General features: G+C 65.0%; 52 protein-coding genes and 1 tRNA gene (1 of these 53 cut by a window edge). 23 read left to right on the top strand and 30 right to left on the bottom strand.

Features of this window, described 5'->3' with window-relative positions; translation table 11 throughout:
• Positions 1–379: 379 nt before the first annotated feature.
• Both FR728_RS18525 and FR728_RS18520 read right to left on the bottom strand, forming a co-directional pair.
• Positions 380–1108 (bottom strand): DUF1013 domain-containing protein, encoded by a 729-nt coding sequence (locus tag FR728_RS18525; RefSeq protein WP_149894248.1) that lies wholly within the window; start codon positions 1106–1108, stop codon positions 380–382.
• Between the two features lie 208 nt (positions 1109–1316).
• Entirely contained in the window at positions 1317–2321 is a 1005-nt protein-coding gene (locus tag FR728_RS18520; protein WP_149894247.1) for an NAD(P)H-quinone oxidoreductase, read from the bottom strand.
• A 185-nt stretch (positions 2322–2506) separates the two neighbouring features.
• Here FR728_RS18520 and FR728_RS19385 point away from each other — a divergent pair, with 185 nt between their 5' ends.
• Together FR728_RS19385 and rcdA are read left to right on the top strand one after the other, a co-directional pair.
• On the top strand, positions 2507–2704 hold the full coding sequence (locus FR728_RS19385; RefSeq protein ID WP_188318958.1) for a DUF1192 domain-containing protein: 198 nt from the start codon (positions 2507–2509) through the stop codon (positions 2702–2704).
• A gap of 532 nt (positions 2705–3236) precedes the next feature.
• Positions 3237–3770: a protease adaptor protein RcdA gene (gene rcdA / locus FR728_RS18510; RefSeq protein WP_149894245.1), complete on the top strand. Its 534-nt coding sequence runs from the start codon at positions 3237–3239 to the stop codon at positions 3768–3770.
• Positions 3771–3920: 150 nt separating this feature from the next.
• Here the strand turns inward: rcdA and FR728_RS18505 are convergent, their stop codons facing one another.
• Both FR728_RS18505 and rpmE read right to left on the bottom strand, forming a co-directional pair.
• A complete protein-coding gene (locus tag FR728_RS18505; protein WP_149894244.1) occupies positions 3921–4520 on the bottom strand; it encodes a hemerythrin domain-containing protein in 600 nt (199 codons plus the stop codon).
• A gap of 138 nt (positions 4521–4658) precedes the next feature.
• Positions 4659–4883, bottom strand: a complete 225-nt coding sequence (gene rpmE, locus FR728_RS18500; RefSeq protein WP_149894243.1) for a 50S ribosomal protein L31 — start codon at positions 4881–4883, stop codon at positions 4659–4661.
• Between the two features lie 222 nt (positions 4884–5105).
• Between rpmE and FR728_RS18495 the strand changes: the two genes are divergently transcribed.
• Positions 5106–6902, top strand: a complete 1797-nt coding sequence (locus FR728_RS18495; protein WP_149894242.1) for an ABC transporter transmembrane domain-containing protein — start codon at positions 5106–5108, stop codon at positions 6900–6902.
• Positions 6903–7129: 227 nt separating this feature from the next.
• On the opposite strand, the gene FR728_RS18490 is transcribed toward FR728_RS18495, so the two are convergent.
• The 3 genes from FR728_RS18490 to FR728_RS18480 form a co-directional block, all read right to left on the bottom strand.
• Complete coding sequence (locus FR728_RS18490; RefSeq protein ID WP_149894241.1) at positions 7130–8710, bottom strand: sigma-54-dependent transcriptional regulator; 1581 nt, start codon at positions 8708–8710, stop codon at positions 7130–7132.
• A gap of 112 nt (positions 8711–8822) precedes the next feature.
• Entirely contained in the window at positions 8823–9650 is an 828-nt protein-coding gene (locus FR728_RS18485) for a DUF1206 domain-containing protein (RefSeq protein ID WP_149894240.1), read from the bottom strand.
• Positions 9651–9662: 12 nt separating this feature from the next.
• A complete protein-coding gene (locus FR728_RS18480) occupies positions 9663–10373 on the bottom strand; it encodes a phosphatase PAP2 family protein (protein ID WP_149894239.1) in 711 nt (236 codons plus the stop codon).
• Between the two features lie 210 nt (positions 10374–10583).
• Between FR728_RS18480 and FR728_RS18475 the strand changes: the two genes are divergently transcribed.
• The 8 genes from FR728_RS18475 to FR728_RS18440 all read left to right on the top strand — a co-directional run bounded on the left by FR728_RS18475 (position 10584) and on the right by FR728_RS18440 (position 19275).
• Entirely contained in the window at positions 10584–12446 is a 1863-nt protein-coding gene (locus FR728_RS18475) for a M3 family oligoendopeptidase (RefSeq protein WP_149894238.1), read from the top strand.
• Between the two features lie 161 nt (positions 12447–12607).
• Positions 12608–13522: a heme-dependent oxidative N-demethylase family protein gene (locus tag FR728_RS18470; protein WP_149894237.1), complete on the top strand. Its 915-nt coding sequence runs from the start codon at positions 12608–12610 to the stop codon at positions 13520–13522.
• 79 nt (positions 13523–13601) lie between these two features.
• On the top strand, positions 13602–14975 hold the full coding sequence (locus FR728_RS18465; RefSeq protein WP_149894236.1) for an ABC1 kinase family protein: 1374 nt from the start codon (positions 13602–13604) through the stop codon (positions 14973–14975).
• A gap of 122 nt (positions 14976–15097) precedes the next feature.
• Positions 15098–15379 carry an aa3-type cytochrome c oxidase subunit IV gene (locus FR728_RS18460; protein WP_149894235.1) on the top strand — a complete coding sequence of 94 codons (282 nt, stop codon included), beginning with the start codon at positions 15098–15100 and terminating at the stop codon, positions 15377–15379.
• Between the two features lie 112 nt (positions 15380–15491).
• On the top strand, positions 15492–16643 hold the full coding sequence (locus tag FR728_RS18455; RefSeq protein WP_149894234.1) for a Re/Si-specific NAD(P)(+) transhydrogenase subunit alpha: 1152 nt from the start codon (positions 15492–15494) through the stop codon (positions 16641–16643).
• Entirely contained in the window at positions 16640–17101 is a 462-nt protein-coding gene (locus FR728_RS18450) for a proton-translocating transhydrogenase family protein (RefSeq protein ID WP_149894233.1), read from the top strand. The genes FR728_RS18455 and FR728_RS18450 overlap by 4 nt, the downstream gene beginning before the upstream one ends.
• A 15-nt stretch (positions 17102–17116) precedes the next feature.
• Entirely contained in the window at positions 17117–18514 is a 1398-nt protein-coding gene (locus tag FR728_RS18445; protein WP_149894232.1) for an NAD(P)(+) transhydrogenase (Re/Si-specific) subunit beta, read from the top strand.
• An 89-nt stretch (positions 18515–18603) separates the two neighbouring features.
• Positions 18604–19275, top strand: a complete 672-nt coding sequence (locus FR728_RS18440) for an RluA family pseudouridine synthase (protein WP_188318956.1) — start codon at positions 18604–18606, stop codon at positions 19273–19275.
• Between the two features lie 118 nt (positions 19276–19393).
• Here FR728_RS18440 and FR728_RS18435 read toward each other — a convergent pair whose 3' ends face one another.
• Together FR728_RS18435 and rpsU are read right to left on the bottom strand one after the other, a co-directional pair.
• On the bottom strand, positions 19394–20245 hold the full coding sequence (locus FR728_RS18435; protein WP_149894231.1) for a tetratricopeptide repeat protein: 852 nt from the start codon (positions 20243–20245) through the stop codon (positions 19394–19396).
• Between the two features lie 247 nt (positions 20246–20492).
• Entirely contained in the window at positions 20493–20714 is a 222-nt protein-coding gene (rpsU, locus tag FR728_RS18430) for a 30S ribosomal protein S21 (protein WP_149894230.1), read from the bottom strand.
• 366 nt (positions 20715–21080) lie between these two features.
• On the opposite strand from rpsU, the gene FR728_RS18425 reads away from it, so the two are divergent.
• A complete protein-coding gene (locus FR728_RS18425) occupies positions 21081–22481 on the top strand; it encodes an MATE family efflux transporter (RefSeq protein WP_208998920.1) in 1401 nt (466 codons plus the stop codon).
• 272 nt (positions 22482–22753) lie between these two features.
• Here FR728_RS18425 and FR728_RS18420 read toward each other — a convergent pair whose 3' ends face one another.
• The 3 genes from FR728_RS18420 to FR728_RS18410 all read right to left on the bottom strand — a co-directional run bounded on the left by FR728_RS18420 (position 22754) and on the right by FR728_RS18410 (position 24698).
• Complete coding sequence (locus FR728_RS18420; RefSeq protein ID WP_149894229.1) at positions 22754–23848, bottom strand: 5-(carboxyamino)imidazole ribonucleotide synthase; 1095 nt, start codon at positions 23846–23848, stop codon at positions 22754–22756.
• 46 nt (positions 23849–23894) lie between these two features.
• Positions 23895–24356 (bottom strand): 5-(carboxyamino)imidazole ribonucleotide mutase, encoded by a 462-nt coding sequence (purE, locus tag FR728_RS18415; RefSeq protein ID WP_149894256.1) that lies wholly within the window; start codon positions 24354–24356, stop codon positions 23895–23897.
• A gap of 135 nt (positions 24357–24491) precedes the next feature.
• A complete protein-coding gene (locus FR728_RS18410) occupies positions 24492–24698 on the bottom strand; it encodes a YdcH family protein (protein WP_149894228.1) in 207 nt (68 codons plus the stop codon).
• A 299-nt stretch (positions 24699–24997) separates the two neighbouring features.
• Here FR728_RS18410 and FR728_RS18405 point away from each other — a divergent pair, with 299 nt between their 5' ends.
• A complete protein-coding gene (locus tag FR728_RS18405) occupies positions 24998–25177 on the top strand; it encodes a YdcH family protein (protein ID WP_149894227.1) in 180 nt (59 codons plus the stop codon).
• A gap of 156 nt (positions 25178–25333) precedes the next feature.
• Here FR728_RS18405 and FR728_RS18400 read toward each other — a convergent pair whose 3' ends face one another.
• Together FR728_RS18400 and FR728_RS18395 are read right to left on the bottom strand one after the other, a co-directional pair.
• The gene (locus FR728_RS18400; RefSeq protein ID WP_149894226.1) at positions 25334–26980 is read right to left on the bottom strand and encodes an acyl-CoA synthetase; all 1647 of its coding nucleotides are present in this window, start codon (positions 26978–26980) and stop codon (positions 25334–25336) included.
• Positions 26981–27087: 107 nt separating this feature from the next.
• Positions 27088–27852: a sulfite exporter TauE/SafE family protein gene (locus FR728_RS18395; protein ID WP_149894225.1), complete on the bottom strand. Its 765-nt coding sequence runs from the start codon at positions 27850–27852 to the stop codon at positions 27088–27090.
• Positions 27853–28077: 225 nt separating this feature from the next.
• Here FR728_RS18395 and FR728_RS18390 point away from each other — a divergent pair, with 225 nt between their 5' ends.
• The 3 genes from FR728_RS18390 to FR728_RS18380 all read left to right on the top strand — a co-directional run bounded on the left by FR728_RS18390 (position 28078) and on the right by FR728_RS18380 (position 33226).
• Positions 28078–29991, top strand: a complete 1914-nt coding sequence (locus FR728_RS18390; protein ID WP_149894224.1) for a propionyl-CoA synthetase — start codon at positions 28078–28080, stop codon at positions 29989–29991.
• A gap of 102 nt (positions 29992–30093) precedes the next feature.
• On the top strand, positions 30094–30885 hold the full coding sequence (locus FR728_RS18385; protein ID WP_149894223.1) for an SDR family NAD(P)-dependent oxidoreductase: 792 nt from the start codon (positions 30094–30096) through the stop codon (positions 30883–30885).
• Positions 30886–31273: 388 nt separating this feature from the next.
• Entirely contained in the window at positions 31274–33226 is a 1953-nt protein-coding gene (locus FR728_RS18380) for a peptidoglycan L,D-endopeptidase MepK (protein WP_244304750.1), read from the top strand.
• A 91-nt stretch (positions 33227–33317) separates the two neighbouring features.
• On the opposite strand, the gene pyk is transcribed toward FR728_RS18380, so the two are convergent.
• The 3 genes from pyk to FR728_RS18365 form a co-directional block, all read right to left on the bottom strand.
• On the bottom strand, positions 33318–34754 hold the full coding sequence (gene pyk, locus FR728_RS18375; RefSeq protein ID WP_149894221.1) for a pyruvate kinase: 1437 nt from the start codon (positions 34752–34754) through the stop codon (positions 33318–33320).
• A complete protein-coding gene (locus FR728_RS18370; RefSeq protein WP_149894255.1) occupies positions 34751–35164 on the bottom strand; it encodes a DUF1036 domain-containing protein in 414 nt (137 codons plus the stop codon). The genes pyk and FR728_RS18370 overlap by 4 nt, the downstream gene beginning before the upstream one ends.
• A gap of 117 nt (positions 35165–35281) precedes the next feature.
• Positions 35282–36580 carry a glycerate kinase type-2 family protein gene (locus tag FR728_RS18365; protein WP_149894220.1) on the bottom strand — a complete coding sequence of 433 codons (1299 nt, stop codon included), beginning with the start codon at positions 36578–36580 and terminating at the stop codon, positions 35282–35284.
• 412 nt (positions 36581–36992) lie between these two features.
• On the opposite strand from FR728_RS18365, the gene FR728_RS18360 reads away from it, so the two are divergent.
• Positions 36993–37292 (top strand): DUF1244 domain-containing protein, encoded by a 300-nt coding sequence (locus FR728_RS18360; protein WP_149894219.1) that lies wholly within the window; start codon positions 36993–36995, stop codon positions 37290–37292.
• Positions 37293–37399: 107 nt separating this feature from the next.
• The gene (locus tag FR728_RS18355) at positions 37400–37654 is read left to right on the top strand and encodes a DUF2312 domain-containing protein (protein ID WP_149894218.1); all 255 of its coding nucleotides are present in this window, start codon (positions 37400–37402) and stop codon (positions 37652–37654) included.
• Positions 37655–37739: 85 nt separating this feature from the next.
• Here FR728_RS18355 and FR728_RS18350 read toward each other — a convergent pair whose 3' ends face one another.
• The 5 genes from FR728_RS18350 to cpdR all read right to left on the bottom strand — a co-directional run bounded on the left by FR728_RS18350 (position 37740) and on the right by cpdR (position 40550).
• Positions 37740–38735 (bottom strand): alpha/beta fold hydrolase, encoded by a 996-nt coding sequence (locus tag FR728_RS18350; protein WP_149894217.1) that lies wholly within the window; start codon positions 38733–38735, stop codon positions 37740–37742.
• A gap of 78 nt (positions 38736–38813) precedes the next feature.
• Positions 38814–39446 (bottom strand): tetratricopeptide repeat protein, encoded by a 633-nt coding sequence (locus tag FR728_RS18345; protein ID WP_208998919.1) that lies wholly within the window; start codon positions 39444–39446, stop codon positions 38814–38816.
• A 235-nt stretch (positions 39447–39681) separates the two neighbouring features.
• Positions 39682–39807 (bottom strand): type B 50S ribosomal protein L36, encoded by a 126-nt coding sequence (ykgO, locus tag FR728_RS18340; protein WP_008196524.1) that lies wholly within the window; start codon positions 39805–39807, stop codon positions 39682–39684.
• Between the two features lie 172 nt (positions 39808–39979).
• Positions 39980–40054: transfer RNA gene (locus FR728_RS18335), tRNA-Val, on the bottom strand.
• A 136-nt stretch (positions 40055–40190) separates the two neighbouring features.
• Positions 40191–40550, bottom strand: a complete 360-nt coding sequence (cpdR, locus tag FR728_RS18330) for a cell cycle two-component system response regulator CpdR (protein WP_149894215.1) — start codon at positions 40548–40550, stop codon at positions 40191–40193.
• 189 nt (positions 40551–40739) lie between these two features.
• Here cpdR and FR728_RS18325 point away from each other — a divergent pair, with 189 nt between their 5' ends.
• Both FR728_RS18325 and hisN read left to right on the top strand, forming a co-directional pair.
• The gene (locus tag FR728_RS18325) at positions 40740–41690 is read left to right on the top strand and encodes an N-formylglutamate amidohydrolase (protein ID WP_149894214.1); all 951 of its coding nucleotides are present in this window, start codon (positions 40740–40742) and stop codon (positions 41688–41690) included.
• 361 nt (positions 41691–42051) lie between these two features.
• Positions 42052–42843 (top strand): histidinol-phosphatase, encoded by a 792-nt coding sequence (gene hisN, locus FR728_RS18320; RefSeq protein WP_149894213.1) that lies wholly within the window; start codon positions 42052–42054, stop codon positions 42841–42843.
• A gap of 4 nt (positions 42844–42847) precedes the next feature.
• On the opposite strand, the gene FR728_RS18315 is transcribed toward hisN, so the two are convergent.
• Both FR728_RS18315 and FR728_RS18310 read right to left on the bottom strand, forming a co-directional pair.
• A complete protein-coding gene (locus FR728_RS18315) occupies positions 42848–43834 on the bottom strand; it encodes an alpha/beta fold hydrolase (RefSeq protein ID WP_208998918.1) in 987 nt (328 codons plus the stop codon).
• A gap of 146 nt (positions 43835–43980) precedes the next feature.
• Positions 43981–44454 carry a hypothetical protein gene (locus FR728_RS18310; protein ID WP_149894212.1) on the bottom strand — a complete coding sequence of 158 codons (474 nt, stop codon included), beginning with the start codon at positions 44452–44454 and terminating at the stop codon, positions 43981–43983.
• 276 nt (positions 44455–44730) lie between these two features.
• On the opposite strand from FR728_RS18310, the gene FR728_RS18305 reads away from it, so the two are divergent.
• Positions 44731–45177 carry an Hsp20 family protein gene (locus tag FR728_RS18305; RefSeq protein ID WP_149894211.1) on the top strand — a complete coding sequence of 149 codons (447 nt, stop codon included), beginning with the start codon at positions 44731–44733 and terminating at the stop codon, positions 45175–45177.
• 155 nt (positions 45178–45332) lie between these two features.
• Here FR728_RS18305 and FR728_RS18300 read toward each other — a convergent pair whose 3' ends face one another.
• The 5 genes from FR728_RS18300 to FR728_RS18280 form a co-directional block, all read right to left on the bottom strand.
• Positions 45333–46376, bottom strand: coding sequence for a threonine aldolase family protein (locus FR728_RS18300; protein ID WP_149894210.1), 1044 nt, complete (start codon positions 46374–46376; stop codon positions 45333–45335).
• 80 nt (positions 46377–46456) lie between these two features.
• Positions 46457–47041 carry a DoxX family protein gene (locus FR728_RS18295; RefSeq protein ID WP_149894209.1) on the bottom strand — a complete coding sequence of 195 codons (585 nt, stop codon included), beginning with the start codon at positions 47039–47041 and terminating at the stop codon, positions 46457–46459.
• A 74-nt stretch (positions 47042–47115) separates the two neighbouring features.
• A complete protein-coding gene (locus FR728_RS18290) occupies positions 47116–47934 on the bottom strand; it encodes an HvfC/BufC N-terminal domain-containing protein (RefSeq protein ID WP_188318955.1) in 819 nt (272 codons plus the stop codon).
• The gene (bufB, locus tag FR728_RS18285; protein WP_149894207.1) at positions 47924–48832 is read right to left on the bottom strand and encodes an MNIO family bufferin maturase; all 909 of its coding nucleotides are present in this window, start codon (positions 48830–48832) and stop codon (positions 47924–47926) included. Before bufB ends, FR728_RS18290 begins: the two co-directional genes overlap by 11 nt.
• Positions 48833–48935: 103 nt before the next feature.
• Entirely contained in the window at positions 48936–49235 is a 300-nt protein-coding gene (locus FR728_RS18280; RefSeq protein ID WP_149894206.1) for a BufA1 family periplasmic bufferin-type metallophore, read from the bottom strand.
• 809 nt (positions 49236–50044) lie between these two features.
• On the opposite strand from FR728_RS18280, the gene gltB reads away from it, so the two are divergent.
• Together gltB and FR728_RS18270 are read left to right on the top strand one after the other, a co-directional pair.
• Positions 50045–54787 carry a glutamate synthase large subunit gene (gltB, locus tag FR728_RS18275; RefSeq protein ID WP_149894205.1) on the top strand — a complete coding sequence of 1581 codons (4743 nt, stop codon included), beginning with the start codon at positions 50045–50047 and terminating at the stop codon, positions 54785–54787.
• 99 nt (positions 54788–54886) lie between these two features.
• Entirely contained in the window at positions 54887–56332 is a 1446-nt protein-coding gene (locus FR728_RS18270; protein ID WP_149894204.1) for a glutamate synthase subunit beta, read from the top strand.
• 134 nt (positions 56333–56466) lie between these two features.
• Here the strand turns inward: FR728_RS18270 and FR728_RS18265 are convergent, their stop codons facing one another.
• Positions 56467–56767 carry the 3' portion of an SGNH/GDSL hydrolase family protein gene (locus tag FR728_RS18265; RefSeq protein ID WP_149894203.1) on the bottom strand. Its footprint extends 875 nt past the window's final position, so 301 of the gene's 1176 nt are visible here — the last part of the coding sequence; the start codon falls outside the window, past its right edge — the gene reads right to left on this strand; the stop codon is at positions 56467–56469.

The following is a 56767-nucleotide window of genomic DNA, read 5'->3' as shown; positions in this document are numbered from 1 at the left end:
TCGTCATCCTCAACGCAAGGATCAGGGACGACCTCGCTAAACAGAGTTGATGACGATGGAGGGGACTAAGCTTCCCAACGCCTGCGATCAAGACGGTGAGGACAGCGCAGTGCGAATGTCGGTCAGAATAGCACTCCCCCCGTCATGCTCGGGCTCGTCCCGAGCATCCAGCCCTTCGAAAACAAGTGCCCCTCTCGTCCGTCATGCCGCGACCTCTCCTCCCGTCCAGCGCTGAGGGAGGTCGAAGCGGCACGGCGAGGACGAAGGGACCCAACTCCGGCAATGACGGAGGAGCGAGCGCCTGCCATAGAACCTCGAGACACAAAAAAGGCCGCTGGATCCCAGCGGCCTTCTTCTCATCGCTTCAGGACGAGACAGCTCAGTCCTCGTCTTCGTCCAGATCCACTCCGGACTTGAGGGAATTAAGCTTCGCGAAGACCGCGTCGGCATCATATTCCTCTTCCTCGCGCTTGGCGGGGCGGGAGGTGTCGAAGGAGAAGGAGGCGGCTGCGGCCAGGGCTTCGTCGGAGGTGGTGTCCTCGACGGAGGCCAAGTGCTCCTGCGGATCCAGAACCAGCTGCGGGTTGGCCTTGGCGGCCTTTTCCACTTCCATGTCCAGCTCAAGCTGGCTGCACAGGCCCAGCGTCACCGGATCGGAGGCGGTCAGGTTCGCGGAATTCCAGTGGGTGCGCTCGCGGATGGCGGCAATGGTCGGCTTGGTGGTGCCGACCAGACGCATGATCTGCGTGTCCTTGAGTTCCGGATGGTTGCGCACAAGCCAGAGGATCGCGTTCGGACGGTCCTGACGGCGGGACACCGGCGTATAGCGCGGGCCCTTGCGCTTGGCTTCCGGCACCACGACCTTGGATCCCTGCAGGGAGAGCTGATGATTCGGGTTCTGCTGAGCCCGTTCCAGTTCCTCGCGGGAGAGCTGGCCGGTCAGGATCGGGTCGAGACCCTTGATGCCCTGAGCAGCTTCGCCATCGGCAATCGCCTTCACTTCCAGCGGGTGCAGCTTGCAGAAGTTGGCGATCTGCGTGAAGCTGAGCGCGGTATTGTCAACGAGCCAGACGGCGGTTGCCTTCGGCATGAGCGGCGTGTTCGCCATCGGTCAAAATCCTCCTGTCGGCTCCCTCGCCCGGCAAGGCGAAGAAGCAAGGGGTCCATTCAAAACTGAGTGGGAGATAAGCCGAATATATCGACAGGCGCAGGGAAAAGCAAATGGATCTGCACGGCAGGACCACGGCATTTTCAGCGCTCTGCCGCAAAGGCAGCCGGGCAGTCTCTCCGCCCGGCCGTGTGCTGCAAGGGCGCGCTCAGGACCCCACGGTCAGCATGATCTTGCCGATGTGACCGGAGCTTTCCATCCGGCGGTGGGCGTCGGCCACCTGCTCCAGCGGGAAGGTGGAATCGATCAGCGGCCGGATCGTCCCGACCTCGATCAGCGGCCACACCTTTTCCTCAAGGGCTGCGGCAATCGCCGCCTTGAAGGCCTTGTCCCGCGGCCGCAGGGTGGAGCCGGTATGGGTGAGGCGCTTCATCATCAGACGGGAGAAGTTCACCTCCTCGGACGTGCCATTCATGGTCGCGATCTGGCAGATCCGGCCTTCCACGGCCGCCACCTTCCAGTTCTTCTCCACGTAGTCGCCGCCGATCATGTCCAGAATGGCGTGAATGCCTTCCTTGTTGGTAATCTCCAGGAAGGTCTCGACGAAATCCTGCCGGTTGTAGTTCACCGCATGATCGGCCCCAAGCGCCTTCACCGCCTCCACCTTCTCGTCCGACCCCACCGTGGTGAAGACCGTGGCGCCGAAGGCCTTGGCAAGCTGGATCGCCGTGGTGCCGATGCCCGACGTTCCCCCGTGAACGAGGAAATTCTCCCCCGCCTTGAGACCGATGCGATCGAAGACATTGCTCCAGACGGTGAAGAAGGTTTCCGGCAGGGCCGCCGCCTCCACCATGGACAGACCTTTCGGCACCGGCAGGGCATGGCCTTCCTCGACCTTGCAATATTCCGCATAGCCGCCGCCGGGCACCAGCGCACAGACCTTGTCGCCGACCGCATAACGGGTCGCCGCCGTGCCGGTCGAGACGATTGTCCCGGCGACTTCCAGGCCCGGCAGATCTGAAGCATCCTTTGGCGGCGGGTAGAGCCCCATGCGCTGCATCACATCCGGCCGGTTCACCCCTGCCGCCTCGACCTTGATGAGGATCTCGGACCCGAGCGGCACGGGCACGTGGCGGCGCTCGGCGCCCAGCACATCGGGACCGCCGGGAGCGGTGATGGCCATGGCGGTCATTTTTTCGGGCAAGTCGGGCATGGGATCCTCCTGAATTCGGCCCTACATGTAAGCACCACGGGTCGGCGAGGCAAATGCATCCGCATCTCCGCAACCGGGTGATGGAACAGGTCTGCTCCTCCCCCGGCGACAGAGCGAAAGCCCAGCCGCAGGCCCTGATGCCGACCCCTGGGGTGAAGACGACGGACCGGAGAGGAGAGACAGTCATGCAGGAGGACGATCGGACCCCGGGAAGAGTTCCGCCGGGTGGCACCATTATCGTCGGACAGGAGCTTGCCGCCCTGTCGGAGCACGAGCTTGAAACGCGAATCGATGCCTTGCGCGCCGAGATCACACGGACGGAAGAAACCCTGCGTCAACGCAGGAGTGTTCGGGATGCAGCGGAAGCCTTCTTCAAGACGTGATCCGTAGAAATTCCAATAAATTTCACGACACCACCTGAAGACAGCAGAAAAATCGCGAGAAATTCCGTCACGGAATTCGCCGCTTCAGGATTCATTAAGCTTTACGGACGATAACCATACTTATCCAGAGAATCTGGATGTCGAGTGGCTCCTGTCCACTCTGTTTGACGCCTCCCTGTTAAAGACTCCGAGCCGCGACGCCGCGGCTCTTTTTTTTGTCCGCCCATGCCTGTAACACTGGACGGGCTGGAGCAAGGTCGAGCGCTTGACCGTTTCCCCGCGGGTGGTCACACCCCGGAAACAGACGTCCTCGGATGGCGCGGATCTTTCCAGGTCCTTCGGCATTTGCCGCAGGACCGGTCTCCCTGGAGGTCTGGCCCGCGCCGCGGCACCCGTCGATGGCACGCGGTTTGCAACATTCATGGGAAAGTCCCTCATCCGTTCCAGATCGGGACATCCGGCTCGCCGGAGGGTCGAAACGGAACAGACGTAACGTCGGACTGTCGAGTTAATTGTAGAAGGCGCCTGGACCATGACTGAAGATATCAGACCGATCACCGGAGACCTTGAAGCCGTACAGTTCGCCAACCGACTGGCCGCTTCCGAGACCTTCCACGGACTGTTTCAGGAGGGCATGAGCCTGGTCGAAGAGACCGCCATGTATCTCGATGGCGAAGGTCGAAGCGAATCCAAGGAGTTGTCCCGACCGGCCTCCCTTGCCTACGCCACCGAATCCATGCGCCTGACGACCCGCCTCATGCAGCTGGCCTCCTGGCTGCTGCTGCAGCGCGCGGTCAATGAAGGTGAAATGTCGAAGGAACAGGCGGGCAGCGAGAAGAATCGGGTGCGTCTCGACAAGCTCTCCAGCAGCACCGAAAGCGCCGCCTGGGACGAGCTTCCCGACACCCTGCGCGACCTGATCAGCCGCTCCATCCGCCTTCAGAAGCGCGTCGTGCACCTCGACAAGATGCTTTACACCGAAGAAGACCGGGCTGAGGCCGCGAACGGGAATCCCGTTGTGGCACAGCTCAACCAGCTACGTGCCGCTTTCGGACAGGCTGGCTGAGACCAAACGCTCCTCCGGCCGGACCTTCTGACCGGACGGCTGCTCGCGCAGCCTCGTTCCTGCAATTGACAGCACATCCTGCAAGGCCGCCTCGACCCCGTCGATGCGGCCTCTTTTTATGTTTTTCCGGTTTATGCTTATCCGGCAGGATCAGAGCGCGTCATAGACGCCGATTGCCTCGGCAAGCTCGGTCTCCTCATAGCGGAAATGCGAGCGCACGACCTTCAGCAGCGCCCGGAACGTGTCCCGGGTCGCGGCGAATTCGGCAGGCCCGGCCTGCGCGCCCAGCGCCAGGCTTGCCTCCGACAGACGCTCAAGCAGCTGATGCACCACCACATGCTCTGCCTGGAGACGTTCAATCACCGCCAGAAGGCCAGGCGCCGCGCGCGCACTGATGGCGGGAAACATATGCCGTTCCTCGATCGTGTGGTGCATGGTCAGCACATAGCACTGACGTCCGCAGAGCGTACCGAACTGCCTGTAGTTGCGTTCCAGCGTCAGGCTGTCCACCGCGGCACTCACGGCCCCGGCAGAGGCGTCTCCGCGCTCCACGGCGCTCAGGAGGCCCTCCAGGGCATCAAGCTCGGCCAGATAGGCCGCATGGATCGCCGCAAGCTGACGCCCGGCCGCCCGATCCTGCTCCGTCGCCCCCGGAATCGCAGGGGCGGAAGGGCGCGTCGCCTCGTCGAGACCAATCGTCATCACCACCCCTTGCGGGCCGGGGCGTTCGGTCGAAGGCAGATCCGTCATGTGGGTTTCCCTTGAGTGTCCTCCCCCGAGACCTAGGGCAGGCGCGCCGGAAGGACACCTTCTCGATCGACCGGAAACGAAAAAACCCGGCCACAAGGACCGGGTCTTTCTGAAACAGAACGCAAGGCGTCGGGCGGATTAGGCGCCCAGGAAGCCGGCGTACTTGTTCTTGAAGCGGGACACGCGGCCGCCGCGGTCCATCAGCTGACGGTCGCCACCGGTCCATGCCGGGTGGGAGGTCGGGTCGATGTCCAGGGTCAGGGTGTCACCTTCCGAACCGTAGGTCGAACGGGTGAAGTATTCGGTACCATCGGTCATGACAACCTTGATGGAGTGGTAATCGGGATGAATATCCGCTTTCATGGCCGGTCCTTTCCAGCACCTTCCACGGGCCCGCCACGCGAAACTCGTTCTCCAGGTGCAAACGAAACAAAGGGGCCACCGATCCACGCAGTGGGATGCAGCCCCGGAAACATGAGGCGGTCGTATAACCCATCGCGACGAGGGTGACAAGACCCGCAATCCGATTCCTCGAGCGCAATTTTGGGCTTGGTTTTTGCGCTGCTCTCCCCCAACTGTTGACCCATGACCGCGACCGACCAAGCTCCAGCTTCCCAGCCCCGTTCCCGAGCCAATCTTGCCCCTCTGGCGCGGCTCCTTCCCTTCCTCGCCCGCTACCGTCTGATGGTTGCCGGCGCGCTCCTGGCCCTCGTCTCTGCGGCAGGCGCCACACTGGCCCTGCCGGCCGCGATCCGCCAGATGATCGACCGGGGGTTCGACGGGTCCAACCCGGAGCTCATCCGTCCCTATTTCCTGCTCATGATCGCGGTGGTGCTCGCCCTCGCGGTGGCCAGCGCCCTGCGCTACTTCCTGGTCATGTGGATTGGCGAGCGGGTGGTGGCCGACCTGCGGCGCGCCGCCTTCGATCATGTGGTCGCCCTCGACCCCGGCTTCTATGACAGCGCGCGTTCGGGCGAGATTCTCTCGCGCCTGACCGCCGACACCACCCAGATCAAGTCCGCCTTCGGCGCCAGCGCCTCCATCGCCATGCGCAACCTGATCATGAGCCTTGGCGCCATGAGCATGATGGTCATCACCAGCCCGCACCTGTCGCTGATCGTGCTGGCTGCCATCCCGCTCATCATCGTTCCGCTTATCGTCTTCGCCCGCAAGGTGCGCCAGCGTTCGCGTGCGGCCCAGGACACCCTGGCCGGGGCCATGGCCTATGCCAGCGAGGTGCTGACCAACATCCGCAGCCTGCAGGCCTTCACCCACGAGCCCCACGCCAGCCGTCGTTTCGGCACGGATGTGGAGGCAAGCTTCGCCGCCGCCCGGCGCATGACCGCCACCCGGGCCCTGCTCACGGCGCTCGCCATCCTGATCATCGGCTGCAGCGTGGTCGCGGTCCTGTGGATCGGCGCCAACCGGGTGCTCTCGGGCACCATGACCGGCGGCGAGCTGGGGCAGTTCCTGCTCTATTCCGTGCTGGCCGCCAGCGCGCTCGCGGGACTGTCCGAGGTCTGGGGGGAGCTCTCCCTGGCGGCAGGTGCGGCCGAACGCCTTTCCGACCTTCTCGCCATCCGCCCGGCGATCCGGGCCCCGGCCGCTCCCGAGACCCTCGGGTCGGAGCCGGTGGAAGAGATCACCTTCGACCGGGTCTCCTTCGCCTATGATCTTCCCGACGCCCTGCCGGCGGTGGAGGACATCACCCTCTCCATCCGGGCCGGCGAGACGGTTGCCCTGGTCGGCCCCTCGGGGGCGGGCAAGTCCACCCTCTTCCATCTGCTGCTGCGGTTCTATGACCCAACGTCCGGCACCTTGCGCCTCAACGGTCATGCGCTGGACCGGCTGGATCCGGCCGAGCTGCGGCACCGCATCGCGCTTGTGCCCCAGGACACGGCGATCTTTGCCGCCAGCATTGCCGAGAACATCGCCTTCTCGCGTCCTGAGGCCACCCGCGCGGAGATCGAGGCCGCCGCCCGTGCCGCATCGGCCCATGAGTTCATCGCCCGCATGCCTGACGGCTATGACACGGCGGTGGGCGAACGCGGCATCACCCTGTCGGGCGGCCAGAAGCAGCGCATCGCGATTGCCCGCGCCATTCTCAAGGATGCTCCGATCCTGCTCCTCGACGAGGCGACCTCGGCCCTCGATGCGGAAAGCGAACGCGCCGTGCAGGCCGCGCTGGAAGAGCTGATGCAGGGCCGCACCACGCTGGTGATCGCCCATCGCCTCGCCACCGTGCTGAAGGCCGACCGGATCGTCGTGCTCGAGCGTGGCCGCATCGTCGAACAGGGCACCCACGCCGAACTCACCGCCCGCGGCGGCCTCTACGCCCGCCTGGCGAAACTCCAGTTCGACCTGGCCCAGCTGGAGGCCTAGGCGCACGCTGCCAGACCGGATGGTCGGGTCAGACCAGGCATGACGCTACGCTGAGAGCTCGCATCCTCGTCACCCCTGCGAAGGCAGGGGTCCAGTAACCGATAGCGGTCGCGTCTCTTCCGACAAGGCCCGTTGGTGAGCACTGGATGCTCGGGTCAAGCCCGAGCAGGACGATGGAGAGGAAAGAAGGCCGCGGCGCCCCTCCGCCACCATTGCACCGCATCCCGTCAGGCGGCGTCTTCCTTGCCGTTGGGGGTGCCCTCGTCCAGACCGTAGTCCTTGAGCTTGCGGTAGAGGGTGGAGCGGCCGATGCCGAGGCGCTTGGCGACTTCGGTCATGCGGCCCGAATAATGGTCTATGGCGAGCCGGATCAGCTCCTCCTCCATCGCCTCGAGCTTGCGCACGTGCCCCTCGTTGTCGAGAGACCGCATGAAGCCGAAGGGCGCCGCGTGGCGGAAGGCATCCGGGCTTGGCGGCGGCGGCGTATAGGCCGGCGCCGGTGTGGCGGCAGCCGGCACAGACGTGGTCTCGCGCACCTCCGGCAGGGGATCCGTGCGCATCACCGGCTCGGACGGGGCCGCATGCGGCAGGCTGTGGCTCGGCACAATCTTGTCCACCGAGGCCGCGACCTGGGGGAAGTCATCCACCGTGAGGGCCGGACCGTCACAGAGCACCACCGCGCGGAAGACCGTGTTCTCAAGCTGGCGGATGTTGCCCGGCCAGCGATAGGACTGGAGCAGGTCCAGCGCATCCGGCGCGATGCCGGAGACCTGCGGCTTGCCCTCTTCGGCGGCAAAGCGCGTGAGGAAGTGCCGCGTCAGAACCGGAATATCCTCCAGACGGTCGCGCAGCGGCGGGATCCAGATCGGGAAGACATTGAGACGATAATAGAGATCCTCGCGGAAGACCCCTTCCTTCACCTGGTCGACCAGTCGGCGGTTGGTGGCCGAAATCAGGCGGAAATCCACCTTCACCGGACGGCGGGCGCCGATCGGATCGATCTCGCCCTCCTGCAGGGCGCGCAGCAGCTTCACCTGCACGTCGGAGGGCAGCTCGCCCACCTCGTCCAAGAAGAGCGTGCCGCCATGGGCCTCCTGGAACTTGCCGACATGCTTGTCGACAGCCCCGGTGAAGGCCCCCTTCTCGTGACCGAAGAGAATGGACTCGACCAGATTGTCGGGGATAGCCCCGCAGTTGACTGTGACCAGCGGCCGGGACTTGCGCTCGCTCGATCCCTGGATGGCGCTGGCAATCAGCTCCTTGCCGACGCCGCTTTCCCCTTCGATGAGGATCGGAATGTTGGAAGACGCCGCGCGGCGGCCCAGGTTGATCACTCGCTCCATGGCGGGCGACCGGGTGATGATGTCGTCGAAGGTCAGCGTGCCGGAGGCCTGCTTGCGGAAACGGGTGATTTCCCCTTCCAGCGCCGAGACCTTGAGCAGGTTGCGGATCGACACGTCGAGCCGTTCGGCGCCCACGGGCTTCACGACGAAGTCCTGCGCGCCCGCATTCATGGCGGTGACGACAGCGTCGATGCCGCCATGAGCCGTCTGGACGATCACCGGCGTCCCGATCTTGCGCCGGCGCAATTCGGTCAGCACGCCGATCCCGTCGAGCTCGGGCATCACCATGTCGAGAATGATGAGATCGATGTCGGCAGCTTCCGGCCCGGTCATCACGGCCACGGCTTCGGCACCGTTCTCGGCAACCTTGGACCGGTGCCCGAACTTCTTCACCGCCTCCTGCAGAAGCCGGCGCTGGATCGGGTCGTCGTCAACAATGAGGATCTTGCCAATGGGAGACTGCATGGCCGCGCTGTCCCGTCCCTTTTCTGTCTCAATTCGGGCCAGTGTGGTCTGGAACGGGTAAACAAATCCTCCAGAGCGCTGCAGAAACTTGCAAGGCTGCCCGGATCCGAGGTCAGGATCCGAAGTCCGGCGTCTCGATGCGCCGCCAGCGGGCCTCGGCGAGAGAATAGAGCGCGAAGGCACCGAGCCCCAGCCCCACCCCTGCAAGAATGCCTGCGCCATAGGGCAGATCCTGAAAATAGGACAGGGCGTCCTTCAGTCCCGGGTTGGGGCCTTCGCTGTCCTCGCCCTGCAGGTCGAAGAAGCGCAGCACGAGCAGCCAGCTCAGGGTGGCGAAGATCAGGCCGCGCGCGGAAAGGCCGACGATGGAGACCTTGCGGATGATCTGCATCTTGCTCTCGTCCGCCTTGAAGTATTTTTCGTAAGTTCCGGCAAAGGCCTTCCACCAGTGAGCGATGGCCACCCCGGCGAAGATTGCGGCCAGTGCAAGGTTCAACGTGTCGAGAGAAAAGATGCCGTTGAGCGCGCTCACCACGGCCTTGCCGGATCCCCCTTCCTCGCCGCCGCCGGAGAGCCGCACGGAAAAGAGAAGCGAGGCCGCATAAAGCGCCAGCGTGCTGTAGGAAAAGGCCGAGACAAGCAGGGCGAGGCGGATGAAGATCCCCTTCACCCCGTTGCCGAGGCCATCCGGATCGAAGATCGCCTGAATAAGCCGCCAGAACACATAGCCCGCCAACCCGACCACAAGCAGCCCCACGAGCACCGAGCCGAAGGGCTGTTCCAGCAGCGTGCGCACAGCCCCTTTGCTGCCCGTATGACTGGCCGCGCGGAAGGCCGCCAGGAAGGTCAGGGTTCCGAGCACGAGATAGACGACACCGCGTGCCGCATAGCCCATGCGGGCGGCGACGGCGATCCAGTGGGGCCAGGCATGTGCGGGCATTCGGCGTTCTCCTCAGATCCGGGACGTGCCGAGATCGGTTTCGCGGTCCGCCCTGCCGGTGCGGCGGGACAGATAATCGGCAGCAAGCCAGCAGATCCCGGCCCAGGCAGTGCCCAGACACCAGCCGGCAAAAACATCACTCGGCCAGTGAACGCCGAGATAGACCCGGCTCGTGCCCACCAGAAACGCCAGCGCGACCGCGCAGGCCATCAGATAGCGCCGGGCCCAGGGCCGATCGACGAAGCGGGCGGCGACGGCGGCCAGCGTCAGATAGGCCATGGCGGAAATCAGCGCATGGCCACTGGGAAAGCTGTAGGTGAATGTGCGGTCCATATGCTCGACCACATCGGGGCGCGGGCGCTCGAACAGCATCTTGAAGACTGTGGAGACAAGCGACCCGCCCGAAATGGCCAGCACGATGAAGACCGCCGCCAGGATGCGCTGATAGAGCGCAAGAAACCCGACGACGACCAGCGAGAGCAACAGAATGAACGTGTAGCTGCCGAGCGTGGTGATCTCGCCCGCCGCCTCCTCGAACCAGGCCGGACCCCAGGCATCTGCCAGATCATCGGGATTGCGGAACCATTCCAGCACCGCCTGATCCAGCCCCGCGATGTGATGGGTCTCCACCAGCCAGACGTCCAGCAGGAAGAAGGCGATCGCGACGATCACGATGGCGAGGACCCTGCGGGTGGAGGCGGAGGTTGAGACGGCATAGGACATGGAGGGACAACGGCGAGACCCGCAACCGGTTCCTCCCGGCCAAAGCCCCCGCGTGTCTTGCTGCGCCGGCGACCCGACACCTGCCAGAGCGAAAGGTGCGGTCTGGGCAAAAGACAGCGCGACGTCTTGCGCGCGCGGCCAAACCCTTTACATCCTTGGACACACGCCCGCGCGGCTCTCAAACACCGCTCAAAGATCGAGGTGATCTCCATGATCCACGACGCCCGTCCCTCCGCTCGAACGCTCCTTCGCGCCCCCGCAACCGCGTCCGCCGCAACGTCGGCGGATCTGGGGCCGCTGCCGGAGTGGAACCTGAGCGATCTCTACGCCGGTCTGGATGCGCCGGAGGTGGCTGCCGACCTCAAGGCGGGCATCGAGAAATCCCGCGACTTCGAACAGACCTACAAGGGCAAGCTCGTCGACTTCGCCAGGAATGACCCGGACGCCCTGCTCGGCGCGATCAAGGACTACGAGGCGCTGGAGGATCTGCTCGGCAAGCTGATCTCCTTCGCAGGCCTGGCCTATGCCGGCGCGACCACCGATCCGAAGGTGCAGAAGTTCTATGGCGACGTGCAGGAACAGATCACGGTGGCAAGCTCGCACCTGCTGTTCTTCACCCTCGAGATGAACCGGATCGAGGACGCGGACCTGACCGCCGCGCTGAACCATGAAGGCCTCGCCCATTACCGGCCCTGGCTGGAAGACCTGCGCAAGGACAAGCCCTATCAGCTGGAAGACCGGGTCGAGCAGCTCTTCCACGAGAAGTCGATGACCAGTCGCGGCGCCTGGAACCGGCTCTTCGACGAGACCATGGCCTCCCTGCGCTTCGAGGTGGAAGGCGCGGCGGAGCCGCTGCCGCTGGAGCCGACCCTGAACCTGCTGCAGGATGCGGATCCCGACAAGCGCGCCCGCGGTGCCGCTGCCCTGACGAAGACCTTTTCCGGCAACCTGTCGCTCTTCACGCTGATCACCAACACGCTGGCCAAGGACAAGGAAATCTCCGACCGCTGGCGCAATTTCACCGACATCGCCGACAGTCGCCACCTGGCCAACCGGGTGGAGCGCGAGGTGGTGGATGCCCTGGTCGCCGCCGTGCGCGACGCCTATCCGCGCCTGTCCCACCGCTACTACGCCATGAAGGCGAAGTGGCTCGGCATGGAGAAGATGAATTTCTGGGACCGCAATGCGCCCCTGCCCAAGTCCGATGCCCGGCCCATTCCCTGGGCGGAGGCCAAGGACATCGTGCTCACCGCCTATGCCGGCTTCTCCCCCGACATGGCGGAAATCGCTGGCCGCTTCTTCGAGCGCAACTGGATCGACGCCCCGGCCCGCGCCGGCAAGGCGCCGGGCGCCTTTGCCCACCCGACCGTGCCCAGCGCCCACCCCTACGTGCTGGTCAATTATCTCGGCAAGACCCGTGACGTGATGACCCTGGCCCATGAACTGGGCCACGGCGTGCATCAGGTGCTGGCCGGGGAAAATGGCCCGCTGATGGCCCCCACCCCCCTGACCCTGGCAGAGACCGCCAGCGTCTTCGGCGAGATGCTCACCTTCCAGTCCCTGCTGGCCAAGGCCGAGACCCCGCGCCAGCGCAAGATCATGCTCGCCTCCAAGGTCGAGGACATGATCAACACGGTGGTGCGCCAGATCGCCTTCTACACCTTCGAGCGCAAGGTCCATTCCGAACGCCGCGAAGGGGAGCTGACCTCGGAGCGCCTCGGCGAACTCTGGATGGACGTGCAGCGGGAAAGCCTGGGCCCGGCCATCGAGCTGAACGAGGGTTACGAGACCTTCTGGACGTACATCCCCCACTTCATCCACTCGCCCTTCTACGTCTATGCCTATGCCTTCGGCGACTGCCTGGTGAACTCGCTCTACGCGGTCTATCAGGATGCCGAAGAAGGCTTCCAGGCCAAGTATTTCGACCTGCTGCGCGCCGGAGGCACGAAGCATCATTCCGAGCTTCTGGCCCCCTTCGGCCTCGACGCAAGCAATCCGGACTTCTGGAAGAAGGGTCTCTCGGTCATCGAGGGGCTGATCGACGAACTGGAAGCCCTGAAAGACGCGGAGTGAAGATGACGCGCACCTGAAGATGGCGCGGGCTTTGCCGGCCCGTGGTCTTCATCGCGAACGGCAAAGGGGCTGGCCTCAGACATTCTGTGGCTGGCCCCTTTCGTTGCAGGCGCCGCACGCGGAAAGTGGATCACCTGCCCTCCTCCGGCGAGCCTCCACCCATGACCGTGCCCCCTTCACGCCCCCTCCCGCCCTTCCTGCACACGCCCTATGACGGGTCGAAGCAGCCGTTTTCCGTCGGGCTCGAACCGATCACGCCGGAGACATGGCTTGAAGCGGACGGGCATTTCGTCCGGGACGTCGCCTACAAGAAGCGCCTGCTCGCCGACCGGCGGGACAAGGTCTTCCAGGCCCTGCCGGACACCCTTGCGGCCCAGACGGAAGCCCGCGACCTGATCCTCGCCCATCTCGCCGGGCGGCCGGAAGCCTTTGCGGATGCCCCGGTCACGTCGGACCCCGACGACGCGCCGCTGATCCAGGCCGCGCGCCGGGTGCAGGAGGATCTGGTGCTGATGCGCAAGGGACCGGATGGCTATCTTCTGGCCGCCGCCTGCCTCTGCTTTCCCTCGTCCTGGTCGCTGCTGGAGAAATTCGGCAAGTCGATGCACGACATCCATGTGAACGTGCCCGACTTCAACGGCGCGCGCATGGGAAATGTCGTCGCGCGAATCTTCGACAATCTCCGGCCCGAGCAGCTCGTCGCCCGCTACAACTGGTCCATCTATGACGATGACGACCTGCACCATCCGCAGCCCAAGCAGATCGACCCGCAGCTGACCGGAGACGGCGCGCCCAGCCTGATCGGTCTGCATGTGCGCGTGGAGCGCCAGACCCTGCGCCGACTGCCGGAAAGTGGCGACATCCTCTTCACCATCAAGGTGCACCACGACCCCCTGCCCCTGCTGGAGCAGCACCCCAATGGCCCGGTCTGGGCTGCGAGCCTGCGCGAGCAGCTGCTCGGCCTGACGCCGCAGCAGGCCGCCTACAAGGGCCTGACCCATCATCGGCCCGCTCTTGCCGAAGCCCTGGAGGCCATTGCCCGTCGCGCGGTCCACCCGGACGCGGCTGCGACCTGACGCCTCGCCCGCGCGGGCTGGCTTTTCCTGCGGATCGGCCTAAATCAGCAAGGCAGGTCAACCGCAGATGGACAAGGCGATGGCACAGGACAGGGAAGGCAACCGGCTGAGCGCACGGGTCGGACGCTATGCGAAGGTCGGCACCGGCATGGGCGGCATTGCCGCCAAGATGGCCGGATCGAAGCTCCTCGGCCTCGACCTCAATTCTGCCCGCAGTGCCCAGGACATCGCCGATGCCCTTGGCGGCCTGAAGGGCCCGCTGATGAAGGTGGCCCAGCTTCTGGCCACCGTGCCGGACCTGCTGCCGCCTGAATATGCGGCGGAGCTGGCCCGTCTCCAGTCCAATGCGCCGCCCATGGGCTGGGCCTTCGTCAAGCGCCGCATGCGGGCCGAGCTCGGGCCCGAGTGGCAGTCCCGCTTCGCCAGCTTCGAGCATGACCCCTCGGCGGCCGCGTCCCTCGGCCAGGTTCACCGGGCCGTGACGCCCGATGGCCGTGCGGTCGCCTGCAAGCTGCAATATCCGGACATGGCCTCGGCGGTGGAAGCCGACCTCACCCAGCTGCAATGGCTGGTGTCTCTCCATCGCCGCATCCAGAACGCCATCGACAGCCGCGAGATCGCCAAGGAGATCGCCGCCCGCGTCCGCGAAGAACTCGACTACACCCGCGAGGCGGCGAATATGAGCGTCTACCGCACGATGCTGGCCCACCGCGACGACATCCGCGTGCCCGACACCGTGGCCGACCTTTCGACCGGACGCCTGCTCACCATGGGCTGGCTGGAGGGCACACCCATCCTGAACTTCCGCGACCACCCGCAGGAGGAGCGCAACCGGCTGGCCGAGGTCATGTTCCACGCCTGGTGGCACCCCTTCTCCCACTACGGCCTGATCCACGGCGACCCGCATCTGGGCAACTACACCGTCTACACCGACGAGACGGGCCGCGAGCCGCTGGGTCTCAACCTGCTGGACTATGGCTGCATCCGCATCTTCCCTGAACACTTCGTGGCCGGCGTGGTAGACCTCTACAAGGGCCTGCTGGAAGGCGACGAGGCCCGGGTGGTCCATGCCTATGAGAGCTGGGGCTACAAGGGGCTGACCCGTGCCACCATCGACGTGCTGAACATCTGGGCCCGCTTCATCTACGGCCCCCTGCTGACCGACCGGGTGCGCCCGATTGCCGAAGGCGTCAGCGCCGCGGAATACGGCCGCAAGGAAGCCTTCCAGGTGCACAAGGGCCTGAAGGAACTGGGGCCGGTGACCGTGCCGCAGGAATTCGTCTTCATGGACCGTGCGGCAATTGGTCTCGGTTCGGTATTCCTGCATCTGCGGGCCGAATTGAACTTCTACCGTCTGTTCAACGAGCAGATCGAGAGTTTCAGCGCCGAGACCGTCGCTTCCCGGCAGGAAGAGCTGCTGAAACGGAGTGCGCACCCCGCGCTCGCGGCCTGACTTTAGGAAACGCATTCAAGGCAACGGTACGGAACACGCAGGCCACACCAAATGGTGCATTGCCGCAAGCGGCACCTTTATTGTAAGAATTTCATCAGACTCGGTTTTCAAGGGGGGAATACATGTCTGACAACTCGGCGCCGGCAATGGACTACGCTGCCCACGAGCGGACCTACGAAGGTTTCATCAATTTCTCCAAGGTCGGCACCATTTCCGTGCTGACCATCGTGCTGTGCCTGGTGCTCTTCGCCTTCGGCGGCACCGTGGCCCATGTGTTCGGCTGGCTCATGCTCATCGCCATGATGATCACCGCTGCCATCGGCGCAGCCATCGGCGAAAAGGGCTGGATCCCGCCTGCAGGCGTTTTCGTCCTGACCGGCATTCTGGCCATTCTGACGGTTTGACGGCCTGACCGTCATCTGACCGGGGCACGTCCGTCGGGCGGACGGATGTGCTTGGGCCCGGCTCGGCCTGAGCCGCACCGGTGCCTTTCGGACCATTCAAGGGGGAGTATTCATGAAGATCGCAGTGCCGCGTGAAACCGCGGCATCGGAAACGCGTGTCGCCGCGACGCCCGACACCGTCAAGCGCCTCGTCGGCCTTGGCGCAAAGGTTGTCGTTGAGAAGGACGCGGGCAAGTCAGCCCAGATTCCCGATGCCGATTACATCACAGCCGGAGCCGAACTCGGCGACACCCGCGCCGCCACCCTGGCGGATGCGGATGTCGTGCTGACCGTTCGCCGCCCCGCCGCAGATGCGGTGGCGGAAATGAAATCCGGCGCATTGCTGATCGGTGCGATGGATCCTTACGGCAACGAAGCCGACCTTGCCGTGATCGGCAAGCAGGGTGTTGCCGCCTTCGCCATGGAATTCATGCCGCGCATCACCCGCGCCCAGAGCATGGACATCCTGTCCTCTCAGGCGAACCTCGCCGGCTATCAGGCCGTCATCGAAGGCGCCGCCAACTATGGCCGCGCCCTGCCGATGATGATGACCGCAGCCGGCACCGTGCCGGCCGCCCGCGTCTTCGTGATGGGCGCCGGTGTCGCCGGTCTTCAGGCGATTGCAACGGCACGCCGTCTCGGCGCCGTGGTGACCGCCACCGACGTGCGCCCGGCTGCCAAGGAACAGGTCGAATCGCTCGGCGCCAAGTTCATCGCCGTCGAGGATGACGAGTTCCGTCAGGCCGAGACCGCCGGTGGCTATGCCAAGGAAATGTCGGCCGAGTACCGCAAGAAGCAGGCGGAACTCGTCGCGGCCCACATTGCCAAGCAGGACATCGTCATCACCACCGCCCTGATCCCGGGCCGTCCGGCGCCGAAGCTGGTGGACAAGGACATGCTGGCCTCCATGAAGCCCGGCTCCGTCCTGGTCGATCTGGCGGCCGAGCGCGGTGGCAACGTGGAAGGCACCAAGGCCGGGAAGATCGCCACCGTCGGCGGCGTGAAGATCGTCGGCTACGACAACATGGCCGGCCGCATTCCGGCCTCCGCCTCGGCCCTTTACGCCAAGAACCTGGTGACCTTCCTGGAAACCATGATCGACAAGGAAACCAAGGCCCTCGCCCCGAACTGGGACGACGAACTGGTGAAGGCAACCTGCCTGACCCGGGATGGCGCCGTGGTGCATCCGGCCTTCGCGGCCGCCAAGCCGGAGGGTGAGGCATGAGTGAAATGACCCAGGCAGAAGCCCTCGAACGGGCCCGCGCCGCCGTGCAGGCCGCAGGAGACGCCGCAGAAGGCGCCCGTCAGGCCTCCGACACGGCCCTCGGCTACCTCGATCAGGTCGCCGGCGTTGCCCTTCAGGCCGGAGAAGCCGTCGGGGGTGTCGCGCCCTTCGTCTATCTCTTCTCCGTCTTCGTCATGGCGATCTTCGTCGGCTATTACGTGGTCTGGTCGGTCACCCCGGCCCTGCACACGCCTCTCATGGCCGTGACCAACGCCATCTCGTCGGTGATCATCGTCGGCGCCCTTCTGGCCGTCGGCGTCAGCCTGACCTCCGGTGACGGCGCGATCTGGGCGAAGGTCTTCGGCTTCATCGCCCTTGTACTTGCCAGCGTGAACATTTTCGGGGGCTTCATGGTCACCAGTCGCATGCTCGCCATGTACAAGAAAAAGCAGCGATAAGGGGAGAACCGTACCATGTCTGCAAATGTGACGGCCCTTCTCTACCTTGTCTCCGCCGTGCTCTTCATCATGGCGCTGAGAGGCCTTTCCAGCCCGGAAACCTCGCGCAAGGGCAACCTCTACGGCATGGTCGGCATGACCATCGCCGTGATCACCACCCTCGTGGCAGGCCATGTCAGCTTCGGCGCCATCGTGCTCATCGTCCTCGGCCTCGCCATCGGCGGCGGCATCGGCGCGATGATCGCCAAGCGCATTCCGATGACCGCCATGCCCCAGCTCGTGGCTGCCTTCCACTCGCTGGTGGGTCTGGCTGCGGTCTTCGTGGCGGCCAGCGCGCTTTATGCGCCCACCGCCTTCGGCATCGGTGAACCCGGGCACATCCATGCCCAGGCTCTGGTGGAAGCCTCCCTTGGCGCCGCCATCGGTGCCATCACCTTCACCGGTTCGGTCATCGCCTTCCTGAAGCTCGACGGGCGCATGTCCGGCAAGCCGATCCTGCTGCCCGGCCGCCATGCGATCAACCTCGGCCTTGCCGTGCTGCTCGTGCTGCTGGTCGTCGGTCTGGTCTCCACGGAAAGCGCCTTCCTGTTCTGGCTGGTGGTTCTGGTCGCCTTCGTCTTCGGCGTCCTGATCATCGTGCCGATCGGCGGCGCCGACATGCCCGTGGTGGTCTCCATGCTCAACTCCTATTCGGGTTGGGCGGCCGCCGGCATCGGCTTCACCCTGGGCAACATGGCGCTCATCATCACCGGGGCCCTCGTCGGCTCTTCGGGGGCGATCCTGTCCTACATCATGTGCAAGGGCATGAACCGCTCCTTTATCTCGGTGATCCTGGGCGGCTTCGGCGGCGAAACCTCGAGCGGCGGCGCAGCCGGCGGCGAGGACGACCGACCCGTCAAGCAGGGCGCAGCCGAAGATGCCGCCTTCATCATGAAGAACGCGTCCAAGGTCATCATCGTCCCGGGCTACGGCATGGCTGTTGCCCAGGCCCAGCACGCCCTGCGCGAGCTGGCGGATTCGCTCAAGGCCGAAGGGGTGGAAGTCAAATACGCCATCCATCCGGTCGCCGGCCGCATGCCCGGTCACATGAACGTTCTGCTGGCCGAAGCCAACGTGCCCTATGACGAGGTCTTCGAGCTGGAGGACATCAACTCCGAGTTCGCCCAGGCGGACGTGGTCTATGTCATCGGCGCCAACGACGTGACCAACCCGGCCGCCCGTGACGATCCGCAGTCGCCGATCTACGGCATGCCGATCCTCGACGTGGACAAGGCCGGCACGGTGCTCTTCGTCAAGCGCGGCATGGGCTCCGGCTATGCCGGCATCCAGAACGAGCTGTTCTTCCTGGACCGCACGATGATGCTCTTCGGCGACGCCAAGAAGATGACCGAGGACATCGTCAAGGCCCTGTGATCCTCGCAGATCACGTGACTGACCCCTGAAAAAGGCGCGGGAGCTCTCCCGCGCCTTTTGTTTTTTCCCACCTGCGCTATAAGCGGCCCATGAGCGACCAGACCCCCGACGAACCCTTTGTCTATGACCCGCCGATGGACCCGCTGAAGGTCCTGTTTGCCGATGACGACCTGCTCGTGATCGACAAGCCGGAAGGGCTGCTCAGCGTTCCCGGACGGCCCGAGGCCCACAAGGACAGCGTCGCCACCCGCGCCCAGGCGCTCTATCCGGGCGCGCGCATCGTCCACCGGCTCGATCTGGACACGTCCGGCGTCATGGTTCTCGCCATGAACCCGGAAGCGCACCGGCATCTCGGCCTGCAGTTCGAGCGGCGCCACACCAAGAAGACCTATATCGCGCGGGTCTGGGGCCTGATCGAAGCCGAGAGCGGCGACATCGACCTGCCCATGCGGGTCGACTGGCCAAACCGTCCGCGCCAGATGATCTGTTTCGAGGAAGGGCGCCCCGCTCAGACCCACTGGCAGGTGCTGAAGCGCGAAGACACCATCACCCGCGTCGAGCTCAATCCGAAGACCGGGCGCTCCCATCAGCTGCGGGTGCACATGCTCTCCATCGGCCATCCGATCATCGGCGACCGGCTCTACGCCCATGAAGAGGCGCTGAAAGCCGCACCGCGCCTCAATCTCCACGCCGAGAAACTGTCGGTCCGCCATCCGGTCGGCGGCGCCTGGATGCGCTTCAAGGCCCCCTGCCCGTTCTGACGCAGGACGGCCTGCCACATCTCCCCACGCAAAGGAAAAGGGCGCCAGCGGTAACCGCTCGCGCCCCTTTGAAATTTTGTGCGGTGAAAAGCCCGTCCCCTGGCCGCAAGGCCCTGGATCAGGCCTTGCCGCCCCGGTCGATCCGGCTCAGGCCCTCGCGCGCCAGATCGTTGCGCGGATCCAGCACCATGGCCTTCTGATAGTTGCGCCGTGCATCGGGGATCTTGCCCTGAAGCTCCAGCGCCACGCCCCGGTTGGCCCAGGCCACGGCGGAATTCTTGTCCAGGTTCAGCGCCACGGTCAGATCGTCGAGCGCGGCGGCCGAATCATTCACCGCCAGATAGGAAATGCCCCGCGCCACATAGGGTTCGGACGCATTGGGGTTCAGGCCGATGGCGGTCGCGAAGTCCTCGATAGCCCGCAGATGCTGGGTCTGCGCCTGATAGATCAGGCCACGGTTGTAGAAGGCCCGCGCATTGGACGAGTTCTGGGAAATGACCCGGTTGAAATCGGCCAGCGCCGGGCCGTTCTGGCCGAGGCTGCGATAGGTGTTGCCGCGACCGACGAGCGCGATCTCGTAATCCGGCTTCAGATTGAGCGCGCGGTTGTAATCGGCCAGCGCCGCATCGGTCTGGTTCAGACGACGATAGACCAGCGCCCGGTTGGCATAGGTCTGATACGAAGTTGGGTCGAGGGTCAGCGCCGCGTTGAAGTCGGCAACCGCCTCATCCAGCTTGCCGGCCTGGCCATAGGCCACGCCACGGGTCGTGTAGGCGGACGCATCACGCGGATTCGCCTCGATCACCGCCGACAGGCTGTCGATGTTCTCGGACGATCCCGCCGCCGGATCCACCGGCACGCCATCATAGACGCCGGCCCCGGTCTGGCACCCGGCCAGCACCAGCAGAGCGGCAAGGGCGAGCCCAGCGCGCATCTTCGAGAATTTCCGGTTGTCCTGCCGATCGATCATGTCCGCAAACTGCCTCGCCTGTCTGCCTGGTCTGTCAGGGAATGTCTTGCTGGCCGCCGCATGCAGCAGGCCGGAAGACACATGTCTCACCTTGTGGCTAGTCAACACCACAGGGGATTGCAAGCACGAAGAGCCGGCTGACGGATCAGCCGGCTCCCGAAAAATTGGAAGGAACGGGCTCCGGACCATCCCCTTGCGGTCGGATGGAGGGCCTTCCTGTCCGTGTGTCGTGTGGCGCTTGAGCGTCTCAGCGACGGCCGGAGGTCATCAGACCTTCGCGCTGAGCTCGCTTGCGGGCCAGCTTGCGGGCGCGACGGATGGCTTCAGCCTTCTCGCGAGCCTTCTTGACCGACGGCTTTTCGAAGTGGCCGCGCAGCTTCAGTTCGCGGAAGACGCCTTCACGCTGCAATTTTTTCTTCAGCGCCCGAAGCGCCTGATCGACGTTGTTGTCGCGAACCAGAACCTGCACGCGTCTTATCCCGTTCTGTGACGGCAGCGGAACTCCGCGCCGTATACGATTTGGCAAAGAAGGATGGGGGCCGATAATCTGGGTTCGGAACCCTCGTCCCATCGTGGGCGCGGTCTTAGCAGAAGCCGAAACACTTGTCCACAGCCAAAGGCGCGGCTCCCGAGGCAAGATGCACATTCCTTTTTCAGGGGCCTGAACAACCGCTGAGCGCCGTTTCCGGCGGCTCCGATCCACCTCGCGACAGAGCCCCGCCCCACCTGCTGGACGCAAGGGGAAATCCCGGTTAGACGATCCTCGGGCTCAAGGCCCGCGTGTTCAGAACACCCACCCTGATCGACACCAGCGACCAACCCTTGGGAGTTCCCCGTGGCCCGCCCCGCATCCCCCGCCTCTTCGCCCCTCGCCACCCTGCGCAGCTGGTGGGCGAGCGACATCGGCCCGACCCTATCTCTCGGGCTGCCGCTTGCCGGCGCCCAGCTCCTTCAGATGGCGATCAACACCACCGACGTGCTGATGATCGGCCGCCTTGGCGCGGAAAAGCTCGCGGCCTCGGTGCTCGCCTTCAACATGTTCACGGTGCTCTGGTTCTTCGGCCTAGGCCTGATCCAGGCTGTCGTCCCGCTTGGGGCCAACGCCCGCGGGCGCCGCGACACCCGCGCCTTCCGGCGCATCATCCGCATGGGCTTCTGGATCGCCTGCCTCTACTGCATCCCCGCCTGGAGCGTGATGTTCTTTGCACAGGACATCCTGCTGCTGCTCGGACAGGAGCCGAAGATCGCAGCCCTGGCCGGCGACTACATGATCGCGCTCCAGTGGAGCCTGCTGCCGGCGCTGATGATCCTCGCCCTGCGCGGCTTCCTGACCGTGATGGAAAAGTCGAAGATCGTGCTTCTGGCCACGTTCTGCGGCGCGCTGGTCAATGCGCTCTTCGATTATCTGCTGATCTTCGGCGCCTTCGGCTTCCCGCGCCTGGAACTCGCCGGCGCGGGCATCGCCTCGGCCTTCTCCACCGCCGCAACGATGGTCGTCCTGCTGCTCTACGCCACCCGCGAGCGGCGCCTGAAGCGTTATGCCATTCTCGGCCGCATCTGGCGCTCCGACTGGGCGACGCTGGCGCAGATCCTGAAGGTCGGCCTGCCCATCGCCATCGCCATCGTGGCCGAAGGCGGGCTCTTTGCCGCCTCCTCCATTCTGGTCGGCTGGAATGGCGCCATCCAGCTTGCCGCCCATGGCATCGCCCTGCAGATCACCTCCATCACCTTCATGATCCCCCTCGGCCTGAGCCAGGCGACCCTGACCCGCGTGGGTCTGGCTGCCGGCCGCGGGGACCGGGACGCGGTGCGCCGCGCCGGATGGACCGCCCTGGTCGTCGCCCTCTTCGTCATGTTCTGCTCGGCGCTGGTGTTCTGGACCCTGCCGGAAACCCTGATTTCCATCTATCTGGATTTCGACAACCCGCAGTCGGCCGAAGTGCTGGGCTTCGCGGTATCGTTCCTGGCCGTGGCCGCTCTCTTCCAGATCGTCGACGGCGCCCAGGTCATCGGCATCAACAACCTGCGCGGACTGGGAGACATCAACGTCCCCCTGATCTACACGCTGATCGGCTACTGGGTCGTCGGTATCACGCTCTCCGTCACCCTCGGCATTCATGCCGGCTGGGGCGGCGTCGGGGTGTGGAGCGGACTGGCCGGAGGCCTCGCCTTCGTCGGCCTGCTGACCAACGTGCGCTTCGCCCGAAGGGAACAGCTGGGGCTGATGAAAGGCTGACGCGCCCGGCCCGGGATCTCAGAGCCAGGGAACGCTCTTGTCCGGCATGTGAGACAGGGAGCAAAGGGGGGCGCCGACCCCGGATCGTCAGGCTTCGCCTTCGTCCGGGGTGACAACGGTGGGGCTTTGTCATCCGAGATGACAGGGGACTCCAGCCCCGTAATCCCGTCATGCTCCGGGCCTGTCCCGAGCATCAAGTCTTCTACCGCGTCGAGGGCACTTGTCCGGAGCCTCGGCACGAGGTCAAGGCCGACGAGGGTGAGGCCTGTGCCTTAGCCCCGCTTGGATGTGATCCGGTTGACGTGGCCCATCTTGCGGCCCGGCCGGGCTTCCGCCTTGCCGTAGAGATGCAGGCGGGCATTGGGCTCGGCAAGGATCTGCGGCCAGCGCTCGCATTCGTCGCCGATGAGGTTCTCCATCACCACATCCGAGTGGCGCTCGGTCGAGCCAAGCTGCCAGCCGGCCACGGCCCGCATGTGCTGCTCGAACTGGGAGGTCAGGCAGGCATCCTGGGTCCAGTGCCCGGAATTGTGCACCCGCGGCGCGATCTCGTTGACCAGCAGGCGCTCATCTGCGCCCGACCCGCACAGGAACATCTCCACGCCCATCACCCCGACATAGTCGAGGGAGGCAGCGATCTGCTCGGCCATCCGGCGCGCGCGCTCGGCGGTTTCGCCAGAGACGGAGGCCGGAACGGTCGAGGTCTTGAGAATGTGATGCTCGTGCACATTCTCCGCCAGATCATAGGCCGAGACATTGCCATCCACATCGCGGGAGACGATCACCGAGACCTCGCGTTCGAAGCCGATGAGCCGTTCCAGCACCGCAGGCGCGTGCTTCAGGGTCGCCAGCGCGCCGCGCGCATCCGACGCCTGACGGATCATCACCTGCCCCTTGCCGTCATAGCCGAAGCGGCGGGTCTTCAGCACGCCCTGACCGTCAAAGGCCGCCAAAGCCGCTTCCAGATCCCCGTCACTGTCAATACGCGCGAAGTCCGCGATATCCACTCCGGCGCCGCGCAGGAATTCCTTTTCCCACATACGGTCCTGCGAGACCTCGAGCGCGCGCACCCCCGGCCGCACCGGACAGCGCGCATCCAGATGAGCGGCCGTCGGACCGGGAACATTCTCGAATTCATAGGTGATCGCCTGACACTGCGAGGCGAAGACGTCGAGCGCGGCCACATCCTCATAGGGCGCGACCGTATAGGCATCGGCGACCTCGAAGGCCGGCGAGTCCGGATCCGGGCAGAAGATGTGGCTCTTCAGGCCCAGGCTCGCCCCGGCCAGCGCCATCATCCGGCCGAGCTGCCCGCCCCCCAGGATGCCGATCGTGTCACCGGGACGGAGGCGGACGGGAGTGCTCATCGGAGGGCCTTTCGGAGGGAGATGACAGATGCTTGCGAGAAGGGGCTTATTCGTCGACCGGGCGTTCAGCCACGGCAGCGGTGCGGCTGGCGCGGAAGGCATCGAGCGCTTCTGCGATCCGCTCGTCCATGAGGGCGAGCACAGCGGCGGCCAGCAGCCCGGCGTTGGTGGCCCCGGCCTTGCCGATGGCCAGCGTGCCGACCGGAATGCCGCCCGGCATCTGCACGATCGACAGCAGGCTGTCCTCGCCGGAGAGCGCCTTGCTCTCAACGGGAACGCCGAAGACGGGAAGCGGCGTGAGGGCTGCGGTCATGCCCGGAAGATGGGCTGCCCCGCCGGCGCCGGCGATGATGACCTTGAAGCCCTCGGCCTTGGCCGACTTGGCGAAATCATACATGCGGTCGGGCGTGCGATGGGCGGAGACGATGCGCACGTCGTGGCTGATGCCCAGTTCTTCCAGAACATCCGCTGCGTGCTTCATGGTGGACCAGTCCGACTGGCTGCCCATGATGATTGCTACGTCCTTGCCTGCCACGTCACCACCCCTTGCTGCTGAAATTCTCGGGCTTTCGAAGGCGCGGAGTATAGGCAGGGCCTGCCCGTGCGCAAGACCCGGACCCCAAGAAAAACAGACCCTGCGGGATCAGGCGATGATGTCGGGAAAGAGCTGGTCTTCCAGCGCGGAAATACGGTCCTTGATGGACAGCTTCTTCTTCTTCAGCCGTTGCAGCTGGAGGGCGTCCGCACTGCCGGTGAGAGACAGGGCCTGAACCGCCGCATCGAGATCCCGGTGCTCCTGACGCAGCCGGGCCAGTTCCATGCGCAATTCCTGATCGTCCGCGTTGCCCATACATTCCCTCGCGCGAGCCCTGTAGCCAGGGAGCAAACTGTCCGGACTTTTCATGCCACAGAGCGGCGGTAGGTGCAATTCTCATCCACCTTCAGGCACTTCGCGACACTCGCTCGCAGCCCGTCTCAACACCCACGCGAAGCTCGCTCTGCCTACCCGCGTTCAGGCTCTTTAAACGGTAAAATCGGGAAGCCGGCGCAGCGTCACAAAACTTTACCGGCTCACCGTCTGGTCGCATCGACAGGACCCGATCCCTATGGCACGATGCCCCGGTTGAGCCAACCAACAGGAGGCAATTCATGACAATGCAATCGCATCTCGCCCAGCTTCAGCGCCGCCATGCGGACCTTGAACGCAAGATCGCAGACGCACTCCTGCATCCGAGTACGGACTCTCTTGCCGTCGCCGACATGAAGCGGAAAAAGCTCAAGCTCAAGGAAGAGATCGAGCGTATACGCAAGGATGAAACCCTGCACTGACAGGGCACTCCGGGGGACGGATCAAGGCCACTCTCCCTCCCCGGCGCCGGCCGGCCAAGACAACAGCCGACCGAAGCGCCCCATCTGGCACGACACAAAAAATCGCCGCGGATCTCTCCGCGGCGTTTTTTGTTCACTCAACTCTTGTCCCGCGCCTCAGAGCTGGCGCGCCTGTTCCCGCAGGGCATATTTCTGGATCTTGCCCGTCGACGTCTTGGGCAACTCGCAGAAGACGATGGTGCGCGGCGCCTTGAAATGCGCCAGCCGCTCGCGGCAGAAGGCGATGAGTTCGGCTTCCGTCACCGCCCCCTCTTCCGCCACCTCGACGAAGGCGCAAGGGGTCTCGCCCCACTTCTCGTCCGGCCGGGCGACGACAGCTACCGAGCGCACCTGCGGGTGCTTGTAGAGCACGTCCTCCACCTCGATGGAGGAGATGTTCTCCCCGCCCGAGATGATGATGTCCTTGGACCGGTCCTTGAGCTGGATGTAGCCGTCCGGATGCAGCACGCCGAGGTCGCCGGAGTGGAACCAGCCGCCGGCAAAGGCCTCGTCGGTCGCCGCCTCGTTCTTCAGATAGCCCTTCATGACCACGTTGCCGCGGAACATGACCTCGCCGATGGTCTCCCCGTCGGCCGGCACCGGCTCCATGGTCACCGGATCGAGCACGGTCAGCCCTTCCAGCGCCACATAGCGCACGCCCTGACGGGCCTTCTTCGCCGCCTGTTCGGCCGGGGACAGCGCGTCCCAGGCGCTGTGCCAGTCGTTCACCACGGCCGGACCATAGACCTCGGTCAGCCCGTAGAGATGCGTGACGTTGAACCCGGCCGCCTTCATGGCCGCAAGCACGGCTTCGGGCGGCGGGGCGGCCGCGGTGAAGAACTCGACCGTCTGGGTGAGCTCGCGCTTGGCGGCAGTCGGGGCATTGAGCAGGGTCGACATGACAATCGGCGCCCCGCACATGTGCGTCACGCCTTCGTCGGCCATGGCGCTCCACATGGCGTCGGGGCGCACCCAGCGCAGGCACACATGGGTGCCCGCCACGATGGACAGGGCCCAGGGGAAGCACCAGCCGTTGCAGTGGAACATTGGCAGCGTCCACAGATAGACCGGATGCTTGGCCATGGAGGCGGTGAGGATGTTGGCCTGGGCCAGCAGATAGGCGCCACGATGATGATAGACCACGCCCTTCGGATTGCCCGTGGTGCCGGACGTGTAGTTCAGCGAGATCGCATCCCACTCGTCCGCCGGAAGGGACCACTCGAATGCCGCATCACCCGCCGACAGGAACGCCTCGTAGTCGAGGGTGCCGAGCCTCTCGCCGTCCTGCGGATATTCCGGGTCGGAATAGTCGATGATCACCGGCTTCACGCTGGCCAGCGCCAGGGCTTCCTTCATGACCGGCGCGAACTCCCGGTCGGTGATGACGACCTTGGTTTCCGCGTGATCGAGCTGGAAGGCGATGATCGCCGCATCCAGCCGGGTGTTGAGCGAATGCAGTACCGCCCCGGTCATGGGAACCCCGTAGTGGGCTTCCAGCATGGGCGGCGTGTTCGACAACATCACCGTGACCGTATCGTTCTTGCCGATGCCGAGACCGCTCAGGGCGGAGCCGAGCTGGCGCGCCCGCGCATAGAAGGTGCGGTAATCGGTCTTGGCCTTGCCGTGGATGATGGCAATGTGGTCGGGGAACACGTCCGCCGCCCGAGCAAGGAAGCTCAAGGGACTGAGCGGCGTGTAATTTGCCTCGCGTCGGGCAAGCCCCTGATCATAGGGACCGGGGGCGCGCGTCGTCTGGTCTTGCATGTCTGGTATCCTCCCGTGCGGCCCTCCCGGAGCCGCCAAGAGGCTATATGAACGCCAATCGGCGTCCCCATGCAACGGCGACGAAGGACGGATTGCGACACCTCGCCTCACGCAAGCAGGGCAAGGGCCCCGTCATAGATCAGCTTCACCCCCACGATCACCATCATGATGTAGATGAAGCGATAGAAGAAATCGGGCTGCACCACCTTCACCAGCCACACCCCGACAAGCGTGGCGAGCGGCGCCAGCGGCAGCAGCACGGCGGAGGTCGCCAGATTGGTCGGGTCAAACTGGCCGAGCAGGAAATAGGGCACCAGCTTCACCGCATTGACGACCGCGAAGAAGATCACGGCCGTACCCGCAAAGAGGGTCGGCTCCAGGCGCAGGGGCACCATGTAGAGCTGGAAGGGCGGGCCGCCCGTATGGCTGACGAAGCTGGTGAAGCCGGCCACTGTGCCCCAGAAGGCCCCCTTGGCCCGGTTGTGACCACTGGCAACCCGCGCCCGTCCGCGTCGCAGCAGATGGTCGCCGACGAAGATCAGGGCCATCGCCCCGACGAGCAGCCGCACGAAGGCCTCGTTGACGAAGGCGGCCGTGGCCCAGCCGAGCCCGATGCCCAGAAGCGCCGGCGGCACGAGGATCCACAGGCTGCGGCGGTCCGCATGGCCGCGATAGGCCAGCAGCCCCACCACATCCATCACGACCAGAATCGGCAGCATGATGCCCGCCGCCTGGATCGGAGAGATCACCAGGGCGATCAGCGGGACGGCCAGCATGGCCATGGAGCCGCCGAACCCGCCCTTTGACAGGCCGGCCAGCAGCACCGCCGGGATGGCCGCCACATAGAAAAGGGGATCCGCGATGGGATGCATGGAGCCTCGGTCAGAAAGGGCGCCGGAGCGGCACTGAGGGACGCCAATCAAGCACGCAGGAGACGGGCTCGTAAAGCCGCCTGTGAGACAGGCACTGCCTTTACGTCCAATTGCTGACCCTGGCGACCCTTGCCAGCGCGCCGCTGTTTGCCGCAATCTGACGCCGGAACGCAACGTCACCTGAACAAGCAATGAAGCAAGGACGGGCGCTTCGGGAGGAAGAAGATGGCAAGCCGCTACAAGGAAGTTTACGACAGCTGGTCCGCCGATCCGGAGGGTTTCTGGCGCAAGGCCGCCAATGAGATCGACTGGAGCCGGCGCACGGACACGGTGTTCGACAGCGAGGCAGGAACCTACGGCCATTGGTTCCCGGGCTGGGAAACCAACACCTGCTACAACTGTCTGGACCGCCACGTGGAACGCGGCCGCCCCGGCCAGCCCGCCATCATCTATGACAGCCCGATCACCGGCGCAAAGCGCACCTACACCTACGAGGAACTGCTCGATCACGTGCAGGCCTTCGGCGCCCTGCTGAAGGACCATGGCGTCACCAAGGGCGACCGGGTCATCATCTACATGCCGATGATTCCGGAAGCGGCCATGGCCATGCTGGCCTGTTCGCGCATCGGCGCGATCCATTCCGTCGTCTTCGGCGGTTTTGCCGCCAACGAACTGGCCACCCGCATCGATGACGCCAAGCCGAAGCTGATCATCGCCGCCTCCTGCGGCATCGAGCCCGGCCGGGTCATCGCCTACATGCCCCTCGTCCATGCCGCGATCGACCACGCCACCCACAAGCCCGACGGCTGTCTGGTGCTTCAGCGCGACCAGTGCCGCGCCGATCTGGTGGAAGGCCGCGATCACGATCTGGGCGTAGCCCTTGAGCGTGCCGTCAGCGAGGGGCGCAAGACCGCGCCCGAGCCGATGAACGCGACCGATCCGCTTTATGTCCTCTACACCTCCGGCACCACGGGGCAGCCCAAGGGCGTCGTGCGCGACACCGGCGGACACATGGTCGCGCTCAAGTGGTCCATGGAGAATTTCTACGGCGTCAAACCGGGCGAGGTCTTCTGGGCCGCCTCAGACGTGGGCTGGGTGGTCGGCCATTCCTACATCGTCTATGGCCCGCTGCTCCACGGCTGCACCTCGATCCTCTTCGAAGGCAAGCCGGTCGGCACGCCCGACGCCGGCACCTTCTGGCGCATCATCGCCGAGCATCAGGTCGCAGCGCTCTTCACTGCCCCCACCGCCTTCCGCGCCATCCGCAAGGAAGACCCGCAGGCCAAGCTGATCGCCAAATACGAGATGCCCCAGTTCCGGGCCCTGTTCCTCGCCGGCGAGCGCGCCGATCCGGACACGGTCAACTGGGCGGCAGAGGTGCTGAAGGTTCCGGTGATCGACCACTGGTGGCAGACCGAAAGCGGCTGGCCCATGGTGGGCAACCCGATGGGGCTCGGCCTCCTGCCCATCAAGCCCGGCTCTCCGACCGTTCCCCTGCCCGGCTATGACGTGCAGATCGTCGACGATGGCGGCTTGCCCCTGCCCGCAAACACGCTCGGCAACATCGTCATCCGCCTGCCCCTGCCGCCCGGATGCCTGCCGACCCTGTGGAACGCGGATGCCCGCTTCCGCTCGGCCTATCTCGAGGAATTCCCGGGCTTCTACAAGACCGCAGACGCCGGCATTCTCGATGACGACGGCTATCTCTCGATCATGTCGCGCACCGATGACATCATCAACGTGGCCGGACACCGCCTGTCCACCGGCGCCATGGAAGAGGTGCTCGCCGGACATCCGGACGTGGCCGAATGTGCCGTGATCGGCATCGCCGATCAGCTCAAGGGCCAGGTGCCCTGTGGATTCGCGGTGCTCAAGGCCGGGGTCAACCGGGAACCGGCGGAAATCGAGAAGGAACTTGTCCAGCGCGTGCGTCAGGAAATCGGCCCGGTCGCGGCCTTCAAGCTGGCGATCACCGTGGACCGTCTTCCCAAGACCCGCTCGGGCAAGATCCTCAGGGCGACCATGCGTCAGATCGCCGACAGTCAGGAGTACAAGCTGCCCCCGACCATCGATGATCCGGCAATTCTGGACGAGATTTCAGAGGCTTTGGCCCAGCATGGGATTCTGTCCAGGTCATGACCCTGTTCCGGAAAGTGCATCGACAGCCTGATCCTCTCGCCGTATTGTCGGGGTCCCGCCCCTTGGGCGGCCAAGATTATTGAACTGGCGAAGAGGTTTTCAGTGTCCCTTGAAAATAAGGTTGCCATTGTCACGGGCGCGGCCCGTGGCATTGGCCTGGCGGTTGCAAAGCGGTTCCTGACCGACGGCGCGAAGGTTGTCATCGCAGACGTGGATGACGACGCCGGGCAGGCGGCCGTCGACGACCTGAAGCAGTTCGGCGATGTGACCTACATCCACTGCAACGTTGCCGAACGCCTCGACGTCCGCAATCTGGTGGCTGAGACCCTGAATGCCTATGGCGACATCGACATTCTGGTGAACAACGCCGGCATCGTCGTCGGCGCCGACTTCCTGGAGCTGGAAGAAGAGGACCTCGACCGGGTTCTGGGCGTCAACCTGAAGGGCACGTTCCTGTGCAGCCAGGCCGTCGCCCGCCATCTGGTCGAACGGGTCCAGAACGGTGGCGAACCGGGCTGCATCATCAACATGTCGTCGATCAATTCGGTTCTCGCGATCCCGAATCAGATCCCATACTGCGTGTCCAAGGGCGGCGTCGCCCAGCTGACCCGTACCACCGCCGTGGCGCTTGCCCCCTATGGCATTCGCGTCAACGCCATCGGCCCGGGCTCGATCATGACCGACATGCTGGCCTCGGTGAACCATGATCCGGCCGCCAAGAACCGGATCCTGTCCCGCACGCCGATGCTGCGCGTGGGCGAGCCTTCGGAAATCGCCGGCGTCGCCGCGTTCCTCGCCTCCAGCGATTCCAGCTATGTCACCGGTCAGACGATCTTCGCCGACGGTGGCCGCCTTCCGCTGAACTACACGGTCGCCGTTCCCGACGACCTCTGAGCAGCAAGCACCTGCCGATCTTTCCTGCGCCGGGGCTCGTCCCCGGCGCATGTGTTTGTGCCACCTGCCAAAAATCGCCCGTCAAGCCCTTCCGGTGCACTCACTTCCCTGGCTCAGGGCGGAAAGCAGGCCGCGATCCCTGCGGTTTTGCCAGGATCCGCAGCTGCCCCATGTCGGATTCGACTGGATTTTCGGGCGGATTTTCGTCACTTTCTGACACGCAAAGGCTGAGCCGTTGCTTTTTCGCCACGTTTCTGGATCATCTGGGAACAAGGTAAAGGCTTCTTAACCCGGGACGGCTAGCATGCTCATTCGCTGGGGAGCGATTTGGGCCAGCGAGCCCGCAAAAAGGCGAGAGTGTAATTTGCGTATCCCGTCCGTTCAGGTGTTGAGCTCACATGCCCGAAAGCGTTTGCGCAAGGGCCTGATTGGGGCCCTGTGTCTTGGGCTCGGACTTGGGGTCGGCCTGGGCCTCGGCACCGGGAATGCGCAGGCGGAAACCCGCACCCTTAGCCTTTACAACACCCACACCCATGAGCGGGTGAAGATCACCTTCAAGAAGAACGGTCAGTATCTCAAGGATGGTCTGCGCGAGGCGAACCGCTTCCTGCGCGACTGGCGCCGCAACGAGATGACCACCATCGACCCGAAGCTCCTGGACCTGGTCTGGGAAGTCTATCAGGAGGTCCGGGCGACCAACCCGATCTACGTGGTGTCGAGCTACCGGTCTCCGGCAACCAACAACATGCTGCGCAAGCGCTCGAGTGGGGTGGCCGAGAACAGCCAGCACACCCGTGGCCATGCCATGGACTTCTACATCCCCGGCGTCGACCTCGCGACCCTGCGCGCCACGGGCCTGCGCAAGCAGGTGGGCGGCGTGGGCTACTATCCGACATCCGGTTCGCCCTTCGTGCACATGGACACCGGCAGTGTGCGCCACTGGCCGCGCATGACCCGCTCGCAGCTCGCCAAAATCTTCCCCGATGGCAAGACCCTGCACCTCCCGAGCGACGGCAAGCCGCTGTCCGGGTATCAGGTCGCCATGGCCGAGGAAAAGGCCGGCAAGCTTGAAAAGCTGAACAACGGCAAGACCTCCGCCTTCACCCAGGTTGCCACGGCCGCCCCCACGCCCTCGCGGGACACCAAGCCGAGCGCGCTGGTCAATCCGGCAACCTCTGGCGGCGGCAATTTCCTGGCGAGCCTTCTGGGCAATTCCGAACCGGCCGAGCGCTCGCGCGTGGCCGCCGCCCGCGCCGACGCCCCGACGCCCCCCGGCCAGATCGCTGCAGGCCGCACGCCTGCCACCGCATCGTCCCCGGCAACCGCCGCCGCTCCGGCGCTCAGCGCACCGCCAATCCCGATCCTCAAGGCCGACGTGGTTCCGGCCGAGGCTCCGGCCCCGGCACTCATCACGCCGGAAACCCCGGCGCTTCCCGCCCCGGCCATCGAGACGCCGACGTCCCTGCCCTTCGCCGTGGCCAGCGCCACGCCGCATCTGAAGCCGGGTGCCGCACCTGCGCGCGCCGAACCGCCCGCACCGGCCAACACGCTGGACGCCCAGCGTCAGTCCATCGGCTCCGGCATCAATGTGGCGGCTTCGACCCCCGTTCCGGCACCGGCTGAAGAGGCCCCCGCCGAGGCAGAAGCAGACGCGACCCGCTTCGCCTTCGCCAGCATCCTGCCCGCCCAGAAACCGAACAGCGCCCTCCAGCGCGCCACCGAACAGGCCGCCCGCACGGAACAGACCCGTCAGGCCGCAGTGGTCGTGGCCAGCGCAGAGGAATCGGCTTCCGAGGCGATCCCGAATGCCGTGCCGCCCGTGCCCGCCAACGGCGTGGCCGCCATCGCGGCAGCCACCGGCGCCTCCGGTCAGGCACGCCCGACCCCGGCCGCAACCCTTGCCTATGCGTCGGCCGCAGCAGACTTGACCCAGGGCGGCGCATCTCTTCGCAGCGCCCCGCAGGAAGGTTCCGCCCGCTCTGGCGCCCGCGCCACCGACTGGGCCAGTGCCTCCGCGGATCAGACGGTTGACCAGGCCGCGACCAAGACCCGCAGCTCCGTCTCCGGATCCATCCCGCGTGACCAGATCGTCGATCCGCTGGCCGGCTTCGTCAGCCTGCCGAACAAGTCGGATCCGAAGCTGCTCTCCGCCGTGCCCACCAAGCGCAATTCCCAGGTGGCAAGCCTCCAGCATCCCCATCAGCGCAAGCTGAATGACCTGATGCAGGTCGGCAATCGCTTCCTGGCCAGCGGCTTCAGCCCCTTCCCCTATGGCGCCATGCGCTCCGAACGCTTCGACGGCCCGGCCGTGATCGTACTGCCCGTGCGATACGTGCGCTGAGCCGATCCGCGCCATCGATCACCGGACATGAAAAAAGGCCGCTGGGGTTCCAGCGGCCTTTTTCGTTGATCAGATCCGATGGATCAGAGGATCACAGACCGCCCTGTCCGTCACTGCCGACGAAGGCGATGCGCAGCAGGTTGGTCGAGCCCGGCGTGCCGAAGGGCACACCGGCCGTCACGATGATGCGCTGGCCCGGCTTGGCGTGAGCCTCCTCGAAGGCCACACGGCAGGCGCGGTCGATCATGTCGTCCTCGTTCGCCACATCGTCACCCGCCACGCAGTGCAGGCCCCAGGCGAGCGCCAGACGGCGCGCGGTCTGGACAACCGGCGACAGGACGATGATCGGCGAGGTCGGACGCTCGCGCGAAGCGCGCAGGGCGGTCGCCCCCGACGTGGTGTAGCAGACCACGGCAGCAAGACGCAGGGTCTCGGCGATCTGGCGCGCGGCGGCCGAAATCGCATCCGCACCGGTTGCTTCCGGCTCGGTCCGCTGAGCGTCGATGATCGTGCGGTAATGCGGATCCTGCTCCACCTCCCGCGCGATCTTGTCCATCGTCGCAACCGCTTCTTCCGGGAAATCGCCGGCAGCAGATTCGGCCGAGAGCATGACCGCGTCGGCACCTTCGAACACGGCCGTGGCCACGTCGGAGACTTCCGCACGGGTCGGAACCGGAGCGGTGATCATGGATTCCAGCATCTGCGTGGCGATGACCACCGGCTTGCCGGCCTTGCGGCAGGCGCGGGTAATCTGCTTCTGCAGGCCGGGAACCTGTTCCAGCGGCATTTCCACGCCCAAGTCGCCACGGGCCACCATGATGGCGTCGGACAGCTCGATGATCTCGTGCAGCCGGCCGATGGCCTGCGGCTTCTCGATCTTGGCGAGAATGCCCGCCTGGCCACGCACAACCTTGCGCACTTCGGCAATATCGTCCGGACGCTGCACGAAGGAGAGCGCGATCCAGTCCACGTTCTGGGCAAGTGCCGCAACCAGGTCCTTGCGGTCCTTGTCGGTCATGGCGCTGGTGGCGATCTCGGAATCGGGAACGCTGACGCCCTTGCGGTCAGACAGCTTGCCGCCGACGATCACTTCGGTCTCGGCGCGCTGCGCAGAACAGTCGATGACCTTGAGCTGGATCTTGCCGTCGTCCAGCAGGAGACGGTGACCCGGCTCGAGAGCCTTGAGAATTTCCGGATGCGGCAGATGCACGCGATCCTGACCGCCGGGGGTCTTGTCCGCATCGAGCACGAACCGGGCGCCGTTTTCCAGCATCACCGGACCGTTCGCGAAGGTTCCCACCCGCAGCTTCGGCCCCTGCAGATCCGCAAGGATCCCGATCGGCCGTCCTACCTTTTCCTCCACCGAGCGAATGCGCTCGACCAGCATCTTCAACCGGTCATGATCCGTATGGCTCATGTTGATGCGGAACACGTCCGCCCCGGCGCGATAAAGCTTTTCGATGACCTCTGGTTCGGAAGAAGACGGCCCGAGAGTTGCCAGAATCTTGACTCGTCGGTTACGCCTCATCGCCCACCTGCCCCTTGTTGCACGGGTTCCGTCAGCTGGACCGTCCAGCTGCTCTGTTCTCCCGTGTCGATTTCAAAGAATCCCGTGCGCTCGTATCCTCGGGCGACACAGTCCTGTATTCCGCGAATGGTGAATTCCTTCTCGCGGGTGCACATGAACGCACGCCCGCCCCATTCGCCAAATTGCTCGTAATCAACGGCATAGATGTAATAGTAGCGTGACACCAGGGAGCCAGGGACCAGGGTCTCGCAGCTGTTGGACTCCAGATTCCACCAGCCTTCCGTGATCCAGTCTACCTTGTCCTTGTAGCCGATGGCCACGCCGACCTTGCTTTCCGTCTTGTTGCACAGACGCAGATCCGCATGGGCGGAAACGGACAGGCCGAGAAGAGCTGCAGAGGCCAGCAGCATCCCTCTCGCAACGCGCGCAGCGAAGGCAAGTCTCGCGTCCGCGAGCCCCAGGCGTCGTTCCCCATCCGTCGACATGAACAAGTCTTTTTCTCGCGTCTTTATAGCTTTAGCTTTTTGCTAGCCCTGTTTCGGGTTGTCAACGACGATGGCCCGAAAGTCATTGACATTCGTGAAGGTCGGACCGGTCACGAGCAGATCTCCAAGACCTTCAAAAAAACCCGTACTGTCGTTTCGCCCCAAGAATGAGGCCGCATCAAGGCCGAGCCCCTGCCCTCGCGTCAGGGTATCGGGGAAAACCATCGCACCGGCGGGATCGCTGGCAAGGCCTGCCCCGCCGTCGGTCCCGTCCGTATCGCCGGCCAGGGCATGAATGCCGGCCCGACCGCCGAGCGCCACCGCAAGCGCCAGCGCATATTCCTGATTGGGGCCGCCGCGTCCGTCGCCACGGATCGTCACCGTGAGCTCTCCGCCGGAGAGCAGCACCACCTTGCGCCCGGCCTCCTGTTGAGCAACGGCCTGCGCCGCCTGGGCTTGCGCCACGTCCCGCGCCTCGCCCTCCAGGCTGTCGCCAAGAAGCAGCGGCTCGTACCCCGCCGCCCGCGCCAGTTCGGCCGCCGCCTCGAGCGAGGCCTGGGGCCTTGCCACAAGCTGATAGGTCGCCCGGGCGAAGACCGGGTCTTCCGGCTTCAGGGTCTCGTTGGCGGGATCCGACAGGGCCGCCTCGATGGCCGGTGCCAGCGCCACGCCGTAGCGCGCGCAGATCTCGCGCGCATCCGCCAGCGTTCCCGTGTCGGGCACCGTCGGACCGGAAGCAATCGCGGAAAGATCGTCGTGCGGAACGTCGGAAATCGCGAGCGTGGTAAGCTGTGCCGGCGCACAGAGCGCCGCCAGCCGGCCGCCCTTGATCCGCGACAGATGCTTGCGCACCGTGTTGATCTCGTCGATCGGCGCCCCACAGCGCAAAAGCGCCTTGGTCAGCGCCTGCTTGTCCTCAAGGGTGACGCCCTCGACCGGCGCGATCCAGTTGGCCGATCCGCCCCCGGACAGCAGCACGACCACATGGTCAGCCTCACCCGCGTCCCGGGCCAGCGCCAGACAGCGTGCGGTCGCCTCAACCCCGGCCTGATCCGGAACCGGATGCCCCGCCTCGACCAGCTCGAGCGACCCGGTCGGCTGCGCATAGCCATGACGGGTGACGCCAAGGCCCACCAGCCGGTCGGGCCCGAGTCCCAGCGTCTCGCGGTAATGCCGCTCGGCAACCGAGAGCATGGCGCCAGCCCCCTTGCCCGCAGCCAGAAGGATCAGGCGACCGCCTTCCGGCGGCGCTGGCAGAAAGGGCAAGAGACAGACGTCCGGCTGGGCCGCACGAACGGCAGCTGCAAAGAGCGATTCAAGAAATGCGCGGGAATCGGTCATCTCACGGCCTTCAGGAAGGGGTCGGCTGCCCATGCGATCGACCTGCCGCTTTTCCGCAGGAAACACCCCACCGGCGCGAAACGGCAGGGAATACGGTCAAACTAATCGATTTAAACACGGGATCCGGACACAAAGCAGACGACGAACGGAACGTCAGGAAAGGAGGGAGGCGGAACCGCGGACGAAGCGCGTGGACCACAACAAGATCAACACACTAACCGCGCGAGGCGCTCTCGTCACCCCCGCTTTGTGCATTTCCGTGAAACGACGAGATGCATCGCACCCGCTGACCTGAGATCTTGCAAGGCCGATGAAAACATCCAATTGTCTGGGTCCGCACCCACGGCGCCTCACCCGGAGGCCGCGGGTCACATCCTTCCGTCCGAACCCTGACCATCCAAGGAGCCCGAGAATGGACGACGCCACCCGCACCGAGCTGGAAGCTGCCGCCTTCCGCCGGCTGGTCTCGCACTTGCGCAACCGCACCGACGTGCAGAACATCGACATGATGAATCTCGCCGGTTTCTGCCGGAACTGCCTGTCCAACTGGTATCTCGACGCCGCGAAGGAAAAGGGCGTGGAGCTGACCAAGGACCAGTCTCGCGAAGCCGTCTACGGCATGCCCTACGAGACCTGGAAGCAGACCTACCAGACCGAAGCCTCTGCCGACCAGAAAGCCGCCTTCGAGGTGAACAAACCCGACCATTCGTGAGCGCCACCCGGGCAGGACGCTTGACCTTGCCCGGCAGTTCTGGCACCCCACGCTCAACCTTTTCGGGCCGTTTGCGCCCCGTTGCATCGTCATCAAGGAGAAGAAGAATGTCCGATCCGGTAGCCGGAGATCAGCTGCGCGCGTTCGTCGAACGAATCGAGCGCTTGGAAGAAGAAAAGAAGGTCATTTCCGACGACATCAAGGATGTCTACGCGGAAGCCAAGGGCAACGGTTTCGACGTGAAGATCCTCCGCAAGGTGGTGTCCCTGCGCAAGAAGCAGCCGCACGAGCGTGAAGAGGAAGAGGCGATACTCGACCTCTACCTGCAGGCTCTCGGCATGGGCCCGGGCGTCGGCATGTAAGCCAGCCCCTTTCGGGACACTTGAAAAGCCGGCCGCCCTGGGGCGCGCCGGCTTTTTTCATGGGCGACGCCCGAAAGACGTTCCCTCAGGCAGGTTGGAGCACATTCTGCTGCGCGCCATCATGCAGGCCCTCAAACCGCGCCACCTGCTCCGCCAGCTCCAGAATCGCCTCCGCCAGCTCCGCCCCGTGGGTGTGATGGGGCATGTGCCCTGCCCCCGGCAGCAGGCGCTTTTGCGCACGCGGCAGATCCCGTTCCAGACCGTCACTGTGAATATGCGGCCAGACCACCGTGTCCCGGTCGCCGGTGAAGATCAGCGTGGGCTGCGTCAGCTCGCCGTAGCGCTCCGCCTGCCGGGTGACATGGGCCTTGAGCCCTGCCACATCCCGTGCATTGGCCCGGAACGACCTGGGCCGGAACAGCAGCGGCAAGCGGATCGCCGCGTCATAATCGGCCGGTGCCGGATCCGGGGCGAAGACGTTTTTCATCGAGGCGGGCGCGACCCGCTCCGCGATGGGAAGCGTCAGCGTCCAGGTGAAGAGGGGCCCGATCACCGGCAGCGCCGCGACCCGGTAATACCATGTGACCCCTCCGGGCCAGGGATGGGTCGCCGGTGCCAGAAACACCAGCCCGCGCACCAGATCCGGCCGCAGCAGGCCCAGAGCCGCCGTGACGGAGCCTCCGAGCGAATGGCCGATGACCACTACCTGCGTAATGCCGAGGCGATCCAGCAGCCCGGCGATGGAGCGCGCCTGTTCCATGGGGTCCGCGTGATCCTCTGCCCGGCCGCTATGGCCAAGGCCCGGCCGGTCGACGAAGATCAGCTCCGCACGGCCCTCCAGATGCGGCCGGAAGGCGCTCATCTGGTCCCACCCGTTGCCGCTGGCACCGTGGATGAAGAGCAGCGGCGGCAGGGCGGCACCCCGCCCCTGCGTCGGAAGACGGTGATAATGCATGTCGACCCCGTCCACGCGCAGGATCTCGCCCGTCGGCGGATGGTCCCGCTCGATTCGGCGCGTGCGATGGAGGGTGTAGAGCGCCAGCAGCGCGAGCGCGCCGGCCAGAACCAGAAACGTTGTCATGGGAAATAGGGTAGTCGGCGCGCCGCGTTTGGCAATGCCGGCAGCGCGCGGTGAAGCCGGGAGCGACCGGGCGGCAGATCAGATCTCCTGACCCGCGTTGGCCGCCTCCAGCTCCTCCAGGGCATCACGCGCATCGCTCAGGCCCGGATGAATCGCCAGAACCTGCCGGAACGTTTCCATGGCCCGCGCGGTCTGCCCGAGCTTGCGCTGAATGAGGGCAAGACCCGACAACGCGCCCCAGTGCCGGGGCTCGAGGGACAGGGTCCGCTCGATGTCGGCCAGCGAACGGGAAAGATCCGATTGCATGTAGAAGACCGTCGCCCTGCGGTTCCAGCCTTCCGCGTAGTCCGGCTCCAGGGTGGTCACAACGTCGAGCAGATCGAGGGCGAGAGTGAAGTCTTCCTGCTGGAGCGCGATGCCGGCCCGGCGCATGAGGAGATCCACCGTGTCGCTGCCCGACTGGAGCCAGACCATCTGGATGCGCCGCGCCCGCATCTGGGCCTGAGCGTCGTCTCCGGCGGTGGCGAGCTCGTCAAAGAGACGGTCGAGCGCAGCCATGGCATCCGGCGTCTCGCCATCCGCGTCACCGGGCGCAGCGTCGGAAGGCGGCAGGCTCGCCCCCTCGTCGCCGTCCGGTTCGTCGAGAGGCGTGTGGAGATCGTCGAGGCTTGGCGCCTCGGCCTCCGGGTCCAGATCCTGGATGGGAAGCAAGTAGGCTCCGGGCCAGGCCCTGAGTGCAACCTGCGCCGGCGCGCCCACGACGAGGCAGGGCCCTTCGAAGGACAAAGGATTGCCTTGCGCGGTCGCACCGGGCGCCACGGCAAGGCCGCTCATGAAAATTGGAAACCAAAAAAGCCGCATGCCGGAAGATGACTCTCCCGGCAGCAGCGGTCAATCCGTCAAAACGGACAAGAAGATCTCGCGAGCGCCGGAAGGCGCTCCGCACTTAGCCCTGACGAGCCTTGAAGCGCGGGTTCTTCTTGTTGATGATGTAGACGCGACCCTTACGGCGAACCATGCGGTTTTCCCGGTGGCGGGTCATCAGCGCTTTCAGCGAATTCTTGATCTTCATGACTCTGTCCCTCGGAAGGGCCCTATTACCCGTAAACATGGAAACGAGCGCCTTAGGCGCTCGTCTGTGAGTGGCCCTTGCCGTCAGAACCGCTGCTGGGCAACCCCTGCGCTATCCTGATTTACCGGAACGACCCACACCTTGTGACGGTTACCGTCATTTGGTGCGAAGATGGTGGGCGTGACAGGGATTGAACCTGTGACCCCTTCGATGTCAACGAAGTGCTCTCCCGCTGAGCTACACGCCCGAATTCCTCGGTGGCAACGACGCCGTGGCGCCGTGTTGGGGAGCGATATAACGAGGATCCGGACAGGTGGCAACACCCTTTTTCAAACCCGTCGAAACTTTTTTCACTCACCCACAGGCCCGTGGATAACTTGCCCTCAGGCGGCAAGCATCCGATCGACCTCCTGAACCAAGTCCTTCAGATGAAAGGGCTTGGACAGAACCTTCGCATCCTTGGGCGCGTCGGATTCCGGGTTCAGGGCAACCGCGGCGAAACCGGTGATGAACATCACCTTGAGATCCGGATCGAGCTGGGTCGCGCGGCGCGCGAGCTCGATGCCATCCATCTCCGGCATGACGATATCGGTCAGCAGCAGGGAAAAGGGTTCTTCCTGCAGACGCTCGTAGGCACTGCGCCCGTTGTCGAACGAAATCACCTCGTGCCCGGCGTTCTCGAGCGCCTTGGCCAGGAACCGGCGCATGTCATTATCGTCTTCCGCAAGGAGAATACGCGGCATTGTGAACAACCATTCGCTGTTAAAACTGTGCATGGCGGACCAGGTCCGCCCTATCCTGCCGTTTATAGTCGGAATCGGGTATAAAGATAGTAAGAAACCAAGCGCCGCCTACCGAAATAAGGGTTTCTGTGGACGGGATGTTAATTCATTGGCACCATGCGTCACCCGGTCACGGGACCAAGGAAAGGAATGGATTTGGCATCGGAAAGGGACCTGGAACGGAACGCGGATCGGGACGGCAGACCCGCACCGGAACTCCGTGCGGATTTCAACGGACGCCCCCCGTTCGAGGTACTCACCCCGGCTGACCAGCGCCTGCCCTTCGTCTTCAACTCCCCCCATTCCGGCTGCCAGTATCCGCGCAGCTTCCTGCAGGCCTCGCGCCTTGACGAGCGGACCATCCGTCGCTCCGAGGACGCCTTCGTCGACCAGCTCTTCACCCACGTGGTGCCGCTGGGCGCCCCGATGCTGCGCGCTCACTTTCCCCGCGCCTATCTGGACGTGAACCGGGAGCCCTACGAGCTCGATCCAAAGATGTTCGAGGATCGCCTGCCGCCCTATGCCAACGTGCGCTCCATCCGCGTCGCGGGCGGGCTCGGCACCATTGCCCGCATCGTCAGTGACAACCAGGAGATCTACCGGCACCGCCTGCCCGTGTCCGAGGCGCTGTGGCGCATCGAGGAGATCTACAAGCCCTATCACACCACCCTGCGCCGCCTGCTGGCCCAGACCCATGTGACCTTCGGCTTTGCTGTGCTGATCGACTGCCATTCCATGCCCTCGACCGTGCGCCACGCCTCCACCGACGCCAAGCCGGATTTCATTCTCGGCGACCGCTATGGCACCAGCTGTGCGCCAGAACTGGTGGATTATGCCAGCGCCCTGCTCCGCAGCCTCGGCTACAAGGTCTCGCGCAACACGCCCTATGCGGGCGGCTTCATCACCGAGCATTACGGCCGGCCGAACCGTAGCCTCCACGCGCTGCAGATCGAGATCAACCGCGGTCTCTACATGGACGAGACGACCCACATGCCGAACCAGCACTTCGTCCGCCTGCAGAACGATCTGGCGATCTTCGCCCGCGAGCTGACCGCCATGCCGGACCATCCCTTCCAGGAAGAGGCGCAGGCCGCCGAATAGGCGCACGCCAACGGCTCCCGGGAAAGACGCATCTCTCCGAGATTTCAACACCTTGCATCGATTGAAAGAAAAAAGGGCCGCTGAAAAGCGGCCCGAGTCTAGGGAGGAAACGCCCAAGGAGGGCGGCGCTACTCGGAAAGATCGTTTCGCGCTGCAATAAATATCGCGCCGCAACGCACAAAGGTCAAGCCTCGCTTCTATGCAGGGCATGTCCGAAAATTAGGCAATTCGCCCGATCAACTTGCGTTCTTTTCGGTTGCGTCCCCTTAAGCGACTGACCTAATTGAAAAGACAGCTTTCCGAACACCGTCGCCCCGCCCGCCGGATCTGACAGTGCCGCGCACCATGACTGGAGCTTTTCGTGTCTTCATCCCATCCGTTTGTCCCCTTTCTGACCACTCTCTCCAGTGCCGCGGGTGCTGCGATCCTTCCGCATTTCCGCACCGGCTTCGACGTGGAGAACAAGAAGTCCGGCGGCTTCGACCCGGTGACCATCGCCGACAGGGCCGCGGAAACCGCCATGCGCGCGGAAATCAACCGCGCCTATCCGGATCACGGCATTCTGGGTGAGGAACACGGATCGGAAAACCTCGACGCGGAACATGTCTGGGTGCTGGATCCGATCGACGGCACCCGCGCCTTCATCTCCGGTCTGCCGACCTGGGGCGTGCTGATCGGCCTGAAGACCGGCGGCAAGCCCGCCATCGGCATGATGGCCCAGCCCTATGTGGGCGAAACCTATGCGGGCGACGGCAAGAGCGCCTGGTATGAAGGCCCGCTGGGTGCACGAACACTCGCGACCCGCCCCTGCGCCGAGATCGAGAGCGCCGTGCTGCTGACAACCGCGCCGGAAATGTTCCAGGGCGCCGAGGCCGACGCCTATCAGGCGATTGCCTCGCGCACCCGCCTCAACCGCTACAGCAGCGACTGCTATGGCTATGCGATGGTGGCCGCCGGTCAGGTGGACTGCGTCATCGAGACCGGCCTGCAGGCCTATGACGTGGTGGCGCTCATCCCGATCATCGAAGGCGCCGGCGGCGTGATCACCAGCTGGACCGGCGGCAGCGCGGCAGACGGCGGTCAGGTGGTGGCCAGCGGCGACCCGCGCCTGCATGACCAGCTTCTGACGATCCTCTCCCGCGCCGCGGTCTGAGGCCTCACATGCGCGCCGGCTCTTCCAGAAGGGCCGGCGCTTCCACCTGCCCCGGAATGAAGGCGTCGAAGGCGGTGAAGAACTGATCCCGGAAGACGTCGCGCTCCATCAGGATCTCGTGGGCCGACCCGGCGATCTCCAGATAGCCGACGGACTTCATCCGCGACGCCAGCTCCTCGGCCGCGCGGGTCGAGACGATCCGGTCGGCCCCTGCGGTGATCATGAGACAGGGCAGCGACACGGAAGGACCATAGTCCCGGCTGCGGAACGACAGCATCGCCTGCGCCAGCGCATTGAGCCATCCGGCCGTGGCCGAGCCCAGCCCGAGATCGGCCCCCGCCTCCAGAACGGCGTTGGCGCGGGCAAAGCGGCGCTCGTCGCTCGTCTGCCGGTTCCCGGCAAAGGGCAGGATGGTTTCGCTGTTGCCTCCGGGCACGAAGAGCCCCCCCAACCCACACAGCGTCATGAGCCGCGCAAGGCGGAAGGCCGAGCGCTCCTTCCAGGGCGCATCGAAGAGGCCGACGAGCGGCGCGCACAGAACCGCGCGATCCAGCGTCGTGCGCAGGCGCGGCGCCTCGGCCAGAAGCACGGCGCAGCCGGTGGAATGGGCGAGGGCAAAATGCGGACCGGGATATTCGGCCAGCGACACCTTGCGCAGGATGGTCCGCAGATCTTCCTGATACTGTCGCATGGAGCGCACGTGACCGCGCCGCCGGTTGCGCAGGGGCCGGTCCGACCCACCCTGCCCGCGCCAGTCGAAGGCAATCACCGCAAAGCCGCGCCGGCGCAGATCCTCGATCACCTCGAAATACTTCTCGATGAACTCTGCCCGCCCCTGCAGGATCGTGACCGTGCCCCGGCGCCCGCCATGGGAGGAGGGCCAGTGCGCATAGCGCAGTTGCGCGCCGTCCCCGGTCTTGAGGAAGCCGCAGGCGCCCCCCGCAGGGATCGGATTGTCCGGGTGATCGATCAGGGTCATGTCCGCAGCCATGTTCGGGAAATCACCACGACAATAAGGCGTTGGTGGCGGAGCGACAACTGCGCCGAAGCAACTTGGGCGGCTCCTTGGCGCGAAAACGCAAAAGGCCCCGCGCGGTGGCGGGGCCCTTTGCCATCAGAGAGATGATGCGACGTCACTTACCAGCGGTAGCTCCAGTGGAACCCCTGGCCACGGGCAGGCTCGCGGCCGATGATGGCACCGGAGCGGCCATCCACCACCAGACGCTCGCGAAGGCCGCGCCAGCCATCCGCCTTGACGATGTAGACCGGGCCGCGCTGGCCGACGATCCGGATGTCCTCGAAGCCCTGACGGCGCAGGCTGCGGCGCACGTCGCGTTCGCTCATCAGCCAGTGGCGACGGTCATCGCGGCGATGTTCGCGGGCACCTCGCTCGTCGCGCCGGTCATGGTCGCGGTTCCAGTCTCGACCCTGATCCCGGCCCTGGCCCCGATCACCGTGGTGACCGCGATAGTCTGCCTGGACGACAGGGGCGTGCCCAGAGCTGATATTGGAGCCGGCGGCAGACGCCACACCGGCGGTGGTGACGATGGAGCCCCCCAGAACCAGAGCGGTCAGGAAGCTGCGGGCAAACTTGGCGGTCATGCGGGTCATGAGCTTTCTCCTCGGTCTTTGGCAGGCGGCGGCGATGTCCTTGTCGCCCTTGCCGCTGTTGATGAGAGGAGATTGCTCCAGGCCACTTGAACCGAAACGGAAGGCTTCGTTCAGCTGGCATTCATGTGCAAAAACCGCCCTCTTGAATCCATCAAACGCGTGCTTATCTCAGGTTCACAGGCGCCGGATCCGGGCCTGTGACACACGAACGATCTCGCCAAGACGGGGGATCGGTTCGGCATCAGAAATATCCGTTGCTCAAGAGAGGACAGAGATATGCGCCATTTTGACTTTTCTCCGCTCTATCGCTCCACCGTGGGCTTTGACCGGCTTTTCTCCATGCTCGACAGCGCCAATGCGGACGCCCCGAGCTACCCGCCCTACAACATCGAGCGCACCGGCGAGAACGCCTATCGCATCACCATGGCCGTGGCCGGCTTTGCCGAGAAGGATCTCTCGGTCGAGGCGCGCGAACATGTGCTGACCGTGAAGGGCGAGAAGGAAGCCGAAGATGAGGGCCGCGACGTGCTCTACCGGGGCATTGCGTCCCGCGCCTTCGAGCGCCGCTTCCAGATCGCGGAATATGTCCGCGTGGAAGGTGCCCTGCTCGAAAACGGTCTGCTTCACATCGACCTGGTCCGCGAGCTTCCCGAAACGATGAAGCCGCGCAAGATCGAGATCGGCAGCGCAAGCGCCAGGCAGATCGAGGCTCAGGCCCACTGACCTCATGGCTCCGGGACATCCGGAGCTCCTGACGGGATGACCACCGGACACGACAGACCTCCCACTGTCCCTCCAACCGGTGGTCTCTCCCCCCCAAACGGCAACGGCCGGATCGAAGGATCCGGCCGTTGTCGCATTCAAGAGGACCAATCCGCTCAGAGCAGGTCGAGAAACGCCGAGACTTCCGAAGGATCGGTCGCAAAGCTCGTGACGAGACGCAGGGCGACCTCACCGTCCTTCAGAGCTTGCGGATGGTCGTGCGCCACCGGCCACTCATAGAACGCGGCCCCGGCGGCCCGCAGGCGCGTTACCTGCTCGCTACTCAGCACCGGGAAGACCTCGTTGGCCTGGACGGGCGACAAAAGCCGACCTCCCTTCTGCACGATCCCGGCACCCAGCCGGCTCGCCTGCTCGTTGGCGTGCGCCGCCGTCTTCAGCCAGCTGTCTTCGGCGAGATAGCCGTCCAGCTGGGCGGCCACGAACCGGCTCTTGGAAAACAGGTGACCCGCCCGCTTGCGGATATATTCGAAACCCTTCGCGCCGGCTTCATCAAAGAAGACGACCGCTTCCGCGCACCAGCATCCGTTCTTGGTGGCGCCGAAGGACAGCACGTCGACACCGGCCTTCCAGGTCATCTCCGCTGGCGTCACGCCGAGGCTCACGAGCGCATTGGCAAAGCGCGCGCCATCCATGTGCAGGGGCACCCCGCGGGAAGTCGCAACCTCCTTGAGGGCGGCAATTTCCTCGACCGTATAGACAGTGCCGCTTTCGGTCGCCTGGGTCAGGGAGACGGCCGCCACCTGACCGTGATGCACCACCCCGTCCGGGTAGGCTTCCATGGTCTGGCGCAGGGCGTCGGGCGTCATCTTCCCGTCCTGCCCCGGCACGCCAACCATGCGGTTGCCGGAGGTCAGGAATTCGGGACAGCCGCATTCGTCGACCCGGATGTGGGCATCCATGTGCCCGAAGACCGCACCGCCCGGACGCGCATAGGCGGAGAGCGCCAGCGCATTGGCGGCCGAGCCGGTGGCCACGAAGAAGACCTTCACGTCCCTCTCGAAGAGATCACGGAAGCGCTGTGCGACGGAAAGGGTGAGCGGATCGCTGCCATAGGCGGGAGCAAATCCGGAGGCATGGCGGGCCAGAGACGCCATGACCGGCGACGTGGCTCCTGCCCAGTTGTCACTGGAGAAGTTCATGGCGCGGAGAGTGCGTCAGCTCCGCCGGCTCCGCAAGCCACTTTGCAACGAGATCGGCTGCCGGCGGATCGGTCCACGTCTCAATAATAGGTGGCGCGCTTGCGCATCCGCGCGCCCAGCCAGGCATCGAGCGAGATCCGGCCGGGCCCCATCAGCGCAAGGATCAGCAGGGGGAAGGCCCACATCAGCCGCTGATCCGCGATCACCGAGCCGGGATTGGCGTCGAAGAAGGCACCGATGGTTTCCGCCTCCACGTGATGACCGGTGATGTCCACCACCGTCATGACCGCAAGGAACCCCAGCATGCCGACACTGGCCACCCGGGTGAAGAGCCCGAGGACGACGAGCAGCGGCAGCACGAATTCCGCCCAGGTGCCCAGCAGGACGATCAGCCCATAGGGAAAGAACGGGATCTGGGTCACGTCATAGCCGGCCGCATCCATCACCCCGGGCAGGATCTGGGCATAGGCGCCATCGGAGGGCATCAGGAAGCCGAGCGCGCCCTCGCCGAGCTTGGTCAGGCCCGACTGCCAGAAATAAACGAGCAAGACGCTGGCAAAGACGAGCCGGGCCGCAAGGCCGGGAAGCCAGTCCCGCGTCAGACGTTCCACGCCCTCGGCCGCGGCCTTGTGGCCGCGATGGATCATTCCGATTGCACCATCCATGTCACCCTCCGTTCCGGCCCCGCGTCGCGCAAGGCCGGTCTCCTGTCTTTCGACCAGTCCCGTTTTTCAAATGTTCAGCACGCGGATCCGCGATGCAATGCGCAAAACGCGGAGCTTGTCGCAAGGCTTGCCAGCAGCCCGGCTATGTCCGCCTCGCCCTCTTCATGGGCAAGGACCGTGTCCAGAGCACCAGACAGCGTTTCGCCTGCCTGAAGAGCGGTCAGGAACCGCGCCTCGACCGGGCTCAGATCCGTGACCTCGACCTCCAGCTCCGGACGCCGGATGAGAACCGCCCGGTCGCCCGGCGAAAGATCCGGCGGCGGCAGGGCCTCCCGCGCATCTTGCGTGCGGTTGCGCTGCCAGATCTCATGCACCGGCCAGGGCGACATCAGGATCGCCGCCGCCGGATGGGGCCTGAGGGTCAGCTCGCCGAGCGCATCGGCAGCCACTCCCGCCAGACAGGCCGGCGACAGGCCGGGCACATCTGCCGCGTGATAGGCCTTGAGCCAGGCCCATTCCAGCCGCGCCGTATCCGCCAGATAGGGATAGTCCGCCAGCGGCGGGAAGCCTTCGAGGAACCCCGCGAACTCCGCACCGTAATCGAGCAGCACCGGCGACCGTGGCGGATGGCCGCGGATAAACTCCGCTGCCAGTGCCTTGAAATAATCTTCACCGAGCAGGCCCCTGATCGCCGGATAGACCGAGCCCAGCGCCTCGATCAGGCTCGACATCACATTGTTCCGGTAGACCGAGAAACGCCTGGGCGCCGGTTGTCCCTCGGGGCCGACGACGCCTGCCGGCAGGGCCCGCGCCAGATCATCCCCCGACGCCACGGGCACCAGCAGCCCGCCGGCCAGCCGAGAGGACCCGAGCGCAGTGTGGTCATCCCGCACGGCGCATCTCCTGGTCGGCAGCCAGACGGTGGCCAGAAGGGCGGTGGCCAGAAAGGCGGTGAGCAGACAGGATGGCCTCCGCCCGGCGCGCCTCGTCGAGCAGCACCGGAAGATCGGGCAGTGCCTGATCCCATTCGATCAGCGTCGGCAGCGACCCATGACGGGCAATGACGTCGGCAAACAGCGCCCAGACCTGCGCATCGACCTCCCGGTCGTGGCTGTCGATCAGCAGCGGCCGCCCCAGATCATCCGTGTCCTGCGCATGCCCGCCCAGATGGATCTCGCCCACATGCTGCATCGGAAAATCCGCGAGATAGTCCTGCGGCGACCATTGCTGGTTCACGCAGGACACATGCACGTTGTTCACGTCGAGCAGCAGACCGCAGCCGGTCCGCCCGGCGATCTCCGCCAGAAACTCCGTTTCGGAAAGGGTCGTTTCGCTGAAGGCGACATAGGTCGACGGATTTTCCAGGAGCATCCGCAGCCCGAGAACCTCCTGAACCTCATCCACGTGATCACAGACCCGCGCCAGCGTTTGCTCCGTGTAAGGCAGCGGCAGCAGGTCGTTGAAATAGGTTCCCTCATGGGTGGACCAGGCCAGATGCTCCGAGAACTGCGCGGGCGCATAGCGCTCGACCAGCCGCTTCAACCGGGCAAGGTGACCCTTGTCGAGCGGGTCTTCCCCACCGATCGACAGCCCCACCCCATGCAGGGAGACCGGATAGAGCTCGCGGATGGCCGAGAGCTGGCGATGGGGCATGCCCCCGTCGCCCATGAAGTTCTCCGCATGAACCTCGAAGAAGCCGACGGCCGGGCGCATTTCGAGGATCTCGCGGACATGGTCAGGCTTCAGCCCCAGTCCGGCGGCCGCGGGAAGTCCCCCAGCCAGGTCGCTCATGGTGGTCATCCGGTCTCTTCCTTGTTCCAGGCTGGCGCAAACCGGCCGGAACCGCCAGACCCGAAGGCCAGGCCGGTTCCGCAATCCGGTCGCCGGAGGACGATCAGGCCTTGGGCAGATCGCGCTCGAGCGGAGACAGGGAGCCCTGACGCTCGCCCGGGAGCTTCATGTCGGCGCAGGAGCCCTTGGGCACGAGGGTCCAGGCATTGCCCTGATAATCGACGGTGGACGTTCCGGCGCAGGTGGTGCCCGGTCCGGCCTTGCAGTCGTTCTGGCCCTTCAGGGACACGCCGTAGCACTTTTCCTTGGCCTGAGCGGCAGCATCCTGCGGGGCAGCGATCCCGGCAAGGGCACCGGCCATGGCACCAGCCAGAACGGTCGCGGTCAGTCGGGTCTTGCTCATCTCGATCTCCTCTCGGTCGATCCGTTTGTGATCACGCGCAGCCGGTTCATCGACCGGTCGCAGGCAGACCTTCCCAACTTCCCCGATCAATGGAAAATCAAACGCCCGTGACACCCGCCGTGATCGGAACGCCTGTTCCCGACCAGCCTCTTGCGGCGCAAGATATGATCGCCGCACCGCAACCTCAGACAGCCCTCGCTGCCTTGAATTCGCCACGGCGTGCAAGAATCTTTCCTTTTGAGCCTCCAAAAGCCACGAAACAGCGATTTGGCACTGCGCCCGCGAAATATTTATAATAGTGTCGGGGACAAACGGACTTGCCCCGCTGGTGGAAATCTGGCATGGTCGCGCCGCTTGCAATAGGACAGCATCACTGTCCCATTTACGAGACCACGGAGCACGGCCACCTCGTCCGCTGCCCTCCGGACTGCAAGGGCAGCGCCGGATAGCGGTGAGACCGGATCGGGACCGACCCCGGGGAATGACGTCGATTGCGGACCGGATCACGAAAGATCCGCCTGCTTGCAAAGCCTGTAAGGTGCAAGACGCCGCGTCCCCTCTTCCCGCAAGAGACGGACGCAAGGCGCACACGGGACGGAGCAACCGGACGCAAGGTCGGATCGACACCACGCCAGCTCGCCAGGGGCCAAATCCCGACGACGGCGAACAGGCGTTCGAATTTCGACAGAGCCGAGGCCGATGGCCAGGGTCGTCACACGAGCCGCATCCCGCAAGGAACGCGACCCGGACGACAGCCTGACGCCGGACCCCGGCCCGGAAACATCGTGTGCGAACACGTGAGGGAGCAAATGAAGAGAATAGAGCTGACGACCGGCACGGCGATCCAGAACGGCACGATTCAGGCAGAGATGACCCCGGCGACCACCGCGGGCACGACACTGTCGAAACGTCTGCACGACGCTGCCGAGAACGGGCTCTATAATCCCGCGCGCGAACACGATGCCTGCGGCGTCGGCTTCATTGCCCACATGAAGGGCCAGAAGTCGCACCAGGTCGTGGCAGACGGCCTCAACATCCTCGAAAACCTGACCCACCGCGGCGCGGTTGGGGCCGATCCGCTCATGGGCGACGGCGCCGGCATGCTGGTGCAGATCCCCCATGCCTTCTTCGTCGAGGAAATGGCGGCACAGGGCGTGACCCTGCCCGAACCGGGCAAGTATGGCGTCGGCTTCCTGTTCCTGCCCCAGGACCCGGCCCTGCGCGCCAAGTGCAAGGAAATCGTCGAGCGCGTCATCGCGCTGGAAGGCCAGGAAGTGCTCGGCTGGCGCGATGTGCCCACCGACAACTCCTCCCTGTCCAAGGCCCCGGACATTGCGGCCACCGAGCCGTTCTGCGCCCAGGTCTTCATTGGCTGCACCAACTGCATCGATCAGGACACGTTCGAGCGTCGCCTCTTCATCCTGCGCAAGGTGGTGTCCAACACCGTCCGCGCCGAGAGCGATGCGGTAAAGCACGGCTTCTACGTGGTCTGCATGTCAAGCCGCACCCTGGTCTACAAGGGCATGTTCCTGGCCTATCAGCTGGGCGCCTACTACAAGGACCTGAAGGACGAGCGCTTCACCTCGGCTCTTGCCCTGGTGCACCAGCGCTTCTCCACCAACACCTTCCCGTCCTGGGACCTTGCCCACCCCTACCGCATGGTCGCCCACAACGGCGAGATCAACACCCTGCGCGGCAACGTCAACTGGATGGCCGCCCGTCAGGCTTCGGTGTCCTCTCCGCTCTTCGGCGGCGACATCACCAAGCTGTGGCCGATCTCCTATGAAGGCCAGTCGGACACCGCCTGCTTCGACAACGCGCTGGAATTCCTCGTCCAGGGCGGCTACTCGCTCGCCCATGCAGCCATGATGCTGATCCCGGAAGCCTGGGCCGGCAACCCGCTGATGGACGAGAACCGCCGCGCCTTCTACGAATACCACGCCGCGATCATGGAACCGTGGGACGGCCCTGCCGCAGTGGCCTTCACCGACGGCCGCCAGATCGGCGCGACGCTCGACCGCAACGGCCTGCGTCCGGCCCGCTACATCGTCACCGAAGACGACTATGTCATCATGTCGTCGGAAGTCGGCGTTCTGCCGGTGCCGGAAGAAAAGATCGTCCGCAAGTGGCGCCTGCAGCCGGGCCGCATGCTGCTCATCGACCTGGAACAGGGCCGCATCATCTCCGATGAAGAGGTGAAGCGCGAACTGTGCACCGCCAACCCCTATCGGGACTGGCTGCACCGCTCGCAGATCGTGCTCGAAGACATGCCGCCGGTGCGTGAACGTGCACCCGTTGCCGGCGAGAGCCTTCTCGACCGTCAGCAGGCCTTCGGCTACACGCAGGAAGACATCAAGCTTCTGATGCAGCCGATGGCAACCATCGGCCAGGAAGCCATCGGCTCCATGGGCACCGACACTCCGGTCTCCGTGCTGTCCGACAAGTCGAAGCTGCTCTACACCTACTTCAAGCAGAACTTCGCTCAGGTCACCAACCCGCCGATCGACCCGATCCGCGAGGAACTGGTCATGAGCCTGGTGTCCTTCATCGGCCCGCGCCCGAACCTCTTCGACCTGAAGGAGGTCTCCACCTCCAAGCGTCTGGAAGTGCGCCAGCCGATCCTCACCAACGCGGATCTGGAAAAGATCCGCGCCATCGGGGACATTGCCGACAACCAGTTCTCCGCCAAGACCCTCGACATCACCTATTCCGCCTCCAAGGGCGCGGATGGCATGGAGAAGGCTCTCGAGGAACTGTGCGAGCGCGCCGAGAAGGCCGTGCTGGATGGTGACAACATCATCATCCTGTCCGACCGCCTGATCAGCCGGTCCCGTATCGCCATTCCGGCGCTGCTGGCGACCGCTGCCGTGCATCACCACCTGATCCGCAAGGGCCTGCGCACCTCCGTGGGCCTCGTGGTGGAAACCGGCGAAGCCCGCGAAGTGCACCACTTCTGCGTGCTGGCCGGCTATGGCGCGGAAGCCATCAACCCGTACCTGGCGTTCGAGACCCTGCTCTCCATGCACATGGAGCTGGACTTCCCCGAGGAAGTCGACGCCGAGGAAGTGGTCTACCGCTACATCAAGTCCATCAACAAGGGCATCCTCAAGGTCATGTCCAAGATGGGCATCTCGACCTACCAGTCCTACTGCGGCGCCCAGATCTTCGACGCCATCGGCCTGTCCAGCGCCTTTGTCGAGAAGTTCTTCTTCGGCACCGCGACCACCATCGAGGGCATCGGCCTGGACGAAGTGGCCCGCGAGACCGTGGACCGTCAGGCCCAGGCCTTCGGCGACGTCGCCGTCCTGCGCCGCTCGCTCGACGTTGGCGGCGAATATGCCTACCGCATGCGCGGCGAAAGCCACATGTGGACCCCGGACTCCATCGCCGTGCTCCAGCACGCGGTGCGTTCCAAGCTGCCCGACCAGTATCGCGAGTTCGCGCGCATCGTGAACGAGGAAACCGGCCGCTATCAGATCCGTGGCATGTTCCGGATCAAGGGCGCCGAGGAACTCGGCCGCAAGCCCGTCGACCTTGCTGAGGTCGAGCCGGCAGAAGCAATCGTCAAGCGCTTCGTCACCGGTGCCATGTCCTTCGGCTCCATCTCCCGCGAGGCGCACACCACGCTGGCGATGGCCATGAACGAGATGGGCGGCAAGTCCAACACCGGCGAAGGCGGCGAGGAAGCCGAGCGCTTCAACCCGCTGCCGGACGGCTCGCGCAACCCGCAGCGCTCCGCCATCAAGCAGGTGGCCTCCGGCCGCTTCGGTGTGACGGCGGAATATCTCGTCAACTCCGACATGATCCAGATTAAGGTCGCGCAGGGCGCCAAGCCCGGTGAAGGCGGCCAGCTTCCGGGCCACAAGGTGGACGCGGTCATCGCCAAGGTGCGTCACTCCACCCCGGGCGTGGGCCTGATTTCGCCCCCGCCGCACCACGACATCTACTCGATCGAGGATCTGGCCCAGCTGATCTACGATCTGAAGAACGTCAATCCGGAAGCCGACATCTCGGTGAAGCTCGTGTCCGAAGTGGGCGTGGGTACGGTTGCGGCCGGCGTTGCCAAGGCCCGTGCCGACCACATCACCATCTCCGGCTACGATGGCGGCACCGGCGCGTCTCCGCTGACCTCCCTGAAGCACGCAGGCTCGCCCTGGGAAACCGGCCTTGCCGAAACCCAGCAGACCCTGATCCTGAACGGCCTGCGCTCCCGCGTGGCGCTGCAGGTCGACGGTGGTCTGAAGACCGGCCGGGACGTGCTGATCGGCGCCCTGCTGGGTGCGGATGAGTTCGGCTTCTCCACCGCCCCGCTGATCGCCGCAGGCTGCCTGATGATGCGCAAGTGTCACCTGAACACCTGCCCGGTCGGCATCGCGACCCAGGATCCGGTCCTGCGCAAGCGCTTCAAGGGCACGCCGGAGCACGTGATCAACTACTTCTTCTTCGTCGCCGAAGAGCTGCGCGAACTGATGGCAGCCCTGGGCGTGACGAAGCTGGACGAGATCATCGGCCGCTCCGACTTCCTCGACAAGCAGGCTGCCATTGAGCACTGGAAGGCCCGTGGCCTCGACTTCTCCCGCGTCTTCTACAAGCCGGAAGCCGACGAGAGCGAGATCCGCTGGACCCAGCGTCAGGAACACCCGATCGTCGACATTCTCGACCGTCGCCTGATCGCCGCCGCCAAGCCCGCGCTCGACGACAAGACCCCGACGATCATCGACGAGACCATCTGCTCCGTCGACCGTTCGGCCGGTGCCATGCTCTCCGGTGAAGTGGCCAAGCGCTATGGCGCCCGCGCCATGCCCCACGACACCCTGAAGGTGAACCTGAAGGGCACCGCCGGCCAGGCCTTCGGCGCGTTCCTGTCCAAGGGCATCACCTTCAAGCTCGAAGGCGACGCCAACGACTACGTCGGCAAGGGTCTGTCGGGTGGCAAGGTCATCGTGCGTCCGCCGGAAAACACCCGGATCGTCGCCGAGGACAGCATCATCGTCGGCAACACGGTACTCTATGGCGCCACCACCGGGGAAGCCTATTTCCGCGGCGTGGCCGGCGAGCGCTTCGCGGTCCGCAACTCGGGTGCGACGGCGGTCGTCGAAGGCGTGGGTGACCACGGCTGCGAATACATGACCGGCGGCGTGGTCGTCGTCATCGGCCAGACCGGGCGCAACTTCGCGGCCGGCATGTCCGGAGGCGTGGCCTATGTTCTCGACGAGGACGGCACCTTCGGGTCGCGCTGCAACCTGGCCATGGTGGAGCTCGAGCCGGTCTCCGAAGAGGATGACCTGCTGGAGAAGCTGCACCACCACGGTGGCGATCTGGAGCACAAGGGCCGCGTGGACGTGAGCGGGGACATGACCCGTCACGACGACGAGCGCCTGCGCCAGCTTCTGACCAAGCACGTGGAATACACCCGCTCCAGCCGGGCCCAGACCATCCTCGATCACTGGGCGGAGTACCGTCCCAAGTTCGTGAAGGTCATGCCGGTGGAATACCGCCGCGCCCTGCGCGAGATGGAGGAAAAACGCCTCGGTCTCGTGGCGGCGGAGTGATCCGCACACACGAAAGAACGAAGCCCGGCTCTCGGGTGCGGATCCCTCCGCACCCGATCGAGCCGCCCAGAGACTTGAGAGATTTGTGAGGAGGTCACCTTGGGCAAGGTTACCGGATTTTTGGAAATTGACCGCCAGGAGCAGAAGTATCAGCCGGCGTCCGACCGTATTCGTCACTTCAGGGATTTCACGATCCCGCTGACGGAGCCGGAGGTCCAGCGTCAGGCCGCCCGCTGCATGGATTGCGGCATCCCCTTCTGCCACGGCCCCACCGGCTGCCCCGTGCACAACCAGATCCCCGACTGGAACGATCTGGTCTATGGCGGCGACTGGGATCTGGCCCTGCGCAACCTGCACAGCACCAACAACTTCCCGGAGTTCACCGGTCGCATCTGCCCCGCGCCTTGCGAGGAAGCCTGCACCCTGAACCTGGAAGACATCCCGGTGAACATCAAGTCGGTCGAGCAGGCGCTGGCCGACAAGGGGTGGGCCGAGGGCTGGATCGTGCCGGAACCGGCTGCGATCAAGACCGGCAAGGCCGTCGCCATCGTTGGCTCCGGGCCTGCCGGCATGGCCGCTGCCCAGCAGCTCGCCCGCGCAGGTCACACGGTCCATGTCTATGAGCGCGAAGCCAAGGCCGGCGGCCTGCTGCGCTATGGCATTCCCGACTTCAAGATGGAAAAGCACTACATCGACCGCCGCGTGACCCAGCTGGAAGGCGAAGGCGTCACGTTCCACTACGGCGTCGACGTGGGCACCACCATCTCCCTGGAAGATCTGGCCGAGCGTCACGACGCCGTGATCCTCTGCGCCGGCGCCGAGCGTCCGCGTGATCCGGGTGTTGACGGCTTCGAGTCCCTCGAGGGCTGCCACTGGGCCATGACCTACCTGACCCAGCAGAACCGTCGCGTCGGTGGCGAGCCGGAAATCAAGCCGGGCGTCAACGAAGCGCCGATCTGGGCCGCGGGCAAGCATGTCGTCGTCATCGGCGGCGGCGACACCGCGTCCGACTGCGTCGGCACGGCCTTCCGCCAGGGTGCCCTCTCGGTGACCCAGCTCGACATCCGCCCGATCCCGCCGCTCAAGGAAGACAAGCTCACCATCTGGCCCTACTGGCCGACGAAGTTCCGCACCTCGTCGTCCCAGGCCGAAGGTGCCGAGCGCGAGTTTTCCGCGGCAACCCTCGGCATCGTGGGCGAAGACGGCCATGTAACCGGCGTGAAATGCGCCCGCGTGGATGAAAAGCGTCGTCCGATCGAAGGCACCGAGTTCATCCTCAAGGCTGATCTCGTGCTGGCCGCCATCGGCTTCTCCGGCCCGCGCCTCGACACCTTCATCGCCGAAGCCGGCGAGAAGCTGGAGCTGGACGGCCGCACCAACGTGAAGGCCAACACCGAAGACTACCGCACCTCCATGGACAACGTCTTTGCCGCCGGTGACGTGCGCAAGGGTCAGTCCCTGGTGGTCTGGGCCATCCGCGAAGGCCGTCAGGCTGCCCGCGCGGTGGACGAGTTCCTGACCGGATCCAGCAACCTGCCGCGCTGATCGGCAGCACCTTGCAGACATGAAGAAGGGCCGCTCCCGGCAACGGGGCGGCCCTTTGATCTTTGAGCGATCCTGACCACAGGTGCCACAAGGCAGCGGCCCGCGGGCGCGCGGCGCCCCTCACCCGCCGCGCTTTACCGCCGCCAGTCGTCGACGCGCCCGGTGGGCGCTTCCATCGCCTCGCCGCGCACCAGAACCCTCTCGGCCAAGGTCGCCGTGGCCGCAAGCCTGTCCTGCGGATCGGAAGACTCGCCGCCGAGGAGATCGGTCTCGGATGAGGTCGACCTGCCGGTCAGCACGATGAAATTCGGATCATCTGCGATGCCTTCGAAGGCGAGCCCGCCGTATCCGCCGAGCATTCGGGTCAACTCGCGCTCCACGAAAAAGGCCACCTTCAGATAGCCGTCCCAGGTGAAGCCGATCCTGTCGCCGGTG

Source organism: Roseibium aestuarii, assembly GCF_008477545.1.
In the GTDB taxonomy this organism is placed as follows: Bacteria; Pseudomonadota; Alphaproteobacteria; order Rhizobiales; family Stappiaceae; genus Roseibium; species Roseibium aestuarii.
The sequence above is the reverse complement of the archived record's forward strand: the minus strand, read 5'-3'. Positions and strand labels throughout refer to the sequence as shown.

Coding starts and splice junctions, on each gene's coding strand:
- FR728_RS18525 (WP_149894248.1), bottom strand. CDS start 1,108: ATGGCGAACACGCCGCTCATGCCGAAGGCAACCGCCGTCTGGCTCGTT.
- FR728_RS18520 (WP_149894247.1), bottom strand. CDS start 2,321: ATGCCCGACTTGCCCGAAAAAATGACCGCCATGGCCATCACCGCTCCC.
- FR728_RS19385 (WP_188318958.1), top strand. CDS start 2,507: ATGCAGGAGGACGATCGGACCCCGGGAAGAGTTCCGCCGGGTGGCACC.
- rcdA (WP_149894245.1), top strand. CDS start 3,237: ATGACTGAAGATATCAGACCGATCACCGGAGACCTTGAAGCCGTACAG.
- FR728_RS18505 (WP_149894244.1), bottom strand. CDS start 4,520: ATGACGGATCTGCCTTCGACCGAACGCCCCGGCCCGCAAGGGGTGGTG.
- rpmE (WP_149894243.1), bottom strand. CDS start 4,883: ATGAAAGCGGATATTCATCCCGATTACCACTCCATCAAGGTTGTCATG.
- FR728_RS18495 (WP_149894242.1), top strand. CDS start 5,106: ATGACCGCGACCGACCAAGCTCCAGCTTCCCAGCCCCGTTCCCGAGCC.
- FR728_RS18490 (WP_149894241.1), bottom strand. CDS start 8,710: ATGCAGTCTCCCATTGGCAAGATCCTCATTGTTGACGACGACCCGATC.
- FR728_RS18485 (WP_149894240.1), bottom strand. CDS start 9,650: ATGCCCGCACATGCCTGGCCCCACTGGATCGCCGTCGCCGCCCGCATG.
- FR728_RS18480 (WP_149894239.1), bottom strand. CDS start 10,373: ATGTCCTATGCCGTCTCAACCTCCGCCTCCACCCGCAGGGTCCTCGCC.
- FR728_RS18475 (WP_149894238.1), top strand. CDS start 10,584: ATGATCCACGACGCCCGTCCCTCCGCTCGAACGCTCCTTCGCGCCCCC.
- FR728_RS18470 (WP_149894237.1), top strand. CDS start 12,608: ATGACCGTGCCCCCTTCACGCCCCCTCCCGCCCTTCCTGCACACGCCC.
- FR728_RS18465 (WP_149894236.1), top strand. CDS start 13,602: ATGGCACAGGACAGGGAAGGCAACCGGCTGAGCGCACGGGTCGGACGC.
- FR728_RS18460 (WP_149894235.1), top strand. CDS start 15,098: ATGTCTGACAACTCGGCGCCGGCAATGGACTACGCTGCCCACGAGCGG.
- FR728_RS18455 (WP_149894234.1), top strand. CDS start 15,492: ATGAAGATCGCAGTGCCGCGTGAAACCGCGGCATCGGAAACGCGTGTC.
- FR728_RS18450 (WP_149894233.1), top strand. CDS start 16,640: ATGAGTGAAATGACCCAGGCAGAAGCCCTCGAACGGGCCCGCGCCGCC.
- FR728_RS18445 (WP_149894232.1), top strand. CDS start 17,117: ATGTCTGCAAATGTGACGGCCCTTCTCTACCTTGTCTCCGCCGTGCTC.
- FR728_RS18440 (WP_188318956.1), top strand. CDS start 18,604: ATGAGCGACCAGACCCCCGACGAACCCTTTGTCTATGACCCGCCGATG.
- FR728_RS18435 (WP_149894231.1), bottom strand. CDS start 20,245: ATGATCGATCGGCAGGACAACCGGAAATTCTCGAAGATGCGCGCTGGG.
- FR728_RS18420 (WP_149894229.1), bottom strand. CDS start 23,848: ATGAGCACTCCCGTCCGCCTCCGTCCCGGTGACACGATCGGCATCCTG.
- purE (WP_149894256.1), bottom strand. CDS start 24,356: ATGGGCAGCCAGTCGGACTGGTCCACCATGAAGCACGCAGCGGATGTT.
- FR728_RS18410 (WP_149894228.1), bottom strand. CDS start 24,698: ATGGGCAACGCGGACGATCAGGAATTGCGCATGGAACTGGCCCGGCTG.
- FR728_RS18405 (WP_149894227.1), top strand. CDS start 24,998: ATGACAATGCAATCGCATCTCGCCCAGCTTCAGCGCCGCCATGCGGAC.
- FR728_RS18400 (WP_149894226.1), bottom strand. CDS start 26,980: ATGCAAGACCAGACGACGCGCGCCCCCGGTCCCTATGATCAGGGGCTT.
- FR728_RS18395 (WP_149894225.1), bottom strand. CDS start 27,852: ATGCATCCCATCGCGGATCCCCTTTTCTATGTGGCGGCCATCCCGGCG.
- FR728_RS18390 (WP_149894224.1), top strand. CDS start 28,078: ATGGCAAGCCGCTACAAGGAAGTTTACGACAGCTGGTCCGCCGATCCG.
- pyk (WP_149894221.1), bottom strand. CDS start 34,754: ATGAGGCGTAACCGACGAGTCAAGATTCTGGCAACTCTCGGGCCGTCT.
- FR728_RS18370 (WP_149894255.1), bottom strand. CDS start 35,164: ATGCTGCTGGCCTCTGCAGCTCTTCTCGGCCTGTCCGTTTCCGCCCAT.
- FR728_RS18365 (WP_149894220.1), bottom strand. CDS start 36,580: ATGACCGATTCCCGCGCATTTCTTGAATCGCTCTTTGCAGCTGCCGTT.
- FR728_RS18360 (WP_149894219.1), top strand. CDS start 36,993: ATGGACGACGCCACCCGCACCGAGCTGGAAGCTGCCGCCTTCCGCCGG.
- FR728_RS18355 (WP_149894218.1), top strand. CDS start 37,400: ATGTCCGATCCGGTAGCCGGAGATCAGCTGCGCGCGTTCGTCGAACGA.
- FR728_RS18350 (WP_149894217.1), bottom strand. CDS start 38,735: ATGACAACGTTTCTGGTTCTGGCCGGCGCGCTCGCGCTGCTGGCGCTC.
- ykgO (WP_008196524.1), bottom strand. CDS start 39,807: ATGAAGATCAAGAATTCGCTGAAAGCGCTGATGACCCGCCACCGGGAA.
- cpdR (WP_149894215.1), bottom strand. CDS start 40,550: ATGCCGCGTATTCTCCTTGCGGAAGACGATAATGACATGCGCCGGTTC.
- FR728_RS18325 (WP_149894214.1), top strand. CDS start 40,740: ATGGATTTGGCATCGGAAAGGGACCTGGAACGGAACGCGGATCGGGAC.
- FR728_RS18315 (WP_208998918.1), bottom strand. CDS start 43,834: ATGGCTGCGGACATGACCCTGATCGATCACCCGGACAATCCGATCCCT.
- FR728_RS18310 (WP_149894212.1), bottom strand. CDS start 44,454: ATGACCCGCATGACCGCCAAGTTTGCCCGCAGCTTCCTGACCGCTCTG.
- FR728_RS18305 (WP_149894211.1), top strand. CDS start 44,731: ATGCGCCATTTTGACTTTTCTCCGCTCTATCGCTCCACCGTGGGCTTT.
- FR728_RS18300 (WP_149894210.1), bottom strand. CDS start 46,376: ATGAACTTCTCCAGTGACAACTGGGCAGGAGCCACGTCGCCGGTCATG.
- FR728_RS18295 (WP_149894209.1), bottom strand. CDS start 47,041: ATGGATGGTGCAATCGGAATGATCCATCGCGGCCACAAGGCCGCGGCC.
- bufB (WP_149894207.1), bottom strand. CDS start 48,832: ATGAGCGACCTGGCTGGGGGACTTCCCGCGGCCGCCGGACTGGGGCTG.
- FR728_RS18280 (WP_149894206.1), bottom strand. CDS start 49,235: ATGAGCAAGACCCGACTGACCGCGACCGTTCTGGCTGGTGCCATGGCC.
- gltB (WP_149894205.1), top strand. CDS start 50,045: ATGAAGAGAATAGAGCTGACGACCGGCACGGCGATCCAGAACGGCACG.